Annotated in this window: 51 protein-coding genes and 1 tRNA gene (2 of these 52 running past the window's edge); 38 read left to right on the top strand and 14 right to left on the bottom strand. The window is 61.9% G+C overall.

Annotated features, from left to right (window positions below; all coding sequences use genetic code 11):
- Window positions 1-1,249, top strand: the 3' portion of a protein-coding gene (locus IPK17_RS06785; protein ID WP_343416921.1) for a metallophosphoesterase family protein. 5 nt of this gene lie to the left of the window's left edge; 1,249 of the gene's 1,254 nt are visible here — the last part of the coding sequence; the start codon falls outside the window, past its left edge; the stop codon is at window positions 1,247-1,249.
- Window positions 1,250-1,622: 373 nt separating this feature from the next.
- Here IPK17_RS06785 and IPK17_RS06790 read toward each other — a convergent pair whose 3' ends face one another.
- Window positions 1,623-1,802, bottom strand: a complete 180-nt coding sequence (locus tag IPK17_RS06790; protein WP_343416922.1) for a hypothetical protein — start codon at window positions 1,800-1,802, stop codon at window positions 1,623-1,625.
- A 71-nt stretch (window positions 1,803-1,873) separates the two neighbouring features.
- Between IPK17_RS06790 and IPK17_RS06795 the strand changes: the two genes are divergently transcribed.
- The 4 genes from IPK17_RS06795 (at window position 1,874) to IPK17_RS06810 (ending at window position 5,232) form a co-directional block, all read left to right on the top strand.
- Entirely contained in the window at window positions 1,874-2,785 is a 912-nt protein-coding gene (locus IPK17_RS06795; RefSeq protein ID WP_343416923.1) for a hypothetical protein, read from the top strand.
- Between the two features lie 3 nt (window positions 2,786-2,788).
- Window positions 2,789-3,670 (top strand): AraC family transcriptional regulator, encoded by an 882-nt coding sequence (locus IPK17_RS06800; RefSeq protein WP_343416924.1) that lies wholly within the window; start codon window positions 2,789-2,791, stop codon window positions 3,668-3,670.
- A gap of 10 nt (window positions 3,671-3,680) precedes the next feature.
- A complete protein-coding gene (locus IPK17_RS06805; protein WP_343416925.1) occupies window positions 3,681-4,013 on the top strand; it encodes a VOC family protein in 333 nt (110 codons plus the stop codon).
- Window positions 4,014-4,302: 289 nt separating this feature from the next.
- On the top strand, window positions 4,303-5,232 hold the full coding sequence (locus IPK17_RS06810) for an alpha/beta hydrolase (RefSeq protein ID WP_343416926.1): 930 nt from the start codon (window positions 4,303-4,305) through the stop codon (window positions 5,230-5,232).
- A gap of 155 nt (window positions 5,233-5,387) precedes the next feature.
- Here IPK17_RS06810 and IPK17_RS06815 read toward each other — a convergent pair whose 3' ends face one another.
- The 3 genes from IPK17_RS06815 to IPK17_RS06825 all read right to left on the bottom strand — a co-directional run bounded on the left by IPK17_RS06815 (window position 5,388) and on the right by IPK17_RS06825 (window position 8,868).
- On the bottom strand, window positions 5,388-6,257 hold the full coding sequence (locus tag IPK17_RS06815; protein ID WP_343416927.1) for a carbohydrate ABC transporter permease: 870 nt from the start codon (window positions 6,255-6,257) through the stop codon (window positions 5,388-5,390).
- Window positions 6,254-7,369 carry a carbohydrate ABC transporter permease gene (locus IPK17_RS06820; protein ID WP_343416928.1) on the bottom strand — a complete coding sequence of 372 codons (1,116 nt, stop codon included), beginning with the start codon at window positions 7,367-7,369 and terminating at the stop codon, window positions 6,254-6,256. Before IPK17_RS06820 ends, IPK17_RS06815 begins: the two co-directional genes overlap by 4 nt.
- 278 nt (window positions 7,370-7,647) lie before the next feature.
- A complete protein-coding gene (locus IPK17_RS06825; protein ID WP_343417292.1) occupies window positions 7,648-8,868 on the bottom strand; it encodes an ABC transporter substrate-binding protein in 1,221 nt (406 codons plus the stop codon).
- A 294-nt stretch (window positions 8,869-9,162) separates the two neighbouring features.
- Between IPK17_RS06825 and IPK17_RS06830 the strand changes: the two genes are divergently transcribed.
- Both IPK17_RS06830 and IPK17_RS06835 read left to right on the top strand, forming a co-directional pair.
- A complete protein-coding gene (locus IPK17_RS06830) occupies window positions 9,163-10,278 on the top strand; it encodes a hypothetical protein (protein WP_343416929.1) in 1,116 nt (371 codons plus the stop codon).
- A gap of 191 nt (window positions 10,279-10,469) precedes the next feature.
- Window positions 10,470-11,411, top strand: a complete 942-nt coding sequence (locus tag IPK17_RS06835) for a hypothetical protein (protein WP_343416930.1) — start codon at window positions 10,470-10,472, stop codon at window positions 11,409-11,411.
- A 55-nt stretch (window positions 11,412-11,466) separates the two neighbouring features.
- Here IPK17_RS06835 and IPK17_RS06840 read toward each other — a convergent pair whose 3' ends face one another.
- Window positions 11,467-12,414: an EamA family transporter gene (locus IPK17_RS06840; RefSeq protein ID WP_343416931.1), complete on the bottom strand. Its 948-nt coding sequence runs from the start codon at window positions 12,412-12,414 to the stop codon at window positions 11,467-11,469.
- A 1,037-nt stretch (window positions 12,415-13,451) separates the two neighbouring features.
- On the opposite strand from IPK17_RS06840, the gene IPK17_RS06845 reads away from it, so the two are divergent.
- From IPK17_RS06845 to IPK17_RS06925, 17 genes are all read left to right on the top strand, one after another.
- Window positions 13,452-13,772, top strand: coding sequence for a hypothetical protein (locus IPK17_RS06845; protein ID WP_343416932.1), 321 nt, complete (start codon window positions 13,452-13,454; stop codon window positions 13,770-13,772).
- A 213-nt stretch (window positions 13,773-13,985) separates the two neighbouring features.
- The gene (locus tag IPK17_RS06850; RefSeq protein WP_343416933.1) at window positions 13,986-14,417 is read left to right on the top strand and encodes a terminase small subunit; all 432 of its coding nucleotides are present in this window, start codon (window positions 13,986-13,988) and stop codon (window positions 14,415-14,417) included.
- A 202-nt stretch (window positions 14,418-14,619) separates the two neighbouring features.
- A complete protein-coding gene (locus tag IPK17_RS06855; RefSeq protein ID WP_343416934.1) occupies window positions 14,620-15,927 on the top strand; it encodes a DNA-packaging protein in 1,308 nt (435 codons plus the stop codon).
- Between the two features lie 146 nt (window positions 15,928-16,073).
- Window positions 16,074-17,468, top strand: a complete 1,395-nt coding sequence (locus IPK17_RS06860; protein WP_343416935.1) for a phage portal protein — start codon at window positions 16,074-16,076, stop codon at window positions 17,466-17,468.
- A gap of 122 nt (window positions 17,469-17,590) precedes the next feature.
- Window positions 17,591-19,609, top strand: coding sequence for an HK97 family phage prohead protease (locus IPK17_RS06865; protein WP_343416936.1), 2,019 nt, complete (start codon window positions 17,591-17,593; stop codon window positions 19,607-19,609).
- A gap of 148 nt (window positions 19,610-19,757) precedes the next feature.
- Complete coding sequence (locus tag IPK17_RS06870) at window positions 19,758-20,588, top strand: hypothetical protein (RefSeq protein WP_343416937.1); 831 nt, start codon at window positions 19,758-19,760, stop codon at window positions 20,586-20,588.
- Complete coding sequence (locus IPK17_RS06875) at window positions 20,585-21,019, top strand: hypothetical protein (protein ID WP_343416938.1); 435 nt, start codon at window positions 20,585-20,587, stop codon at window positions 21,017-21,019. Before IPK17_RS06870 ends, IPK17_RS06875 begins: the two co-directional genes overlap by 4 nt.
- A gap of 136 nt (window positions 21,020-21,155) precedes the next feature.
- Window positions 21,156-22,004 (top strand): hypothetical protein, encoded by an 849-nt coding sequence (locus IPK17_RS06880; RefSeq protein WP_343416939.1) that lies wholly within the window; start codon window positions 21,156-21,158, stop codon window positions 22,002-22,004.
- A gap of 98 nt (window positions 22,005-22,102) precedes the next feature.
- Window positions 22,103-22,486: a hypothetical protein gene (locus tag IPK17_RS06885; RefSeq protein WP_343416940.1), complete on the top strand. Its 384-nt coding sequence runs from the start codon at window positions 22,103-22,105 to the stop codon at window positions 22,484-22,486.
- Between the two features lie 44 nt (window positions 22,487-22,530).
- Window positions 22,531-22,743 carry a hypothetical protein gene (locus IPK17_RS06890; protein ID WP_343416941.1) on the top strand — a complete coding sequence of 71 codons (213 nt, stop codon included), beginning with the start codon at window positions 22,531-22,533 and terminating at the stop codon, window positions 22,741-22,743.
- A gap of 46 nt (window positions 22,744-22,789) precedes the next feature.
- Window positions 22,790-23,560, top strand: coding sequence for a hypothetical protein (locus IPK17_RS06895; RefSeq protein ID WP_343416942.1), 771 nt, complete (start codon window positions 22,790-22,792; stop codon window positions 23,558-23,560).
- Window positions 23,561-23,636: 76 nt separating this feature from the next.
- Window positions 23,637-24,305: a hypothetical protein gene (locus tag IPK17_RS06900; protein ID WP_343416943.1), complete on the top strand. Its 669-nt coding sequence runs from the start codon at window positions 23,637-23,639 to the stop codon at window positions 24,303-24,305.
- A gap of 406 nt (window positions 24,306-24,711) precedes the next feature.
- Window positions 24,712-25,200, top strand: a complete 489-nt coding sequence (locus IPK17_RS06905) for a toll/interleukin-1 receptor domain-containing protein (protein ID WP_343416944.1) — start codon at window positions 24,712-24,714, stop codon at window positions 25,198-25,200.
- A gap of 162 nt (window positions 25,201-25,362) precedes the next feature.
- Window positions 25,363-28,344 (top strand): PKD domain-containing protein, encoded by a 2,982-nt coding sequence (locus IPK17_RS06910; RefSeq protein WP_343416945.1) that lies wholly within the window; start codon window positions 25,363-25,365, stop codon window positions 28,342-28,344.
- 333 nt (window positions 28,345-28,677) lie between these two features.
- The gene (locus IPK17_RS06915; RefSeq protein WP_343416946.1) at window positions 28,678-30,237 is read left to right on the top strand and encodes a hypothetical protein; all 1,560 of its coding nucleotides are present in this window, start codon (window positions 28,678-28,680) and stop codon (window positions 30,235-30,237) included.
- Window positions 30,238-31,116: 879 nt separating this feature from the next.
- Entirely contained in the window at window positions 31,117-31,758 is a 642-nt protein-coding gene (locus IPK17_RS06920) for a hypothetical protein (RefSeq protein ID WP_343416947.1), read from the top strand.
- Between the two features lie 465 nt (window positions 31,759-32,223).
- The gene (locus tag IPK17_RS06925) at window positions 32,224-32,865 is read left to right on the top strand and encodes a hypothetical protein (RefSeq protein ID WP_343416948.1); all 642 of its coding nucleotides are present in this window, start codon (window positions 32,224-32,226) and stop codon (window positions 32,863-32,865) included.
- Window positions 32,866-32,916: 51 nt separating this feature from the next.
- On the opposite strand, the gene IPK17_RS06930 is transcribed toward IPK17_RS06925, so the two are convergent.
- Entirely contained in the window at window positions 32,917-33,966 is a 1,050-nt protein-coding gene (locus IPK17_RS06930; RefSeq protein ID WP_343416949.1) for a hypothetical protein, read from the bottom strand.
- 72 nt (window positions 33,967-34,038) lie between these two features.
- On the opposite strand from IPK17_RS06930, the gene IPK17_RS06935 reads away from it, so the two are divergent.
- On the top strand, window positions 34,039-34,461 hold the full coding sequence (locus IPK17_RS06935; protein ID WP_343416950.1) for a macro domain-containing protein: 423 nt from the start codon (window positions 34,039-34,041) through the stop codon (window positions 34,459-34,461).
- A 31-nt stretch (window positions 34,462-34,492) separates the two neighbouring features.
- Here IPK17_RS06935 and IPK17_RS06940 read toward each other — a convergent pair whose 3' ends face one another.
- The 3 genes from IPK17_RS06940 to IPK17_RS06950 all read right to left on the bottom strand — a co-directional run bounded on the left by IPK17_RS06940 (window position 34,493) and on the right by IPK17_RS06950 (window position 38,279).
- Window positions 34,493-35,380 carry an SDR family NAD(P)-dependent oxidoreductase gene (locus tag IPK17_RS06940; protein ID WP_343416951.1) on the bottom strand — a complete coding sequence of 296 codons (888 nt, stop codon included), beginning with the start codon at window positions 35,378-35,380 and terminating at the stop codon, window positions 34,493-34,495.
- A 452-nt stretch (window positions 35,381-35,832) separates the two neighbouring features.
- Window positions 35,833-36,780, bottom strand: coding sequence for a type I phosphomannose isomerase catalytic subunit (locus tag IPK17_RS06945; RefSeq protein ID WP_343416952.1), 948 nt, complete (start codon window positions 36,778-36,780; stop codon window positions 35,833-35,835).
- A gap of 218 nt (window positions 36,781-36,998) precedes the next feature.
- Window positions 36,999-38,279, bottom strand: coding sequence for an aminoglycoside 6-adenylyltransferase (locus IPK17_RS06950; RefSeq protein WP_343416953.1), 1,281 nt, complete (start codon window positions 38,277-38,279; stop codon window positions 36,999-37,001).
- Between the two features lie 323 nt (window positions 38,280-38,602).
- Between IPK17_RS06950 and IPK17_RS06955 the strand changes: the two genes are divergently transcribed.
- Genes IPK17_RS06955 through IPK17_RS06970 form a run of 4 tightly spaced genes read left to right on the top strand, consistent with a single transcriptional unit; the run spans window position 38,603 to window position 43,199 of the window.
- Complete coding sequence (locus tag IPK17_RS06955; RefSeq protein WP_343416954.1) at window positions 38,603-39,574, top strand: ABC transporter ATP-binding protein; 972 nt, start codon at window positions 38,603-38,605, stop codon at window positions 39,572-39,574.
- Window positions 39,571-40,350: an ABC transporter permease gene (locus IPK17_RS06960; protein ID WP_343416955.1), complete on the top strand. Its 780-nt coding sequence runs from the start codon at window positions 39,571-39,573 to the stop codon at window positions 40,348-40,350. The genes IPK17_RS06955 and IPK17_RS06960 overlap by 4 nt, the downstream gene beginning before the upstream one ends.
- Before the next feature lie 2 nt (window positions 40,351-40,352).
- Window positions 40,353-42,059 carry a DUF7088 domain-containing protein gene (locus IPK17_RS06965; protein WP_343416956.1) on the top strand — a complete coding sequence of 569 codons (1,707 nt, stop codon included), beginning with the start codon at window positions 40,353-40,355 and terminating at the stop codon, window positions 42,057-42,059.
- A gap of 15 nt (window positions 42,060-42,074) precedes the next feature.
- Complete coding sequence (locus IPK17_RS06970) at window positions 42,075-43,199, top strand: hypothetical protein (protein WP_343416957.1); 1,125 nt, start codon at window positions 42,075-42,077, stop codon at window positions 43,197-43,199.
- Between the two features lie 248 nt (window positions 43,200-43,447).
- On the opposite strand, the gene IPK17_RS06975 is transcribed toward IPK17_RS06970, so the two are convergent.
- From IPK17_RS06975 to IPK17_RS06990, 4 genes are read right to left on the bottom strand one after another with little or no spacing between them, the layout of a single operon-like run.
- A complete protein-coding gene (locus IPK17_RS06975) occupies window positions 43,448-44,230 on the bottom strand; it encodes a carbon-nitrogen family hydrolase (RefSeq protein WP_343416958.1) in 783 nt (260 codons plus the stop codon).
- Between the two features lie 41 nt (window positions 44,231-44,271).
- Window positions 44,272-44,859 (bottom strand): shikimate kinase, encoded by a 588-nt coding sequence (locus IPK17_RS06980; RefSeq protein ID WP_343416959.1) that lies wholly within the window; start codon window positions 44,857-44,859, stop codon window positions 44,272-44,274.
- Window positions 44,825-45,592 carry an HAD family hydrolase gene (locus IPK17_RS06985; protein WP_343416960.1) on the bottom strand — a complete coding sequence of 256 codons (768 nt, stop codon included), beginning with the start codon at window positions 45,590-45,592 and terminating at the stop codon, window positions 44,825-44,827. The genes IPK17_RS06980 and IPK17_RS06985 overlap by 35 nt, the downstream gene beginning before the upstream one ends.
- Complete coding sequence (locus tag IPK17_RS06990) at window positions 45,592-46,521, bottom strand: NAD-dependent epimerase/dehydratase family protein (protein ID WP_343416961.1); 930 nt, start codon at window positions 46,519-46,521, stop codon at window positions 45,592-45,594. The genes IPK17_RS06985 and IPK17_RS06990 overlap by 1 nt, the downstream gene beginning before the upstream one ends.
- 830 nt (window positions 46,522-47,351) lie before the next feature.
- On the opposite strand from IPK17_RS06990, the gene IPK17_RS06995 reads away from it, so the two are divergent.
- The 8 genes from IPK17_RS06995 (at window position 47,352) to IPK17_RS07030 (ending at window position 55,623) form a co-directional block, all read left to right on the top strand.
- On the top strand, window positions 47,352-48,368 hold the full coding sequence (locus IPK17_RS06995) for a serine hydrolase domain-containing protein (protein WP_343416962.1): 1,017 nt from the start codon (window positions 47,352-47,354) through the stop codon (window positions 48,366-48,368).
- Window positions 48,319-48,858 carry a hypothetical protein gene (locus IPK17_RS07000; protein WP_343416963.1) on the top strand — a complete coding sequence of 180 codons (540 nt, stop codon included), beginning with the start codon at window positions 48,319-48,321 and terminating at the stop codon, window positions 48,856-48,858. Before IPK17_RS06995 ends, IPK17_RS07000 begins: the two co-directional genes overlap by 50 nt.
- A gap of 218 nt (window positions 48,859-49,076) precedes the next feature.
- Window positions 49,077-50,540, top strand: coding sequence for a PA14 domain-containing protein (locus tag IPK17_RS07005; protein WP_343416964.1), 1,464 nt, complete (start codon window positions 49,077-49,079; stop codon window positions 50,538-50,540).
- Between the two features lie 460 nt (window positions 50,541-51,000).
- Window positions 51,001-51,525 carry a YceD family protein gene (locus tag IPK17_RS07010; RefSeq protein ID WP_343416965.1) on the top strand — a complete coding sequence of 175 codons (525 nt, stop codon included), beginning with the start codon at window positions 51,001-51,003 and terminating at the stop codon, window positions 51,523-51,525.
- 58 nt (window positions 51,526-51,583) lie between these two features.
- Window positions 51,584-52,681, top strand: coding sequence for an RNA polymerase sigma factor RpoD (gene rpoD, locus IPK17_RS07015; RefSeq protein WP_343416966.1), 1,098 nt, complete (start codon window positions 51,584-51,586; stop codon window positions 52,679-52,681).
- Window positions 52,682-52,873: 192 nt separating this feature from the next.
- The gene (locus tag IPK17_RS07020; RefSeq protein ID WP_343416967.1) at window positions 52,874-53,914 is read left to right on the top strand and encodes a hypothetical protein; all 1,041 of its coding nucleotides are present in this window, start codon (window positions 52,874-52,876) and stop codon (window positions 53,912-53,914) included.
- A gap of 153 nt (window positions 53,915-54,067) precedes the next feature.
- A tRNA-Phe gene (locus IPK17_RS07025) sits at window positions 54,068-54,140 on the top strand.
- A gap of 157 nt (window positions 54,141-54,297) precedes the next feature.
- Window positions 54,298-55,623, top strand: coding sequence for a GH1 family beta-glucosidase (locus IPK17_RS07030; protein ID WP_343416968.1), 1,326 nt, complete (start codon window positions 54,298-54,300; stop codon window positions 55,621-55,623).
- Window positions 55,624-56,365: 742 nt separating this feature from the next.
- Here the strand turns inward: IPK17_RS07030 and IPK17_RS07035 are convergent.
- Window positions 56,366-57,025: a protein-L-isoaspartate(D-aspartate) O-methyltransferase gene (locus IPK17_RS07035; RefSeq protein ID WP_343416969.1), complete on the bottom strand. Its 660-nt coding sequence runs from the start codon at window positions 57,023-57,025 to the stop codon at window positions 56,366-56,368.
- A gap of 85 nt (window positions 57,026-57,110) precedes the next feature.
- On the opposite strand from IPK17_RS07035, the gene IPK17_RS07040 reads away from it, so the two are divergent.
- Window positions 57,111-57,671, top strand: the 5' portion of a protein-coding gene (locus IPK17_RS07040) for a fumarylacetoacetate hydrolase family protein (RefSeq protein WP_343416970.1). Its footprint extends 267 nt past the window's final position; only the first 561 of its 828 coding nucleotides appear in the window; the start codon lies at window positions 57,111-57,113; its stop codon lies off the right edge, out of view.

Consider the following 57,671-nt stretch of genomic DNA (forward strand, 5'->3'; position numbering starts at 1 on the left):
TCCAATCCGCGTGTTGCATTTTGCCGATGTGCATATCGGCATGGAAAATTATGGACGCACCGACCCCGAAACCGGCTTGAGCAGCCGCGTGCGCGACTTCATCCGCCGCATGAACGAGATGATCGACTTTGCGCGCGAGAATGATGTCGATCTGGCGATCTTCGCCGGGGATGCGTTCAAGACGCGCAACCCCAACCCGACGTATCAGCGCGAGTTCGCGTGGTGTGTGCGCGACCTGACCGCGCTCGCGCCGCTGGTGATGCTGGTGGGCAACCACGACCTGCCGCCGACCACGCTCAAAGCGTCGAGCATCGAAATCTACGATACGCTGGCCGTGCCCAATGTGTGGCTGGCGGACACCTACGAGAACAAAGTCATCGAGACCAAGCGCGGATCGGTGGTCGTCGGCGCGGCTCCCTACCCGATCCGGTCGCGCTTGCTCGAAGAAGTCGAGACGGGCGGCCTGACCATCGCCGAGACCGATCACATGCTGCAACGCGAAATGAGCGCCATCCTCAACAACCTCGCCGCCGACGCCGATCAATATGACTTTCCGCGCGTGCTGACCGGGCATTTCACGGTGAACGGGGCGCGCTTCGGCAGTGAACGCGGCATCATGCTCGGGCGCGACATCGAAGTGCTGCCGTCGGACATCGCCGACCCACGCTGGGATTACGTGGCGATGGGGCACATCCACAAGCACCAGAATATCACCGAGGGGCGCGAAGGTCTGCCGCCCGTGGTCTACAGCGGATCGCTGGAACGCATCGACTTCGGCGAGGAACACGACCCGAAGGGCTTCTGCTGGGTGGAACTAGAACGCGGCAAGGCGGTGTGGGAGTTCAAGCGCGTCAAGGCGCGTCCGTTCGTCACCATCCGCGCCGATCTGCGCCAAGCGGACGACCCGACCGGCGATCTGATTATGGAAATCGAGGAGCGCATCGATCTGGATGATGCCGTCGTGCGCGTGATCGTCGACTTGACACCGATCACTGAGGCGCGGTTCAACGAAGGCTTGGTGCGCGACGCGCTGCGTCAGGCGCACGTCAACAGCATCGCCGCCATTCGCAAAGAGGTCGAACAGCCGACGCGCGCGCGGCTCGGCGGGTCGCCGGAAGGGCTGACCGATCCCGAACTACTGGATCGCTTCCTAATGGCCAAGGGGATCAGCGAGGAGCGGCGCGTCGAATTGATGCAGGCCGCCGACGCGATCTTCGAGGCACGCAATGGCAAAGAGACGGCGAGTTAGCTAACCCCAGACCCCCTCTCCACTGGAGAGGGGGAGCAGACCCCACCCCCGGCCCCTCCCCGAATTCAGGGAGGGGAGATAGAAGTATCCCGCAGGCCGAAACAGTTTTCGTAGGGACGCGATAAATCGCGTCCGCTGACGAATGAAAAGGCTTTAAGGGATGCTTTTTAAACACCCTCATGCCTCGTCCTAATTCTTAGAGAGGGAAAAGAGGACAAGGCATGCCTTGTCCCTACAAAATCATCGCTTATTGAGGTGTTTGTGCGCTTTTTAGGCATCCTCATATCTCGTCCGTTTCAGACAGCCATCCTAGTCACGACGTTCGTTGCCGCGCTTGAAATTCCCCGTGACCTTGGCCAACAGAAGCTGCGCTTCAGCCTACTAGTGTCTCAATCTTATCGATGAATTTGCGCGCCTCGGTTCCCGCCAGCGTCTTGATGTGCTTTTCCTGCCAGAACAGCAGCACGCGGTTGTCTTTGGTGATCTGGTAGTCGAACGGCTGCTCGTCCAGCTTGCCGCGCTGATCGACCGGATCGTCGTGGGGAGTGCTCATCGTCACCTTCAGTCTAGTTGCCCGCATTCGCGCCTGCCTGTATAAAGAATACACCAACGAGAGAGGAAAAAATGATGCGTTTGCTCCTGCTGATCGTGATGGTATTGGGCGCGGTGCTGGTGGCTGCCGCGCAAGCTGAACCCCCGACAGTCGGGGATTGCCCCGTTTTCCCGCCGGATAATCCGTGGAACACCGATATCTCCGATTTCCCCGTCGATCCCAATTCTGACGCCTATATCGCCAGCATCAGCGCGGAGGGCGATGAGTATCTACACGCCGATTTCGGCGAAGACCCGACCTACGGCATCCCCTACATCGTCGTGGATGGCGATCAACCGCCGGTCGAGATCAATTTTGTTGATTATGGCGACGAGAGTGACCCCGGCCCCTACCCGATTCCCGAGGATGCGCCCGTCGAGGCGGGCGGCGACCGCCATGTGATCGCCCTGGATGACGCCAACTGCATGCTCTATGAGCTGTACAACGCCGAATGGAACGGCGACGGGTGGGATGCGTCGAGCGGCGCGGTGTTCAACCTGCTCTCGAACGAACTGCGCCCGGAAGGCTGGACGTCGGCGGATGCGGCGGGGCTGCCAATCTTCCCCGGCCTAGTGCGCTATGACGAGATCGAAGCGGGCGCGATCAACCATGCGCTGCGCTTCACCGTGAGCGAGTCGCAGCGCGCGTATATCCACCCGGCGACGCACTATGCCTCCAGCAGCAGCGATCCCGATTTGCCGCCGATGGGCTTGCGCCTGCGCCTGCGCGCTGACTTCGACATGAGCGAGTACACGGGCATGGCGCGCATTATCCTCGAAGCGCTGCAAACCTACGGCATGATTGTCGCGGACAACGGCACGAGCTGGTTCATCAGCGGCGCGACCGACCCGCGCTGGGATGACGAAGACTTGAACCAATTGAAGACTGTGCCCGGCGACGCCTTTGAAGCGGTCGTCACCGGAGAGATCGTCTACGGCGACTGATTGATGGAACTGACGCCCGTCTACACGCAGCGGATCAACGCCGTCATCGATCACATCCGCCTGCACCTGAGCGAAGATTTGTCGCTGGCGGTGCTGGCGGACGTTGCGTGTTTTTCCCCATTTCACTTTCACCGCATCTTCAAAACGCTGACGGGCGAAACGATTGCCGATCTCACGCTGCGCCTGCGGCTGGAACGCGCCGCCCTGCTGCTGCGCTCGTCCCCAAGGATGCGCGTGGGCGATGCGGCGGTCGAGAGCGGGTTCATCTCGCTGGCGCATTTTTCGCGCGCGTTCAAGAAACGCTACGGGCTGAGTCCCAGTCGGTGGGATCGCGTGACGCCGCTTAAAGAGAGCAAGAATCGGCAAACGCTGCCCGCGTTTCCCGCATACACTGATGAGCAGTTGGCAGCATTCCAATTTGACGTGCGCGTGCGAGAATTTCCGGCGGCGCGGCTGGCCTACCTGCGGATCGCGAATTCGTATGTGCCGGAGCGCGTCCTCGACGGGTATGCGCGGCTGATGGCATGGCACACGGGGCGCGGCAGCCCACCGACCACACTGATCGGTATGTCGCAGGATGACCCGGATATCACGCCGCTGGAGCTGTGCCGCTACGATTTCTGTCTGGTCGCGCCGGAGAGCTTTATGGGCGAAGGCGACATCAGCGCGCGCGATTTCCCGGCCTGTCATGTGGCGGCGATCCATGTGCGCGGCGATATTTTCGACGTGGACAAGGCGTGGCACTACCTGTTCCGGTCCTGGCTGCCGCGCAGCCGCTTTCAGCCGGACAACCTGCCCGCCATGGAGATCTATCACCGCGCGCCGCAGGAGATCGGCTGGGAGACCTACGACTTGGAATGCGCCATTCCGGTGGTGAGCTTGTAGGAGCGAGAAGATGGATCTGGGCACATTTTCAGTCAGTTTGGCGGTGAAGGACATCAAGGCGTCGCGAGCATTCTACGAAAAACTGGGGTTCACCGAGATCGCTGGCGACGAAAGCCAGAACTGGCTCATTTTGCGCAACGGCGACGCTAAGATCGGGCTGTTTCAGGGGATGTTCCCCGACAATATCCTGACCTTCAACCCGCTGGATGTGCGCGGCGTGCAGAAGGCGCTCAAGGCGCAGGGGATCGCGCTGACACTGGAGGCCGATGAGTCGACGAGCGGCCCGGCGCACGCTACGCTGATCGATCCGGATGGGAATGGCATTCTGCTGGATCAACACTAGACAGGCTGAGAGGGGAATTTCTAATCTTTGTCTTATATGAACCCTCTTGACCTGTGCAAAAAACTGCATATACTGTGAATTATCGACGGGTTAGCTAAAGGGAGGTGATCGCGTGGATAGTCGCAGTCATAAGGGGGCTACCCCCTAGACGCTCACCTTCTCTAGTGGGCGTCTCCTGAAAAGGGGTCGGCTCCCAGAGACCGCAAGGGAAGACCGCCGGGCAGCAATGTCCGGCGGTCTGTTTTTATTTCCCCAACGAATATCCCAAATGGTCGGCAAGGATAGCCCCATGATGACACCCCAGCGCACCCCGCAGCAGCGCATCCGCTTCATCGTAATCGTGACCCTCGCCATCGTGATTCCGCTGGGGCTGGCCCTCCCCTTCGTTCTCGGCTTCGGTTTCATCAGCGTGCTGACCGCGCCGGGCTGCGGCGGTGGTCAAGACCCGGCGGGCATGGGCTGGAACTACGAAGATGTGAGCTTCCCATCGAGTGAATTTCCCGGCCAAATGATCCCGGCCTACTGGATTCCAGCCGATGAGTCGTCCGGATTCACGGTGATCGTCGTCCCCACGAGCGGCGGACGGGGCGAACGGCTTGACGAGGTGGCAGCGTATCGCGCAGCCGGCGTCAACGTGCTGTCCTATGCGGGGCGCACTTGTCTCGCGCCGGTCACGAATTCGCTCGGCTATCTGGAAGCTGACACGGGCGGAGATGCGCTGGCCTACCTCAACACGCGTGGCGACGTCGATCCGAATCAGATCGGTCTGCACGGCTTTTCGGCGGGCGGCGCGGCGGCGCTCATGGCGGCGGCGCGCTTCAACAATCAGATCGCGTGGCTGGTGAGCGAAGGTGGCTATCACAATTTCAATGCGGAGATTGACGAGAATTCGCTGACGCATCTGCCGCTGGGGCTAGGCGCGCTGTTTCGCTTCGGGGCGCTGTTCGGCTACCGGGTGACCGTCGGCGTGGATATGAGCGTGCTCAGCCCAATCGACGCGATTGACGCGATCGACGCGCCCGTCCTGCTGATCTACGGGACGCGCGAACCGAGCCTGGCAGGTGCGCGGGAGATGCAGCGCGTCGGCGGGGAGAATATCCGCTTGTGGGAAGTGCCCGGCGCGACACACGGCGGGTATATCGCGGCGGCAGGCGCGGCGGAGTACGAAGAGAGAATAAAAGAATTTTTAACCACAGAGAACACAGAGAACACAGAGTAAGAGAGCCAAAAGAAAGTTAAGCGCAAAGAACGCGGAGAGCGCAGAGGAAAAATACGAGAAGATTTAACGCAAAGGCGCGAAGACGCAAGGACGCAAAGTGCCGTTGAGCATTATCTCTGGGCAGCTTTGCGACCGAGCGTCTTGGCGTTGAGTCTTTAGCCCTTGATGCTGCCTGCCAGCAGACCACGGATGAAATAGCGACCGAGCAGCACGTACACGAGGAGCGTGGGGATGGCGGCGAGGAAAGCCCCCGCCATTTGCACATTCCACTCGACGATCTGGCTGCCCGCGAGATTTTGCAGCGCCACCGTGATCACCGGAGAGTTCTGCGCGATGGTCACGCCGAACAGGAACTCGTTCCAGATTTGCGTGAACTGCCAGATGATCACCACGACGAAACCGGGCGCGGAGATCGGCAGCACGATGTGGCGGTACAGGCCGAAGAAGCCCGCGCCGTCAATCGACCCCGCTTCGAGCATTTCGGTGGGGACTTCCGCGTAGTAGTTGCGGAAGATCAGTGTGGTGATCGGGATGCCGTACACGATGTGCACGAGGATCAAGCCCCACAGGTTGCCGAACAAACCGACCGAGTTCAGGAACTGCACCAGCGGGATCAAAATCGACTGGTACGGGATGAACATGCCGAACAGCATGAGCGGAAACAGAATATTCGCGCCGCGGAACTGCCACTTGGACAGCACGTAGCCGTTGAGCGACCCGATGATCGCCGAGCCGATGGTCGCCGGGACGACGAGGAAGATGCTGTTGAGCAGGTTGGGCGACAGGCGTTCAAAGGCGCGCTGGAAGCTTTCGAGCGTGAAGGCCGACGGGAACTGCCACATGGTCGACAGGCTGACCTGATCGATGCTCTTGAAGCTCGTCACCAGCACCATATAGACCGGGACGAGGAACAGGATCGAGCACAGGATGAGCAGTCCATAGATGATGACGCGCCCGATGGTCAGCTTGCGCGGCGCGGCAGAGCTTTCCGCGCTCAGGGGTGAGGGCTGCGTAATGGCGCTCATAGCGACTTCTCCGAACGCAACTGCGTGATCAGATAGGGGACGATGACGACGGCAACCATCACCAGCATGATCGTGGCAATGCCTGCGCCCTTGGCAACATCAGTCCCACGGAAGGACAGCATGTACATGTACATGCCGGGCATATCGATGTAGAGGTTATCGCCCCCGCCCATCGTGTAGACGAGGTCGAAGATTTTGAGCGAGATGTGACCGAGGATGATCATCGCGCTCAGAGTGATGGGCGCCAGCAGCGGCAGGATCACATGGCGGTACACGCCGAGCTCGGTCGCGCCGTCGACGCGCGCGGCTTCGCGCAGCTCATCCGAGACGCCGCGCAGCCCCGCGAGATACATCGCCATCGTATAGCCGGACATCTGCCAACCCGCGGCCAGCACGAGCGCCAGCAGCGCCGGGCGGAAGCTGTGTTCTTCCGGGCGGGCAATGGCGATCAAACTGCTGGGATTGCCGAATGACAGCCACGCCATCGTGAGCAGCGCCAGCGCCCCGAGGAGCGCCGCCAGCATCGACTTCTGCTTTGCCCAACTGCGCAGCGCGAAGAACACGACGATCCCCAACACGATGATGCCGATGATCGCCGGGACATCCTGCCACAAGAAGGTGAAGGCTTTGGCGTCGCTGATGTGCCAGAAGAACGTCCCCGCGGGCAAGCCGATCAGCGTGGGCAGCGAGTTGATGCCGTTCTCCGGGTTGAATAACCACCTCCACACGACCCCCGTGACGACGAACGAGAGCGCCATCGGGAAGAGGAAGATAGTGCGGAACGTGTTTTCGCCTTTCACCTTCTGGTCGAGCAGGATGGCGAGTCCCATGCCAACGCCGAGGCAGGCGATGATGAACATGATCGTGAAAAAGACGGTGTTGACGAGATCGGCGCGAAAGCGTTTGTCGAGCGCGCGGGAGAAGAGTTCGGCGTAATTTTCGCCGCCGATGTAATTGGCAGACTGACCACTGATCAAGGTGTTCGAGGTGGTATCGGTGAGAGAGGTCCATCCCGTCCACGCGATGAACCCGTACACGAACACGGCGACAAGGATGATCGAGGGTGTCAGCATGAGGACCGCGGTGAGGCGATCACGGTTGATGCGTGGCATAAGAGGATCCCCTATTGAGCGTGAGTTATGGATCAGGTGAACGCAAATCGACGGTCCCTAAAGCAGTTCCCCCTCCCTAGCCCCCCTCTCCCACGCAAGCGGAGAGGGGGAAGGAGTGTCTCCCCTCCCCAATTCCCGGGGGAGGGGTCGGTGGCGCCGTGATTCTGGGAACAGCAGCCCAGCGACCTCGTCTGTTTTATCCATAACTGACGTTATTAAACGTAGGGGCGCAGCATGCTGCGCCCCTACAACCTTCAGATTTGACCCACAACGGGGAACTACATATCGCCCATCATGCCGTTTTCAGCCGCCAGTTCCGCCGACGAGGCCGCTGCCGTCGCCGCATCCCGGTCGCTTTCGAAGGAAGCGATCACGGTCGAGAAACCGTTGCTGAAGTTGGGCGGGGCGACCGCGCCGTGCGCCTGCGAACCGACGATCGCGTTGGTCGTCCAGTCTTCGTAGGCATCCTGGAAGTAAGCGTTGTACAGTTCGCTGTTGCCGATGTCGGCGGTGGTGTTGGCCGGCAGCGAGCCCTTGAGCGGGTTGAAGATGTCCTGGCCTTCAGCGGAACCGAGGAAGCTCAGCCACGCGTTGACAGCACCCGGGTTCGGCGCGCCCACGGGCAGACCGAAGGTGTCGGACAGCATGATGAACGTGCCATCGGTGCCGGGGGACGCGGCCCACGCGAAGCCCGTGCCGGGTTCCAGCGCGAGGTCGACGAGGAAGTAGCCCGCGGCCCAGTCGCCCATGATGTTGAACGCGGCGGCGCCTTCGGCGACGCGCTGCGAGGCATCCTGCCAGCTCAGACCGTTGCGGTCAGCGTTCGTGCAGTCGAGGATCTGGCCGAACTTTTCGAAGACGGCGACCACTTCGTCGCTGTCCCACGCCGTCGCGCCATTCCACAGACCATTGTAGCCATCGACGCCCAGTTCACCGAGCGCGACGCTTTCCCAGAGGTGCGCCTGCGTCCAGTTTTCACCGACGGTCAGCGGGGTGACATCGGCGGCCTGCAGCGCGGGGCACGTCGTGCTGATGAATTCATCCCACGTTGCGGGGACAGTGACGCCCCACGCTTCGAGGTTGGCGGGCACGTACCACATCACGTTCGAGCGGTGAATGTTCACCGGCACGCTGTAGATGTTGCCTTCGGCGTCGCTGATGAGGTCGAGCAGACCCTGCGGGTACTGATCCATCCAGCCATTGGCTTCGTACAGGTCATTCAGCGCCTGCATCTTGCCTTCGGCCACCCACACGGCGTTCAGTTCCTGACCCGCGTGCACCTGGAAGGTGTCCGGCGGATCGCCACCGAGCATGCGGGTCTGGAGGACGGCGCGCGCATTGACGCCCGAACCACCGGCGACCGCCGCGTTGACCACGGTGACATCCGGATACATTTCGCTGAACTGAGCGATCAGCGCATCGAGACCGGCGGCTTCACCACCACCCGTCCACCACGAGAAGATTTCAAGTTCGCCAGTGGGCGCTTCGTCCTGCGCCATGACCGCGACCGCCCCAAAGGCCAGCGCCGCCAGCAGTAAAAGAGCGAAAAGCTTCGTAAACTTCACAGTTGTTTCTCCTCACACAAATCCTATTTCACTCATGAGTCTAGCACTCTGCTGAATCGGGATCAATCGAAGCGGGGGAAATCCCCTAATCGAACTTAGATAGGTTGCACAAATGCACGGGGAGGCAATTGGGGCGTCGTGAACAATTTAAGGTATAGTGTTCACGGTGCAAACGGCTATCGAGGCGTATAATTAGCTCAAGTAATCTCATAGTCCCGAGCGCCCACAATGAGCACTGACCTCACCCCGGATCCAGAAGCATCCCTGCCCGATTCGAATGCGTCTGAGAGCGAAAGTCAGCCGAATGAGTCGGCTGAGGTTCCGGTCGAGTCACCGGCCTCACCGCCCATCTTCCCCGAACTGCTGCCCCAAAATGGGGCATTTTTGGCTCACTTTGACCTGTTTGGTTCTCGAAATCTTGCGCCGTTTCGACTACGAACAGTCCTGCTCGCCTGCCTGATATTTGGTGTGGGCGGAATCTATTTCGGCACGCTGAACTGGTTGCGTTTAGGGAAACCCAAACAGGGCGCGGCGACGTTTATTCTCGGCATGCTGGGGTTGATTGGTTCGACTTTTGCCCTCCTCCTCTTTACCCCGCTGGGCAGCTATGATGGGGAATGGAGCAGTATCGTCGCTGAACTCCTGAGCCGCCTCGCCATTGGCGGCATCATCGTCCTACTTCAGCGACCACACCGCCAGCGCTGGGTGGAAGCGAATGGCACCCAGACTCCCTCGCTATCAAACGTGGGCGGCTGTTGGACATTGATGATCGCCTACCCTATGGGGCTCGGGTACTTTGGCTTTATGCGCTATGTGCTTGTTCCAGCCCTACTGACCTTCCTGAGCGGCACAACCTTCCTCACGCCGCAGTTGACGTACAGCCTTGGTAGTTTCGACGTGACCTATGATAGTTCATGGCGAATTTACGCTCAGGAGGAAGAAGCGCCCGCCGGGTGTATGACACGAGCGGGGATCGAGTGTTTGCTGGTGGCTGAGAATCGCCTCACGAGCGCGGCTTGGATCGTCATGCAGTTTGAGATCCCCGAACTGGACTTAGCCGCGTTTGATGAAGAACTTGCGCGCTACAGTACAACGGCCTGGCCGGGGGATTACACGCTTGGTAATCCCATAACCAGACAGATTGGCGGGCATAACGCGCGGGTGCGGAATAATGTGATTGTGCAAGCGAACAACAATGTCACGCTGCGGATGAAGAGCGTCCTGCTTGAGGATGAGGACCGTTTGATTTGGATGTTATTTTTCGTCGATGAGCGCAATCTCGAACTGGCGCAAGATCGCTTCCAGCGCATTCTGGATAGCATCGATTTTCACGACACGGAGTAGACCTCACCCCCCGACCCCCTCTCCGAAAAGAGGAGAGGGGGAGAAGATTGGCCTCACCCTAAATCCCTCTCCCAAGGGAGAGGGACTTGACGCAGTCCGCTCAACCATTTTTGACGCCGTTTTGACTTGAGGGGCGTTGAAAGCGTGCTAGAGTTGGACTATGGCTTAATGAAGTCGAGATTTCCGGTCGCATGAGCACGTTTGATCGAAGCATCACTATCCCCGCGCCGCCCAAAGTCGTCGTCAAAGTCTTGTGGGCGGAGCTGGGTAGCATTACGGAAAATCGGCGCAAGCATTTGCTGTTCAAGGCGCTGCCCGATGGGTTGTGCGCGGTCTATTACTGGCAACGAGATGGCAGGCGAGCAACGTATCTGCGCCTGATCATCACCCCGTTGGAGGATGTTAACGCGTGGCTGGGCGGTGCGCCGAATCTGATCCGCGCATTGGATGAACTCAAGCTGCCAATCTCTGATGAGGCGAAAGAAGCGGGCTACGAACAGCTCGACGCGATCACGGAAGCGGTGAAGCGGCAGAAGACCGCGGTCGAGGGGTGGCTGTGGTACGTCCGACAGCGCCTCCCGGTGATTGTGGCGATGGGGATCGCGGGGCTGGTCTTCGGCCCGTCCCTGCTGCGGCAGGTGACGAGCCAGCCGTATCAAGCAGCCGAATATACGCTCACACTGCCTGCCAACTGGCAAGTGGATCAAACTCCTGCGCCGATGTCGAGCTGCTGGACGGATCAGTATGTCGAGTGCGCCGTGCAGTTCAGGCGTTCAGGAACCAGCGTACAAGCCGCTTTCAGCCGCCTGAATGTCGAGCATTTGATCATCTATTCGCCAGAAAGCGCCTATGAATACTTCTGGCGCAGTTTACAACGGCACGACCGGGATCTGCGCATCCTCGGAAGCTTGAATACGTTTCGCACACTCCAGCTCGCTGGGGTCAGCCGCGATGGCATGCGGTACGTCCCGGTTGACAACCGCCGCAGTTTTCGGCTGTTCGCGCTGGAAATCGACAGCACCCACTATGTGGTGGTCTATATCGAGGGGTTGGGCTACGAGCTCGAGGCACATGAGGCAGAGATCACGCAGTTCGTCAACAGCATCCAGCTTGCGCCGGAGACGGCAAGCTGATAAGTAACCTCACCCCTAAATCCCCTCTCCACCCGGAGAGGGGATTTGAACGGCGTTAGATGGGTTCGACGGCGGCTTCGGGCTGTTCGCGGCGGAAGGCGAGCTTGCGCGACCCGTAGGCGGTGATCAGCACGACGCCAGACAGGATGATCGCGGCGGCGATGATCTTGATCGCCGTGATCGGCTCGTTGGCCAGCGCCCAACCGAGGAACATGGCGATGATCGGGTTGACGTACGCATAAGTGGTGACTTTGGCCGGGGCGACATGCTTCATCAGGTAGCCGAACGCCGTGAAGGTGACGACTGACGACATGATCGTCAGGTGCGCCATCGCCACGACCGACGTCAGCGAAATCTGCGCGAGGTTGAGCGTCGCCGCGTCACCCGTGAAGATGCTCAGGCCCATGATCATCACGCCGCCGGTGAGGAGCTGCATGCCGGTCGAGATGAAGCCGTTTTCGGGCAGCGTCGCCGTCCGCGCGTAGAGCGCGCCCGCCGCCCACGCGCCCGCCGCCAGCACCGACATGATCGGCGCGAGGGGGTTGAGGTTCGCCACGGCGATATTCCCCGGGTTGACGAGCAGCAGCACGCCGACAAAACCGATCAGCAGGCCGAACACGGTGACCAGCGTGGGGCGCGTGCCACGTACCCAGCTAAACGCGGCCATCCACATGGGCATGGTCGCCAGCAGCACGGCATTGACGCCGCTCGGCAGGCCGTGCGCTTGCGCCCACACGATCATGCTGTTGTTGAACAGGAACATCAGCGCGCTGGCGATCGTCGCCGACCGCCAATAAACGAAACCGCGGAGCGATCCGCCGCGCGCGAGGCCAATCGCCAGTAGGATGCCACCGGCGATGAGAAAGCGGACACCGGTCATGAGGAACGGCGGAATGGTTTCGATGGCGAAGCGGATGCCGATATAGCTGGAACCCCAGATGAGATAAACCAACGCGAAGGACGCGAGAATCAGCCAACGGTTGGGCGCAGAGGTGGTATTCATTAATCCCCAAGATGAGATGTGCGTGCAGAAAACGGTTTCATTCTATGCCCGGGTGCGCGCCACACCAATAGACCAAATGTAGCCAACTTAACCACACGCACCGCACAAACGACCTCACCCCCCAACCCCCTCTCCGAAAAGAGGTTGAGGGAGAGATAGATCAGCCTCACCCCCGGCCCCTCTCCCAAGGGGGCTGAGGAGAGGACATGTTTGGGAAAGGGGTTGAGGGGAGTTATCGTTACTGGTAGCGACAAGCAAACGAGTAGAGCGATGAACTAATTATGCCAGGAGAGCTGCAGCCCATGTTTAATAGTTGGCAGAGGAATGTGCGTTTAAGGGTGATAGGGGGGGGGCTGGGGGGGCGTTTTCGGCGGGAGTGGGGGCGCAGAGATCTGTGGAGAGCCCGGAGCGGGGAGGGGGCAGGACGCTGTTTGCCGTTACTGGCGCCCACCGAGCCAACAGCGAAGCAGCGTCGGCCGAGGACAAGTTGGGATGGCAGGGGGAAAGCAGCGGGGCGTCGGTCCTCGTCCCGGGGATTGTCGCCCGCCTTATGCCGGGTGGTCAGCCTTAGGCGGCGCTTTGCCGTCAGACTAAATGAAGAAGTCGGGCGGGGGGGAGGGGGGGGGGGGGAGCACAGAGCAAGTAAGCGGCGGTTGGCGGGGCGCGCGGGCGACGGTCCACGGTGCTCGCGCGGGTTGGAGGACTGCGACTGCGCAAGTCGTGGCCCGTGTGTCTGGGCTTTACCTTTATCCCACACCTGAAAACGTGTCCTCTCCTCAGCCCAAGGGGGAGGGGAGACTGATCTGCCGGTCACCAGCGATCATTTCGCAGGATTCCGAGCATGATATCCCAATAAGTTGCGATATTGGGATTATTTTGGGATAAAACCGCGATTCCCACACGGTTATCACAAATTCAATCAAAGAGTCCAAAAAACTTTACATTTCGGATTTCTAACTCAAAATTAGCTCACATGTTCGTAATTTCCGGTATACTGTTAAACCTGTCAATGTTGGAATGTTGTTACATGGGGGCCAATGATGGCATTCGATCTCAACGCATTTAAGCGCGCATGGCGCGAACGGTGTGCACAAGCAGGGGTTGATCCGGTCGAGGGGGCGACCGCGTATCAGGTGGTTAATGCGCGGGCTCAGCAGCAGAACGCCGAGCCGCGCTCATGCTGGTGGGCAGAAGACGACGCGCTGTGGCACTTCGCGCCGCCGTATCGCAGCGACGTGGAAGAAGAGGCGCTGTGGCGCGTGTTCTACGACGCGCGGGAGCAGATCTACGTGCGGCGAGTGCGTGGGCAGCGACGCTGTCTGCGTCCACGCGTGCGCCAACGTCCACTGCGCGAGTGATATCGTCCGCATGGACGAAAATGCTTGACAGATCCACGGTGGTGGTATGATGATAATGCGAACGGAAGTTCTAATTCTGACCCCACCCCCAGCCCCTCCACGAATTCAGGGAGGGGAGACGGCAGAATCGACGAGGGGGCAGTCTCGATAGGCAAAATGATGCGAACGGGCGACGCGGTGGGAGTCGCCCGTTGTGTTTAGAGGAGGTCGAGGGTGCGCAAACTCACAGAGCGGCAAATCGAACGGCGGCGGATGAGCCCCGGCGAAGTGATCGCCCGGTTGAGCGATCACGCCCGCGGGAGCATGAGTGACTTCCTGAGCATCGAAGACGACGGCGCGGCGCGGATTGATTTGCAAAAGGCGGAACGGTCGAACCGCCTGCATCTGCTGCGGCGGGTGCGAATCGGGGAAAAGAGTGTCGAGGTGGATTTGTATGACGCGCAATCCGCGCTGATCCAGTTGGGGCGGCATTACCGCCTGTTCGTGGATCGCGTGCAGACGGAAGACTGGCGGGCAAAGGCGGTCGAGGACATCAAGGCGGGGCGCGTGACGTATGAGGCGCTGGTCAGCGCGTTCGACGAGTCGCTGGCGGCGGAGTTGTTCGAGCAGGCGGGGTATCAGGAGATCGGCGCAGCGGCGGGATGATTAGCCTCACCCCTCCCTCTCGGGGGAGGGGAAACAACCCCTCAGCCCCCTCTCCGAAACGAGGAGAGGGGGAGAAAGACCGACCCCACCCCCGCCCCTCCCCGAATTCAGGGAGGGGAGAAAGATTCCCCCTCTTCCGGTGGAGAGAGGCTAGGTGTGAGGTTGAAACAACAGCAAGGGTAAGTCGAGGGGTCGCAGATGGATGACCAAGAAACACGAACTGCCCGAGTATCTGAACGAGCGTGGGTATCTGTACCGCTTGCAGAAGGCGCGCGAACTCGCGGTGCGGTCGGCGGGAAAGGATTGGCGGAGCGTCGCGCGGCGCGATCAACTGCCACCGGACGGGGATTGGCGCATCTGGTTGATCCTCGCGGGGCGCGGCTTCGGGAAAACGCGGGCGATCACCGAGTGGGCGCTGGAACAGGCGCGGCGCTATCCCAAATCGCGCGGGGCGCTGGTCGCGGCGACGGCGGCAGATGCGCGTGACGTGCTGATCGAAGGCGAGAGCGGCATTCTGAACAGCGCGCCGCCCGACTTCCAGCCGAAGTACAGCCCCTCGCGGCGGCGGCTGGAGTTCCCGAACGGCAGCATCGCGACGCACTTCAGCGCCGATGAACCGAATCGCCTGCGCGGGCCGCAGTTCCATTGGGCGATCTGCGATGAGCTGGCGGCGTGGCGCTTCGCGGCGGCGTTCGACAATCTGCTGCTGGGTGTGCGTCTGGGCGTCGATCCGCGCATCGTGATTGCGACGACGCCGCGTCCCGTGCCGCTGATCCAGAAGCTGCTGGCCGATCCGACCTGCGTCATCACGCGTGGTTCGACGTATGAGAATGCGGCGCATCTCGCCCCGGCGTTTTTAGAGGCAATCCTCAGCCGCTACGCGGGGACGCGGCTCGGACGGCAGGAGATCGAGGGTGAGGTGCTCGACGATGTGCCGGGCGCGCTGTGGCAGGCCGCGTGGATCGAGGCGGCGCGGGTGCAGGCTGCGCCCGAACTGCTGCGGGTGGTCGTGGCGGTCGATCCGGCGGTGACGGCGGGCAAAGGGTCGGATGAGACGGGAATCGTGGCGGCGGGCGCGGCGCTGATCGACGGGGAAGTGCATGGCTACGTGCTCGGCGATCATTCGCTCAAGGCGTCGCCGGAACGGTGGGCGCGGGCGGCAGTCGCGGCATCTCAGCAGCACGCGGCAGAACAGATCGTTGTGGAGGTCAACAACGGCGGCGAACTGGTCGAGCACACGATCCGCACGGTGGACGCGAGCGTGCCGATCACGGCGGTGCGGGCGAGTCGCGGCAAAGTGCTGCGCGCCGAACCGATCGCCGCGCTGTACGAGCAGGGTAAAGTGCATCATGTAGGGCGCTTCGATGCGCTCGAAGATCAGATGTGCCGCTGGACGGCGGACGCGGGCAAATCGCCGGATCGCGTCGACGCGCTGGTGTGGGCGCTGCACGATCTGCTGATCGCCAACCCGCCGATCAGCAAGCCGGTACGGTTGAAGCGCGGGTGGTAAAGAAGAAAAACAAGATTTAACGCAAAGACGCTAAGACGGAAAGGCGCAAAGGGATTTATTCAGAGGACGAGGCATGCCTCGTCCCTACTTGGCGTCTTGGCGACCTGGCGCCTTTGCGTTGAGTCCTGATCTTTTAGGAGGTGGGGATGGGGTGGCTGGGCTTGGGGAAAAGCAAGCAGCGTGGGGCACTGCCCGCACGTGATGCGCCGCTGGCATGGCTGTTCGATGGCGAACGCCTGACGGCGCTCAAGTACCGCGATGGCGAAACGCACAGCAGTTTCGGCGGGTGGTATGGCTTGAGCGGGACAAACGCGGAGAGCTACGCCCGGGCGTATATGACGAGCGTGTGGGCGTTCCGCGCGATCAATGTGCGCGTGCAGAAAGTCGCGGAAGTGCTGCGGCGCGGACGCGTGATCCACCGCGTGAGCGGTCGCCAGCACGACGATCACCCGTTGTTCGAGGCGTTGGAACAGGCGTATCGCCACTTCGGGCAGGATGTGTTCGAGGATTGGGCGTTCAGCAAGTCGGTGTATGGCGAGACCTACCTCGAACTGGTGCGCGGCTTCACGCCGAGCGGGCTGATCCCGGCGGCGGTGCGCGTGCTCAATGCGCTGGCGGTCGAACCCGTGATCGAGGGCGGGCGGATCGCCGCCTATCGCTATCGGGATGGGAGCGCGATCAAGCTGTTTGCGCCGGAGGATGTGGCGTTTGATCGCCTGCGCAATCCGCTGGATGACACGCGCGGCTATTCGCTGCTGGCGGCGGCGATGGATGCGGTCAACATCGACCGGAACGTCGTGCTGCTGACGCGGGCACATCTGCAAAACAACGCGCGCCCCGGCTTGATCTTCACGCCGAAAGCGGGGCGCTTGTCGCAGGCCGATGTCGATCTCATCCAGACGACGCTGGCGGAAGATGCGCGGGGCACGCGCAACGCGGGCAATCCGCTGCTCATGCCGACCGCTTTCGATGTCACAGTCGCCACGCCGCCGGATCTGACGGATATCGACGGATTGAGCGAGACGCAGAAACGGCGCATTTGCGCGGCGGTCGGCGTGCCCGCGGCGTTGATCGATTACGCGGACATGCCCTATCAACTCTCGCCGGAGCAGACGCGCACGTTCTACGAGCTGACGCTGATCCCCGAAGCGGAGAAGATCGCGCGGGTGATCAACGCGCAGGTGCTGCCGTTCTTCGACCCGGGGCGCGAGGTCGAGTTCCGGCTGCCGCTGGACGAGATCCGCACGGCGCTGACCGATCCGCGGGCGCGGACGGAGATCGCCAACGGGCAGTTGGCGGCGGGCGCGATCACGCTCAACGAGTACCGCGAGATGCTCGGCTGGAAAGCGATCGCGGATGGGGATGTGCGCTACGTGCCGGATCGGGTGACGGTGGTGGAAAAGCTAACCGCAGAGAAAAAGGGAAAGCGCAGAAAACACGGAGAACACAGAGGAAAAGTTAGAAAGACTCAACGCAAAGGCGCAAGGACGCGAAGACGCCAAGGTAGAAATCAACCTCACCCCCTAGCCCCCTCTCCGTGAGGAGAGGGGGGAAGATGGCGCGGGTTGCGGGAAGGTGGGGGGGGGGGGGGGGGGGGGGGGGGGGGGGGGGGTGAGGGGGTCAACCGGTCCTCGTCCACAGCAGGTGGGGTTAGGGAGGGCATATGGATGAACGATTAATCGCCTATGGCGGCGCGGTCAAGGCGCTGACGGCGGACGGCACGCGCATCGGCGGGTATCTGGTCGAGTGGGGCGAGGCGGGCATGCGCGATTTGCAGCGCGAACGGTTCGTCAGCGCGACGGATTTCGCGCTCGACTGGTACGGCGAACGGCCGCTGCTGTTTCATCACGGGCTGGACGGCGGGATCGGCGCGGCGAAGATCGGCACGATTCGCCGCTTGAGCCGCGATGACAAGGGCTTGTGGATGGAGGCGATCCTCGACGAGCGCAACGAGTACATCGAGTACGTGCGCCGCCTGATCGACATGGGGGCGCTCGGGCTGTCATCGGGGAGCCTGCCGCATCTGGTCAGCGTGGACGCGGATGGGACGATCCGCCGCTTCCCGATTGTCGAGGGCAGCCTGACGCACACGCCCGCTGATCCACGCACGCAGGTGGTGAGCTTGAAGGCACAGATCACCCCACCCCCGGCCCCACGCCTCCGAATTCAGGGAGGGGAGACCGATGGAGGCGCATTCGTAGGGGCGCACGGCCGTGCGCCCCTACACAACGTTTCGAACGAGGATACAGGAGAAAGCAGCATGGAAGCGGTGTTGAAGGTGATTGAATCCACGTTGGGGATCACGCTGACGCCGGAGCAGCGCGCAGCCATCGCCGAGCAGTTGAGCACGCCGCTGCCGCAGGCGGTCGGACAGACGAACGGCGGCGCGGGCGCGAACAAGTCGGTCATCCCGTTCAGCCGTGTGCTGCCGTTCACGGGCGGCATCACCGAGATGAAGGATCTGCGCTATCACCACCTCAAGGCGCAGGACCTGGTGTTTGGCGCGCACATCCTCAACGCGGCGCAGCGCGCGGGCATGAGCCTCGGCGGCGCGTCGGATGGGTTTCTGCGGGCGGCGGCGGACAAAACGCTGCGCGCGGCGGACTACGGCGGGTACGGCGATGGTTACGCCGTCAAGTCGGCGATCAAGGCGGATGAGGTGTTCTCGGCGAACCTCAGCAACAACGGGCAGAACTGGGTGGGCGTGGCCTATGAAACGCAGCTCTGGGAGGCGGTGCGCGAAGCGCCGATCTACCGGGCGCTGATCGACATGGGCGTGATGGAAGTCGAGATTCCGCGCGGCTTCAACAGCATCTACATCCCCACCGAAGGCACCGATCCGACGTTCTACAGCCTGTCGGAGCAGAACGACCTGACGAGCGACGAACAGCTCCCGATCACGGGCAAGTCGTCCAACCTGACGGCGACGCGCCGCCAGCTCACGCCGGGGTTCATCGGGGCGCGCGTGTCGTTCAGCGACATCATGGAGGAAGACAGCCTGATCCCGGTGCTGCCCTTCCTGCGCGCCAAGATGGAAAGCCGCGCCAACGAGATCATCGAATACCTGATGCTCAACGGCGACACGGAAACGGGATCGACCAACATCAACTATGACGGTTCGGCGGTCTCCGGGCTGGTCGATGCCAAGGGACGCGGCCCGGTCTACACGGCGCTGGACGGCTTCCTCAAGCTGGCGCTGGTCACTACGCCGACGCTGGCGCGCGATGGCGGCACGTTCGATGAGACGGACTTCCTCGCGACGATCAAGCTGCTGCCCGCGGCGCAGCAGGTGGCGCTGGAACGCATGGCGTTCATCGCCGACCCGGCGACGCACCTCGCGGCCATGGATATCGATGTGGTCAAGCAGCGGGACACCTTCCATCCGGCGACGGTCGAGAACGGGCGGCTGACGCGCATGTACGGCGTCAAGCTGTTCCGCTCCGGGCAAATGGCGCTGGCGGACGTGGACGGGAAGATCACCTACAACGCGGCGGGTACGAAGGGTCGTCTGCTGCTCGTGCGCCCGGATCAATGGGCGATTGGCAAGAAGCGCGACATGCGCACGGAAGTGGCGCGCGACATCGACGCGCAGGCGACGGTCGTGGTCACGACCATGCGCTTCGGCCTGGCGTCCCGCGCGGCGACCGGCGGGGCAGCGGTCACCTACAACATCACGGTGTAAAGCGGAAGAACAAGAAAAGAAAGAGAAAGAGAAAAGATTCAACGCAAAGGCGCAAGGTCGCCAAGACGCCAAGGAGTATTTTTAAACTTGCTTTGCGCCTCTGCGTCTTCGCGTCTTTGCGTTGAGTCTTTAGCGCTTGGGGGTGAACATGCAGCATGTACCACTCTTGACGACGTTGGAGCGGGTGCGGGCGCAGCGCCGCATGGGCGCGGACGCGACCGGGGATGACGAACTGCTCAAAACGCTGATCGCGGCGGCCTCGGCGGAGTTCGCGCGGGAGACGGGGCGCGTGTGTGTACCCTACTATACCGTGCGGCACTACGACATGCCGCTCCGCAGCCCCTACGCACTGGATCTCGACGAGGATTTGCTCGAACTGGCGGCGCTGACGAATGGCGACGGCACGTCGATCCCCATAGAGGCGGTGGCGCTGCGCCCGTTCAATGCCTATCCCAAGTGGCGGATCACGCTGCGGTCGAGCGCGGGGATCACGTTCACGTATGCTGACGATCCGCAGGGCGCGATCAGTGTGGCGGGCTGGTGGGGCTACACACCGCACTACGATACGGCGTGGCGCGCCAGCGGGTTCAGCGTGCCGGGCGACGGCCTGACGAGCGGCACCATCCAGGTGACGCTGGGGGCGACCGGGGTGTTCGAGATCGGGCACTATCTGCGCATTGACGACGAAGTGCTGCGCGTGACGGGACGCGACGCCACAACGATCACGCTGGCGCGCGGGCAGTTGGGCACGACGGCGGCGAGCCACAGCGCGGGCGCGGCGATTCACATGTTCGACGTGCTGCCGGATATTCAGAACGCGGTCACGGAGATGGTCGCCTACGCCTACAAGTCGCTGGATCGCGTGGGCGGGCGGGTGACGGTGTATCCAGGGACGACGGTGCTGGTGGACGATCTCGATCCGCTGGTGCGGCGCGCGCTCGAGGATCACCGCCGCAAGACGCTGGTGGTGATTCGATGAGCGTGACGGCCATCATGGATCGCCTGCACGCGATCAACGGGACGATCAGCGGGGTGAAGGCGCGGCGGACGTTCCCGCAGCAAATCGACGCGGCGGCGCTGCCGCTGCTGGTGTGTCTGCCGGGGCGCTCCACGCGGAACAGCGGGCGTCTCGGCGCGGGACACGACGAGCAAACGCGCGTGTTTCGGCTGCTGCTGGTGGTCGAGGCATGGATGGCGGGCATCCCAACCGAGAGCGCTCAGCGCAAGGCGGAAAGCCTGATCGATGCGGTGACGGCGGCCTATCTGGCGCGTCCGCGGCTGGAACTGGACGGCGTGCCGCTGGACGGCGTGACCCGAGTCACACTCGGCGAGGACAGCGGGATCATCGCCTTCGGGGAGCGCGCCGCCGTCGAATTCCCGCTGGCAATCACTTATATAACACCGACGTAAAAGCAAGGAAAAGATAAAGACTCAACGCAAAGACGCAAGGTCGCCAAGACGCAAAGGAGGATCTTTCTAACTTTCTTTGCGCCTTCGCGTCTTCGCGCCTTTGCGTTAAGTCTTTGCCTTTCTCAAAGGGGGTTCGATGACGGCGGGACATATCGCGGGGTTTTACCATGCGCTGTTTTGTCTGCGCGATGCAGACGGGTATCCGACCGGGACGGCGCGCGAACTGGCGAACGGCGAAACGACGCACGCGCACAAGCTGATCGCGCCGGTGGAGGCGTCCGCGCTGACCTTTGAGCGCGAGAGCGCCACGTTTCGCGGCGGGCAGCAGATTTTGGGGCGGCGGCAGTTGGGCATCAGCGAGATCGGCGCGTTCGAGATCACGCTGTCGGCATTTGACGAGGCGTTTCACGCGCTGATCAGCGGGTCGGCGGTCGATACGAGCATCGCCAGCGCGAACAGCGTCACCACGCCAAACGCGCTGCACGCCGATCCGCCGCAGGGGATGCTGCTGCTCACGCTCGGCTTCCAGACGACGGCGGGCGTGAACAAGTACATCACGTATGCGTACCCCAACGTGCAGATCAGCGAGGCGGCGGCGGGTGCGGCGAGTCAGGACGGCGGCGAGAATCCGCTGCCCACGCGCTACACGGTCACGGTGAGCGGGGCGGAACGCACGTTTTTCGGTTTGCCGTACAGCGCCACCGATCTCGGCGCGGCGAGCGACCTGTTCGTGCGCTATGTGACCGCCAAGCCGATCAGCGTGACGACGTTCAAGGCGGGCGTGGGCGCGACGAGCTTCACGCTCGGCTGTCGTCCCGTGTCGGGCGAGCATGCCGGAGCGCGCAACGTGTGGACGAAGAATGGCGTGAACGCGCACAGCGAGGTCACGGGCGTGAACACAGCGACGGGCGCGGTCACGATCAACGCGGCGGCGGACGGGGATGTGTTCGTGAGCGTGTTCGAGACGGAATTCCAGAGCATTTAACCTCACCCCACCCGCCTCCGGGCAGGGAGGGGAGCAACCGTTTGAAGCCCCCTCCCGCTTGGGAGAGGGGTTGGAAAGGGGTATCCCGGAGACTTTACATGAATCTCAAAGCGATGGCCCGCAAATACACGGCGGGCGGCGTGACGTGGTGGCTGATGCCGTACGCCACGCTGCGCAACCAGTCAGTGGCGGCGGAGTTCGCGCACATCATCCCGCGCGACCGCTGGGACACGGTGCAGCACACGTTCGTCATGCTGGAAGGCTCGACGGTCGATGTCGAGGTGGCCGAGGCGAATGATCAGGACGGGATCCGCTTGCGCCAGTACTGGCAGGAACGCCCGGTCGATCTGCCGGGGCGCTGGAACGCGTTCACGCTGCTGGTGAGCGATGCGCTGGTCGATGCGTTCTGGGAGGCGTATTTTGCCACGCGGGAGCCGTTGATCGACCCGGAAGCGGAGGCCGTCAGCGTGCCGACCTCGTAGGACGCTGGCGGCAGATCGGATCACGAGGGACGGCGGGCGATCTCGTGCTGGCGCTGCCGGAGGGCGAGTTTCGGACGGACGCGGCGCTGCTCGAACAGTGCTATCTGCTGTTCGCGTTGAGCGGCTTCCGCGTCGTGCCTAATCCGCTGGAGGTGCTGGCGCTGCCCGCCGGGTACGTCGACGAACTGCTGCGGTTCGCGCAGGGCGTGCGCTTCTTCGAGGACATGGAGCGCAGGCCGAAAGAGATGAAAGACTAAAGACAAGATTCAACGCAAAGACGCGAAGACGCAAAGGCGCAAAGCTATGGCAAACCGGACTGACAACCTGTTCGCGGCGATCACGCGGGAGGTCGGGGCGCGCGAAGAGGCCTTCGCCGCCGAGGAACGCCTCGCGCAGCGGCGCGCCAAGATCGCGGCGGAGGTGGTGCGCGTCGAGGCACGGCGTGAGGCTCAGCGTGCGGAGATCATCCGGCGGGCGGGGGAAGATCGGGCGGCGCTGGAGCGCGAACGCGCGGCAGAAGTCGCGGCGATTCAGCGGCGCTTCGGGCGGCTGACAACCGACGCTGTGGCCGAACGTGACGCCTTAGCGGCGCATCAGGCGCGGAACGCGGCGGCGGATCAACTCGCGGCGGCGGAAGCAGCGGCACAGCTCGATCTCGCGCGGCTGCACACGGCGCTGGATCGGCAGAGTCGGGCGCTCGACAGCCACTACGCCGAGCGGATCGCGGTGCTCATGGCGTCGACGCGGCGCGAAGAAGCGGAAGTCACGGCGGCGGCGAGTCGAGCGGAACGGGCGCGGCTCGCCGTGACGCAGATCGGCGGGGCATGGCGTGAACAGCAGGAAGCGGCGCATCAGAGCAACCTCACGAACATCCTCAGCTTTGGCTTGAGCATCGCGGAAAGCCGTTGGCAGCAGTTCATGGCGGCGATTTTGCGGGCGATCCCCGGCGGGACGCTCGGCACAAGCGGGAACGTCAACCTGACGGTCAACGCGACTGCTCCGGCGGCGATCCGCCAGCAGGTGGACAGCCGCCTCAACGAGTATTTCCGCCGCGCGGGGTATACGGAGTATTAGCCTCACCCCGCTGCGCTGCGCTTAGCTCCCCTCTCCCACGGGAGAGGGGTTGGGGGTGAGGCCGAGAGGAGCACACATGCCCTATTTTGCGATTGCGCCGGACGCGAACCCGGCCAATCTGATCAACGTGGAGACATGGACGAAGCTGCCCCCGCACATCCTGCCCGACCGGGCGATTCCGCTGACGGGCAAGGTGCGGCGGCGGGCGCTCTCCGGGGCGGCACGGCACGACGGCCACATCGACGGCGCGCTGACCTTCGACCTGCTGGCACGGGCGGATTTCAACGCGTTTGTGAATGCGGTGTTCGGCGGGTTCACGACGCCAAGCCAGCGGATATCCCTAACGCTGATCGACGAATTGGGATATTACAGCCCGTTCCTGGGATATATCGAAAAGGCGAGCTTTCAGATTGCGCCGGGCGGCCTGCTGCGCGACATCGTATTCCCGCTGGCGAACCTGACGCTGCACAGCGTCACCAAAACGAGCGCGGCCACGCTGACGGCGGCGGATCGACTGGTGTACGGCGACACGAGCGGCGGCTCGTTCACGCTGACGCTGCCCGCCGCCAGCGCGATTCAGGCGCGCACGGTGCTCAGCGTGAGCAAGATCGGCGCGGCGGGCACGCTCACGGTCGAACGGGCGGGCGCGGATACGCTCAACGGCGGGACGAGTCTCGCGCTGACGGCGGACGGGGAGCGCGTCGATCTGGTCAGCGATGGAGTCGGCGCGTGGCGGCGGGTGTAACGCCGACCCCACCCCCGGCCCCTCCCCGAATTCAGGGAGGGGAGACAGAAGGGACATTTGTGTAGGGACGAGGCATGCCTCGTCCGGTTTTGCCGTGTTGCGGACACTGACTTAGAATGAGGATGTTTCCGTAAATCATCCACTGGTGATGCACATGGAAAACCCGCACGAACTGCCCGCGCCAACTGATCCCATTGAACGCGTTCATGCTTTCGCCCGCGATCTCGCGTATGGAGTTGCACAGGGATGGTGGTCGACGGAATTCGATATAGATCGTGTTTCAGGGAGTGAAAACTGGTTTTATCAATATCCGGAAGGGTTTTCCATAAATCTGATCGATTGTTTGGCAAATGGGACTTGAAGTTCCCATCTCGTTCGCTTTTTGGAATCTTACGGTTACTTAGAAATGTCAGACCGGATGCCCGACAAAGGGTTTACATTCGTGCTGACCGAAAAGGCGCTGCGGCTGCTGGAAAAGCCGAGCGCGCCACCGAGCGTCTTCATCTCCTACAAGCGTGACCAGAGCAGTCCGCTCGCGCTTCTGGTCGAAGCGCGGCTGCGGCTGGCAGGTAATCCAAATCCGTTTGTGGACAAGCTGATCGTCGCCGGGGAAGGCTGGCGGGAGCGGCTCAAGGGCACGATTGAGCAGAGCAAGTATTTTGTATGCCTCGTCGGCAAAGACACGCTCCAATCAGAGTGGGTCCAGAAGGAGATCGAGTGGGCGGCAGAAGCGAGCTGCACGCTGATCTCGATCTGGCACGGGTGCGAAATGGACGAGACGTGTCCCGCCGCGCTGCGCGAACGCCATGCGATCACGGTGACGGGCGAAAGCGCGCGCGAATACGAGACAGCGATCAGCGAACTGCTGAACGCGCTTGGTTACGCGACGTATTAGAAGTCTGACCCCACCCCCGGCCCCTCCCCGAATTCGGAGAGGGGCGACAGAAGGGGGTTTGGCGTAGGGACGAGATATGCTTCGTCTTCCAGTTGATTTGTATGCCCCTGAACGCGCCCGCACAGGCGCGTTTTTGATTCCACTGATTTTTGAGGACACACCATGCCCGATCAAACAGCTAACCTCCCCGCGCTGCGCGGGCGGCACAGCGGACGCGTCTATGTCTCGGTGCTGACCGGGTCACCCGTGCTGACCGGGACGCTCAGCGCCACGCCCACGCTCCCCGCGTTCGCCTTGAGCTACGCGCTCACGAGCGGCGCTCACGCCGATGTGCAGCCGGGGATGCGCGTGGTGATAACGTCGCCAGGTGGCGCGGCGAAGGGGATGCTCTCGGTGCGCTACGCGGGGAGCAGCACAGCGACCAGCCTGCCTGTGCGCGAGTTCGCGGATGTGAACGCGGCGGCGGGCGATACCCTCACCGTGTACGACGACTTCGCCCTGACCGACAAGCTGGTGAGCGGCGACGCGGCCTTCGCGCCCGATGGTGCAGCCTATGTCGACCAGACGAGCGATCCTGCCCCGGTGGCAGTGAGCGGCGGCTGGTGGGCGGGCTGGATAGGTACCGATATCCCGTTCACAGGGAGTGGATCGTATGCGGTCGATCCCGATTCGAGCGGGGCGCTGACCCACGTCTGGACTGCGCCGGGCGCAACGTTCGTGAGCGGCACGACCACCAGCGCCGATCCCGTGCTGCGCTACGCGGCGGCGGGACGCTATCGCGTGACGCACACGGTCACTGATGCAAGTAATGGTCGCAGCGAGACCCAGCATCTACGCGTTCGCGTGCATGACTGGGGCGATCCGCCGTACGACTGCACGCTGTCGAGTGTGGAGGGTGACCCGCGTGATGGCTTCCGCGCGACCTTCGGCCTGTTCGAGAATGCGGATCTCGCGGCGATCCCCGATGGCGCGCCGGTGATCGTGTGGACAGATGCCGAGTCCAATGGCAGCGCGGCGGCGGGACGATCACACCTCGTGTGTGCGGGCTACCTGCGCCGGGATCGGTCGCGCGGGGATGCGGACGGCGATCAGATCGAATTCGAGGTGGTGTCGCCGCTGGCCCGGTTGGCGGAGCTGCCCGGCTTCAGCAAGGCGCTGATCAGCGTGGACGCGCCGACGAATTGGAACGAGGTGCGCGGGCTGACGGTCAAGCGGGCGATCATCCAACTGCTGCGCGACTACACTAACGCGCTGCATCTGTTCGATCTGGTGTTCGACAGCTTCGCGGACGCGGCGTATCCCGCCTTCTACCTGCAAAAGTCGACGCCCTACGAGCAGGTCATGGAGCTGGCCGATGCGCGGGATGCGCGGCTGACGTGTGATCGAATGGGGCGGCTGGAAGTGGCGCGGCGGCTGGAGTTCACGCCGCTGAGCGCGCGCGTTGGCGTCACTACGACGCTCACGCTGTCGGCGGACGATGTGCTCGACTACGAAATCAGGCGGGAACACGGGCGGATGCTGGAGACCTTCCGCGCGCGCGGCTTCACGGTCAGCAATCAACAGCCCGCGTTCGCGCGCTATCCCGCGTCGCCGGGGACGGGGAGCGCCAGCCCGATCAGCGAACGGCTGATCGTAGATGACGCGGCGGATTTACTGACGCGCTGTGCCTTGCGCGGCGCATGGGAGAATCGTGTGTGCGTCAACGCGGCGGGCGAACAGCACCACGCGCCCGAAGTCCGCTTGACGCTGTTCGGCGGATACGCGCATCTGTTCCAGTTTTACCGCGAATGGGTGCAAATCATCGGGATAGCCAATCTGCGCGGCGTCGATCTGGCGGCGTTCCGCTGGATCCCGCAGCGTGTGCGCGTCGATTACGCGGACGGCACGGCGACCACCACGCTCGATCTGCGGGCGGAGACAGCAGCGAGCGGCGCGGTCGACGACACGCCCGCCAGCACCGTCAGCGCGGTAAGTGATGTTCCTGTGCTGTATCCGTCGCTGCTGAGTTTCACGCAGCCACAAGGCGCGAACGGCTTCGGGAGCGGCACACTCGCGGTCTTCGACGGCACGCATGGCGCAGTGCACATCACCACCGATTTCGAGCGCCTGCCCTACGGCGTGCCGCCGACCTTCAGCGCACACAGCCTGAGCTTGAGCGGGACGCTCGCCGCGTTTGCCGTGCGGGCTGACAGCCCGCGCTATATCAACGGGAGCGGCGTGGTCAATGGCTACCTCGCGACGACGAGCGGGGCGTGCAGCCTCGACGATGTGTTCGGGGCGCGGACGCTCGGCGCGACGTATGCCTATCCCGATGGGGCGGTGATCGCGGCGCGGCAGGTGCAGCTCCAGACCGAGCGCGGCAATCCGGATTGGGCGCTGGTAGCGGCCTACTACGACACGGGCGGCGTGAACGTCTACCGCACGGTTAACGGTGGCGCGACGTGGAACGCGGAGGCCAGTCTACCGCCCACCTACGACAGCAACCTGCCAAACAATGCGGCGACGTGGGAACCGGGGCTGTGGCTGCACCCCGACGGCGGCGGATCGGCGCTGGTGAGCGCGGCGGACGCGGTGAGCAATCCGCCGGGCGCGCACCTGTGGCAGACGAACGATTATGGCGCAACGTGGACGATGAGCACGGCGGCGGGACAGTGGCCGATCGCGGGGATCGTCAAGCCGCTGGGGCGGGCAGATGTGGTGTTCCACGGTTACATCGAGCTGATCGGCAGCAACGTGATCGCGGGCGTTCGGCGCAGCCTCGGCGCGGCGCACACGGATATCACGCCGACGGTGGGCGGTCTCCGCTACGGCATCGGTTACGGCGGCGGGCACGCCCAGCGCGCTATCGCGGTCGCCGACGACGATCCCAATGCGGTGGTCGTGGTCGGCTATCACGCGCAGAGTCAGCGGTGGGGCGTGTTCCAGTCATTCAACGGCCTGAGCGCCGCGCCGATCTGGACAACGCTGGTTGCACCGGGGACGGGCGTGCTCTACCGCGGGGCGTACTATGTCAACCGGGCGACGATCTACCTGTACGGCGACGGCGGGGCGCTGGCCGTGTGCCAATACGCCAACGGCGCGTGGACAATCAACGCCGTGACGATCAGCGGGTGCGGGACGATTGTCGGCATTTGCGGGGGATAGACCTCACCCTGCTGGCTGACGCCAGCCGTCCCTCTCCGCGGGGAGAGGGACAAGAGAGGCCAGGGTTTTTGCCCCTCGCCCAAGGGCGAGGGGCGGTTGAGCGCAGCGAAACGGGGGGAGGTTAGACAAAGTGCCGATTCTGAAATGACTTCAGGCCTTGTCCCTACATAAAATCCCTTGTCTGTCTCCCCTCTCCTCTAGGAGAGGGGCCGGGGGTGAGGTTTATTTGGCAGCGGACGCAATGAATTGCGTCCCTACGAAACACAATCAACCTTACTCTACTGGTTGACGCCAGTTGCCCCTCGCGGGGTGAGGTGAGCGAAAGGCAAGCAAATGAGTCTCTTTGACCGCAACCTGAGCATCTTCAAGACCCTCAAGCCGACCTATACGCGCAAGCGCATTGGCTACCTGGGGCGCTACAACACAGACGGCAGCATCGATCCCGATCCACGTGCCGACCTGCCCGCCGACACCGTCTGGGTGCGCTTCGACGGTGAACGCGGGGCGACGCGCGTCAAAAATCTGCGCGTACGGGCGGAATGGGGCACGCCTGTATGGGTAGAGTTCAACGAACTGACGCGTGAGGATGAAGTGCGCGAAGTGCACAGCCTGCTCGCCCCGCAGACGTTCGGCGGGGCGGTTGCGGCGGCGCTCAACACGCCCGCGCTGCCCGCCAGCGTGCCCACGCCGACGACAGCGCGGGATCTGCTGCCGGGCGGCGTGTTCGCCGATGCGGGCGGCGGCCTGACCGTGCGCGTCCTGCCGATGTGGCTGCCCGGCGGCGGCTGGTGGGACGGCTCAACGCTGATCACACTCACGCCGACCAGCACGGCCAATCGCAAAGCTCTGGCGGTGATCGGCATCCACCCCTTGACGCGGGCGGTGACGACCGCGCTCACAACGGATCGCGGGCTGGCGGTCGCGCTGATCAGCGACGGGCTGCCGACGGCCGCGGGCGCGGCGGATCTTCACGCCGTGACAGCGGCGCATCCGGCGGTGTATTGGGTCGGCGCGGTCGAGTTGGCGCACGGTGCGACGAGCATCGATCCGGCCAGAATAATCGATCTGCGGCTGTGGTCGATCTCCACCATGACCGGAGCGACGGCGAGTGCTGCCGGGCAGGCGGGACTCGTGCCTGCGCCAGACGCGGGCGACGAAACGCGCTTTCTCCGGGGCGACGCGACGTGGCAACCGGTCAGCGCGAGTGGGGCGGACGCCGTGCTGACCGGTGCCGGAGCCGTGACCATTCCGCGCTATGCGACGCATCCCGACGCGGTGCCGGTCGCGCCGAATGCCGCCGACGACGAATTCGCGGGCAGCACCTTAGACGGAGCATGGGCGTGGGTCAATCAGGGGAGCGCGGCGGCAACCGTGAGCAAGTCGCGCCTGCTGCTCAACGTGCCGTCGACCTCGTCCAGCAATGTGCGCGGCGTATTTCGGACGTATCCCGGCGCGCCGTGTACGTGGGAGGCAGCGATTCGCGGGTGGTCGAGCCTGCCGCTCTGGAGCGGCGCGAACAACTACAGTGTCGGCCTCGCGCGCCGTGACAGCGCGACGGGCAGAATTGAGATGTACAGCATCGCGTGGCAGTCGGCGAGCAACGCGCTGCTGCTGCTGTGCGACCGCTGGACGAGCGCGACCGTTTTCAGCGCGACGGTGGCCTCCGCGCAGATCGGGCGCGTGACGTTCGCCAGCCTGTATCTCCAGTTGGTCGACGATGGCACCAACTTCACCTACAAATGGAGTCTGGATGGCGTTTACTGGACGCCGCTGACAAGCTTCGCGCGGGCGGCGTTCCTCGCCAACGCCAACCAGATCGGGTTGGCCGTCTTCACGCAGCAAAACGGCGGCACCATCTATTTGCAGTCCGATTGGCTGCGCCGTACCGCCTGAGTCACTGCGCGGACGAGATCCGGGGGAGGGCGTGCTAACCGCTGTCAGGGCCTGGTTTTTAGTCGGAGGGACGAGGCATGAAGTCATTTCAGAATCGGTATTTTGGCTAACCTCACCCCGTTTCGCTTCGCTCAACCGCCCCTCGCCCTCTGGAGAGGGGCAAGGGCACGGCGGGTTGTGTCCCTTTCCCCTCGGAGAGGGACGGCTTGCGCAGCAAGCAGGGTGAGGTTGAGTATTCTGTCCAATTGTGAAATAGGCGCATGCCTCGTCCCTACAGATTCTCAGCGAAAAAACGTATTCGATGGGGAAACATGAAAAATCTACCCTGTTAGGGGGTGGGGTCGAAAGCTGACCTTTTGAACCCCCTCATGCCTCGTCCCGACAATTGACCCTCCCGCTGTTAGGTCACCTCTACGCCCCATGATTTACGTTATTCACATTTAGACAGCATTAACACCTCAATATACTTCTCGCGTGCTGCACGTCCATAGAGTTTAGATTTTCAATCAATCTAAATACTCTTAAACAATGCAACTAGTTCTCAAGTCCCAGTGCAGCAAAACAACTTAAGCCTTGTGTCTTCATTGAGTTTAATTGCGGCTTAAAGTCAAGCATATATCAACTAATTATCAATGTTTTAAGCATTTAGTCGGAGAGCATTATGCTGAAATTACAGTCTCGTGGCACTTACTGACTTTTATAGTTCTTCACTTGATAATAGTGTATTGAGCGTAAATATCCGGAGTTTTGTGAATATTTTAAACTTCACTTAATGTTAGTCCGTTCAAGATTTCACCAACTTCCTGAAACCTCCAAACAATTGATATAGTACTTTAGGCACACAATAAATTAATGCTTTATCAATTGAAAGAGACCACCGTGAACAACCAGATGGGTGCCGCCCTCACCACCGCCCTCAACGAACTCGAAATCTCTGCCATTCATCTGGCTGCCACCCCCGTCAGCACGGCGACTCTCAACGCGCTCTCGATTGAGAAGCCCGAACCGACATCCACGCTTCATCAGTTGAAGCGCCACCTGCAGGGGTGGATCAGCCGCTTCCTGCTGCTGACGCAGCCGCTGCTCTTCGGCTTTGTCTTTCTGGCGCCGACCAACACCCCAATGATCAACATTTGCCCGCAGTTCGGCGTTCCGGTCGCCGGCATGGGCTACGACACGACCACCTGGACCGACTACAATCTCGACGCGCAGGCCATTCAAGCCGTGCTGAACATCAATTCGGATCATTCCTTCTGGGTCGGCTACGAAAACGGCGGCTTTGCGTGGACGAACGATGTGATGCCGGAACTCACGCTCACCTTCACGATGGCAGATGGTAGCGAACGCTGGTTTGATGTGTTCTGGTCGGAACAGACCCCCGATGCGTACTACGCTCTCCCCTTCGCCAACCCGACGCCCTACGCCGATAACAATGGCGAACACTACGGCACGCACCCCTGCGCCGCCATCCTCATGACCGCGCCAGAATATCAGGCGCTGCTCGCCGCTATCAGCGCGTAAACCCCATCCGCTGAGTGCCGGGGAATGGGCGAGGAGTCACAGAAGGCGACTTATCGCTCTAGGCGGACAGTTTCATGGTTAGGTTTTACCCTCTCCCAGCACGCCCCCTTCTCCAAAATTGTGGTTTCGGAGAAGGGGTGGGGGAAGCGGGGCAGCTTCCGCTCATCGCTCATTCCGCGGCACTCAGCCCGACGTCAGACCGCCCCGCAAGGGGCGTTTTGCTTTTACGTCCCATGAGCAAGCGCATGGGGCGTTCCGCGCAGCGACCCGTCCACCCGCCGGGCCTAGGCGAGCTCTTCCCTCAGCAAGCGCATGAGAAATTGCATAGCAATTCCCCGCGGCAGCCCGGTAATATGTTAATCTCATAAGGTACGAGATATAGCTCGGCACATCGAGATAGATGCCGGACAGACGATGTTGAAATGTGTGTTACTTGTGGCTTGCCTGCTCTTGGCAGCTTGCGAAATGATGTCAACCCCGCCCGCCCCAACGGCCTCCGACCTGCAAAACACAGGCGTGGCTTCGCAATTGGTCACCCCCACCCCAGACACCGCCCCTCAGTGGATTGAAGCTGATGTGAACCGGGTCTCCGTCGGTGTGTGGCAGCCGAGCGGGTGGACGATGGATAACAATGACGGCTTACTCCTCGCGGAACATGCCATGTCGATTGGCACGGGTGAACCGCTTGGCGGCGCGATGATCTATATCTTCGTGCCGGAGGTCGATCATCTGGAGATCGCGCCCAGCAACGAGGGCAATTTTGCGATGAGCGTGTTGGAACAGGTCGCCACGAACCCGGAACATACCGGGCGTGATGTGGCCGTCAGCGCGCCGACCGCCTTCCAGTGGGGCGATCACGCCGCCGCCTACTATCTGATCACCAGTGCGCAGGGCTTTAAATCGATGGTCATCGGCATCAGCCTGCCCAATGATCACGAACGCCTCGTCGTCATCAATGTGACCATGCCCGCGACGCAATCGGATCACATGCGGCAAATGCTGCCGCGCGTGCTGCACGAGCTCACCATCAACGGCGTCGAGCTGAACAGCGCCGGGCTCAACGTGCTGCCCGATCCGCTGGCCTTCCCGCAGTACCCGCAAACCTAAACTTCGGGCAGACAGCGCGCTCTGCCCGTCTCTATCCTCTATCCCAACCAATTACGCCTTCAGGCGCCACAGCCCGTCATTAGTAGCGGGCGGGTAGCCGATGCCGAGCGCCGTCCCCATCATCAGCACAGCGCAGTGCGGCACCCCCGCATACACGACCCCTGCCGATGTCCCATCGTGGAACACGCGCACATTGACCGTCCGCCCGAGCCTGGCGCTCACCGCGGCGCTCAAATCGGCGGATAGATTCGTGGTCACAGTGGCGAGCGGACCGTAGAGCCCCAATTGTCCGGGCTGCACATGCCCATCGTCGTCCATGTATGCGGCGATGCACGCGCGAATCACGCCGTCATGCTCAACCTGCGGATCGGCCAGCGTCTCGACCATGAACTCGAAGAGGTCGGCAGGTTGACGCGGTTTCGTCGGCAGCGAGGAAAGCTCTTCAATGCTGGTCAGTTCGCTTTCAGTGTAGAGCGCGCGTCCTCGTTTGGCTGATGTATTGCCAAAATCGAGCACGTACGCGCGGCGACAGGTCGCCGGGGCATGGCGCGCCACGCCATAGAGCGGCAGGCGCGCGCCGAAGGTCGACGTTTGGATGCGGAGATCGTGCACATCCAGACTCGGCAAAATCGTCTCTTCGGTCAACTGCGCGGCCACCCCACCGAGAATCCCGCTGGCGAGACCGCCGCCCAAAATCACCGTTTTGATGTTCGCCCAGTGCGCCCAGTAGGACTCATCCCATTCGGGCCGCGCCGCCCGGTTGACCGCGTCGCCGCGTTTGAGCGTCGCCAGCAGATACGCGAGGCGCGACGCAAACGCCGAAGCAATCGAGGTGACCGTCAGCACTTGATCGCCCCAGCCCCGCAGCAGCACTTGATCGAGCTGGCGCGGCAGATCAGAATCGGGGACATCGGCGGGGATGCCCAGGGACTCCCGGTGCGGCTTGATGAGCGCGGCGAGCGCCTCCGCCGACAGCAGTTGGTAGCCCGTTTTGCCACGCAGTTTTTCCGGCATGCCGGGCAAATCCGCGACGACGACCCGGTTCATGGACACATGGATGTTGATGCAGGCAGGATCAAATGCGGGAATAAGCGTAGACATGGTAGATTTAATTTCCCGAGCATCCGCTCGATAAGCACGCCAGCTCTCAGTCTCATAGAAAGGCGCAGCGCAGTGGCAATTGACTATGCTTCTGGTGATCCACTTCAAACGACCGCACATGTATTATACTTCGGCATGAATGCTCAGGGACGCATTGAAACCGGAAATTTAGAAACCGCCTTGTTCACGCGTTATCCGGCGGCGTTCGCGGCCTTCAGTCGTCAGTGCCGCGCCGACCAGATCCGCGCAGGGCAGATCTGGTACTGGCACGACGCGCAGCCCGCGCTCGGATTCATGGTGATTCGCGAATCGCCCTTCGGGGCAACCCGCCTGCGCTATGTGGAGAGTGTGCTGCTGAGTCTGGCGCGGGATTATCAGCGGGATGGGGTGACCAGCGCGGCGATTGTGCTGCCGCGCAGCGATTCAGAGGAAATCAAGCAGATGATTGAGCGCTGGTTGGGCAAGGTCGCGCTGCCTGTCACGGTGTACGAGTAGGGGCGCGGGCGCGCCACGATCAGACTGCGACTTAGATGCTGGGCAGCGGCGAGACAAGCTGCGTCAGCTGCTCACTCAGCGCCCACACGGCTTTCCGGTTAACGGAATCGGTCATCGACGGCTTCCAATCCAGCCGCTCACTCTTGGTGCCGAAGTACACGCCAGTCACCCCGGCGACCTCTGGCGCCGACGCCAGATAGATCGACGAGCGCGCGGCTTTGGCCGCGGATTTACCACCATCATCGCGGAAAAAGGTGTTCTGCAAAAGGCTGAAGACCCCGCGCAGGAGGGGCGATGAGCTGTTGGGCAGGAAGCCGCGGGTCATCGGAGTCGTGGCGCGACCGGGGTAACACACATTCACGCTGACGGTCGAGCCCGGCAGCCGCTGCGCGAATTCGTAGGCAAGCGCCATCATCGCCGTTTTGCTCTGCGAATACTGGCCAAAGCCCGTGTATTTGCGTTCACCCTGCAGGTTATCCAGTTCCAGTTTGCCGGGGCTGCCCCCGGTCACATTGATCACACGGGCGCTGGGCGCGGCTTGCAGCATCGGCAGCAGCAGATGCGTGAGCAGAAACGGCGCGAGGACATTGACCGCGAACGTCGCTTCGATGCCGTCGCTGGTCAGTTGGCGCTGCATCTTGAACACGCCCGCGTTGTTGATCAGCCCGTCGAGGCGCGGGTAGCGCTGCTGCACCTGCTCGGCCAAAGCGCGCACGTCGCGCTGCTCAGCCAAGTCCGCCAGCAGCAGATCAACCCGCGCTTGCCCGCTCTGCTGCCGAATCGCCTCGACCGCCGCTGCCCCGCGGGCAGCATCCCGCCCCGTGATAATCACGTGCGCGCCGAGCCGCGCTAAGCCTAGGGCGGTCTGTTGGCCAATGCCGCCCGTTCCGCCCGTTACCAGTACGATCTTGTCCTTCATACCGCCCGCCCCTAACCCTAAGCCAAAAATCGAATGTCGGCCAAAGGACGAGGCATGCCTCGTCCGGGGGGGGGGGGGGGGGGGGGGAACTGCATATCTCGTCCTGTTTTTCTATCTTTCAGACAAATGCTTAAGTGCTCTGTCCGGCAATTGATTGCAGAAAAGGAAGCGCTTTTTCGTAGGGGCGCACGGCCGTGCGCCCCTACAAACCCATATTCGACCATTTACCGGATACAGCATTTAAGTAAGTTCGCGGAAATCTCGGTGTCGGGGCAGACCGATGTGTCTGCCCGGTTTTGGGCGCACACGTAGGTGCGCCCCTACCATCGTTCGTGGATTTATTTCGAGAACCTACTTTAGACCAGCTCATTGCCCTGCGCTGATATGACCAGATTACAATGCGAACAAGCTGATCGTAAGGTTAGTTGAAGATGAACGCTTTGGCTCAGGGGCTACGGCTGCCACGACGTGAGCAGCTTGCCCGTCCCGCTGACCGTATACGTGGTCAGCGCCGCCGGGATCACCGCCGACTGCCCGTGCTGCACGGTGATACTTACGCCCGCCGCCTCGACGATCAGCGCGCCTTCGATCACCGTGAGCAGGTGGAACGCGCCGTTCGTTGGGAATTCGACCGCATCGCCCGTGAAGGCGCGCGTCGTCGTCCGGAAATATTCGCATTCGACCAGCACGCGGTTGCCCGCGCCGCGCAGCACGGTCGGCGCGTACTCGGTGATCGAGACCGCTGTCCCCTTATCGATGTGCATGGCGCGCGGCTTACCATCCAGCCCGAGCCGCCCCCAGTCATACAGTCGATAGGTTAGATCGGACGACTGCTGGATCTCGTAGATCACCAGCCCCGGCCCGAGCGCGTGCACCGTTCCCGGCGAGACGAACAGCGCGTCGCCCGGCTGCACTTCGACATAATTGAGCAGCGGTTCGAGCCGGTTTTCGCGGATCGCCGCCGCCATTTCCTCTTTGCTGGTGCCCGCCTGCATCCCGTAGACCAGCTTCGATCCCGGTTCGCCCGCCAGCACGTACCACGCCTCCGTCTTGCCGCGCGGTTCGCCGTCGTACTGCTGCGCCTGCGCGTCATTGGGATGCACCTGTACCGACAGCCAGTCGGTCGCGTCGAGGAATTTGACCAGCAGCGGGAAGCCGACCGCGGGGTCATTCTTTGCGCCCACCAGATCGTGCCCATACTGCTTGAGCACGGCAACGAGCGTTTTGCCCGCCAGCGGGCCATTGGCGACGGTCGCCGTGTCGTGAACTTCCCATGATTCGCCGTAAGGCTCGGCGGTGGGCAGCGGCTTGCCCATCAGCGTGGCGAGCCGCCGCCCGCCCCAGACTTTGACGTGCAGCGCGGGGTTCATCAGCAGCGGGTACAGTGGAGTTTGGGTCATGTGATCAATCCTTTAGCAGCCAGTAGTCATTCGGTATACAGAGCGGGACACAGCCCCAGAGTGATTCTGAGAGACCATCTGAATATTCGCAATTTCTCTCGTAGGGGCAAGGCGCGCCTTGCCCCTACCCCAGCGAAAACAACACATTTTTCGAATGGTTTCTGAGTCGAGCTTTGTACAGCGCTGCGGGCGTCATTCCTCTCTGCACACAGCCAAGGCTAGGTGGTGGAATGATCGGCGGCGATCAGCGCGCGCGCCTTGGCGAGAATCGCTGCCTCGCCGCGGAACGGCACCAGCGCCTCCACCTGCTCCAGCGGGAACCAGCGCGCCTCATCGACCTCGTGATCGTGGTCGGCGGTGTCGCCGGAAACGTAGCGCATCAGGTAGAAGTAGACGAACTTGTGGATGCGTTTCTTGCCGCGTCCCGCGCTCGTGTAATACCAGTACTCGATGCGGTCGATCAAGCCGAGGACTTCAGTTGTCAGCCCCGCTTCTTCGCGGACTTCGCGCCGCGCAGTGGTTTCGGTGTCTTCACCGTCTTCGATGGTGCCTTTCGGGAGCTGCCAGCGGCTGCCCGCCCGCACCATCGCGATTTCGATGCCATTCACGCCCGGTCGATACACCACGCCGCCCGCTGAAACCTGCGTATCGGTCGGCAGCAGGGTCACGTGCTTGCCCTGCGTTTCGATCCACTGGAGCACCTCAGTGTACGGCGGCAGTCCATAGCCGAGCAGATCGGCGATTTCCCGCGCCAGCCACATGAACAAGCGGACCTGTGTGAGCGCCGCCTTCGCGCGGTGCGCCGGGTCGTCGTCTGCATACAGGTCTTTGAGCACCACCACCGCGCGGGGATCGCCCCAGTCTTCGACGAAACGGCCGTCGTACCACGTATCGTAATCAGCGCCGTGCAGCGCGCGCGCGTGCCATTCGAGCAGACGCAGCAGAGGCTTACGCATATGGAACATGGTGATCGTCGTCGCGCGCCAATGATCGCCGCGCCGGATGAATTTGACGGCGCGGGGCGCCGCCATCAGAAAATGGTTGATGGTGTTCAGGAATTCGGCTTCGTCGGGCAGGGGGGCGCTCGGGGTGAGGGGTGGCGTGTGGTCGGTACGCGGATACTTGTCCACGAGCACGCGCAGCCCGCGCGCAAAGGTATCCGTGTGCGGCGCGCGCGCCAGCGCTTCCGCGAGCGACAGGGTTGCCGCATCGGTGGGAATGAAGGTGAAATCGACCTTCAACCCGCCCGCGTACATGACGATCCACTCCGGCTCTGTGCCCTGACTGATAGTTTCGAAGGCAGACAGCCACACCTCGCCAAAAGCGCGGTAGAACTCGGAGTTAGCAAACTGCTGAACATCGGTCGCGAACAGGCAGAGATCGAGGTCGGACCATTCGTCCGCCGGATGCTCGGTGCGCGCGCGCGATCCAACGACGATCACCGCGCGGAGTGCGGGGTGCGACTGCGCCCATGCCTGAATACGTGATTCAATGTCCATTTTGCTCCCGCAGCGAAGAGTCTACGTGCGGCTGTGAGGCGGTGACGTGCTGGCCTAACCCGTTCCAAACAGACCTGACGATCCCCGGCGATCTGTCTCCTTCTATGATACACGGTTTATCTGACAGATCACTGAGTGTCTTTAAGAAACACCTGGACGCCTAGGCCGCACCGTTACCCTCTACCCGTAAATCTTCGCCGCGGAAATTGTAAAAAGTGTGTGAGCGCCTGTAAAAAATCTGTGACCTGTCCATGGCCTACCCTCGTCGTTCCGAGTAAACACGCTATAATTTGCAAGTTTTTTACCGGAAGGGCTGAAAAGACATGATCGAAGTCGAGAATTTAACGAAGTCATACGGAGAAGTTGCCGCCGTAAAAGGCATTTCGTTCACAGCGCGTCCGGGTCAGGTGACGGGCTTTCTGGGGCCGAATGGCGCAGGGAAAACCACCACCATGCGCATCCTCACCGGCTTCATGCCGCCGACCTCGGGCAAAGCAATGGTCGCCGGATTTGACGTGTTCAACCAGAGTCTGGATGTCCGCAAGCGCGTCGGCTATCTGCCGGAAAACGTGCCGCTCTACCGCGACATGACCGCGTTGGGCTACCTGACCTATATCGGCGAAATTCGCGGCGTGCGCAAGGTCAAAGCGCGCGCGCAGGAAGTGCTGGAGCGCGTCGGGCTGGGTTCTCGCGCCAACAGCCACATTCGCGCCCTCTCCAAAGGCATGCGGCAGCGCGTCGGTTTGGCGCAGGCGCTGCTGCACAACCCGCCCGTGCTCATCCTCGACGAGCCGACCATCGGCCTCGACCCGATTCAGGTGCTCGAACTGCGCGATCTGGTCGCGGAACTGGGTAAAGATCACACGGTGCTGTTCAGCACGCACATCCTGAGCGAAGCCGAGCAGGTCTGCGACAGCGTGGTCATCATCAATCAGGGTGAGATCATCGCGCAGGGCTCGCCGACCGAACTGCGTTCGTCGCTGCTGGAACGCGGCAGCCGCGTGCTCGTGCGCGTGGATGGCCCCGCGGCGGCGGCGCTCCCGATCATCCAGCAGGTGGCGAGCGTCGGCCATGCCGAAAGCGGCAGCGAGGGCATTGTCGTCACGCCCGCGCAGCCCGATGTCGACCCGCGTCCGCACATCGCCCGCGCGCTGATTCAGAACAACTTGAATTTGCAGGAACTGCGTCCGCTCGCCGTCAACCTCGAAGAAATCTTCCTCGAACTGACGCGCCGGCGTCAGGCGGCTGAGGTGGTGGAAGCCCCTGTCACGGAAACAACTGAGGATCAATCATGACCGATATGACCCAAACTGAAGTTCAAATCGGCGGCGCGGTGCCGTTCTGGGCGGTATTCAAGCGCGAATTGGCGCTGTATTTCCGGTCGCCCGTCGCCTATGCCATTGCCTTCGCGGTGCTGTTTTTCCTGAGCATTCTGTTCAACGGCTACATCAGCCAGGCGAATCAACAAGCCCCGGCAGATGCGGGCTATATCCCCGGTCTGCTGACGTTCCTCACCTTCCTGATCGCGCCGCTGCTGACGATGCGTCTGCTGGCGGAAGAACAGCGCGAAGGCACGCTCGAACTGCTGATGACGCTCCCCATGAACGAAGGCCATTTCGTCCTCGGCAAGTTCCTCGCCGCGTGGGCCTACTGGACGGTGCTTGTCCTCGTCACCCTGATCTATCACTTTGGGTGGCAGATGGTCGGCATTCCGGATCAGGGTGTGGCGTTCGGCGCGTATTTAGGCGCGTGGCTGTACGGCGGCACGGTGATCGCCGTGTCGATGATCTGGTCGGCGGTCACCGAAGATCAGATCGTGGCGGCCTTCCTCGGCGCGGCGACGATCCTCGTGCTGTACCTCGCGGATATCGCGGCGGTCGCGCTGGCGGGCAGTGATGGGACGGCGTGGTTGGCCGGTTTTGTCCGTGAACTCGGCTTGCAGGCGCACTATGGCGCGACGCTGGCCAGTGGCATTCTGCGCGGTGAAGATATTTTCTATTTCGTCGGGATGATCATTGTGGCGCTGTTCATCACCGTGCGTATTGTCGAAATTCGACGCTGGAGATCGTAAGCATGACTCAGCAAACACCGAATGTGACCCCTGAAAACGAACAGCCGATCATCCCCTCGTGGATCTTCCCGCTGATCATTGTAGCGGGGCTGATTCTGGCGGCGTTCAACGCGTCGCAGCCCGGCGGCATGACGGTCGTCGGTTACGCCGGCGTTGGGTTCGCCATCCTCGCGTTCGTCGCGTGGGTATTAACCGCGCCCCAGCAGGTGACGGGGCTGTTCACCGGGCGCACCGCGCGCTTTGGCGGCGTGAGCATCATCGTGACTCTGCTCGTCATCGTGCTGATGGTCGGCGTTTACGCCTTGGTCCGCGGCCAGGAATGGCGCGTTGACCTGACGGAAAGCGATCAGTTCTCGCTCACGGAAGAGTCGAGCGACGCCATCGCCAACATCGGCAACGACCCGACCATCCCCAATATTCGCATCAATGCGTTCGTGACGGCGGCCCAGGCCGCGCTGCAAGATCGCTACGCGCCGCTGTTCGACGACTACCAGACGACCAGCAATGGCAAGATCACGTATGAATTCGTCGACCCGGAACGCAACCCCACCACCGCCGATGCCTATGGCGTCACGCGGTCGGGACAGGTCGTCGTGACTGTGCTCGATGAAGCGGGCAGCCCGGATATCGACAACGCCGAGGTCGTGGCCAGCGTGAATCAGAGCGACCTGACCAACGCCATCCTCAAGGCGGCGGCGCAGGGCGATTTCCGCGCCTACATCCTCCCGGTTGAAGGCGGCGTCGCCGACCAGATGACCATCATCCAGCAGATCTTCACCGAGCAGTGGGACTGGACGGTGACGACCGATCAGACGCTCGTGCAGCTTTCGACCTCGACGACCACGCCGCTGAATGACCCGAACGCCGACGCCGAAGTCGTCATCATCCCCGGCGGGATGGCCCCCCTCACCGATCAGGAACTGACGATTCTGGGGAACTTCCTCACCAATGGCGGCAGCCTGATCGTGTTCGCCGACCCGGCGATCAATGAAGACGGGATTTCGCTGGCAACCTCGGAAAATCTCAATACGTACCTGCGTGACAACTTCGGTCTGAGCTTCGCCAATGACATCGTGCTCGACCAGACCAATCAGGTGGAATCGCCGCTCACGCCTTACGCTGCTGACTTCGACGCAACCAGCTACCTCACGACCAACGGGATCCCGGCAGGTCGCGGTTTGCTGGCCATGAACGCGCCCGTCAGCATCGTCGTGGCCGACACCGCGCCCGCCAACGTCACCGTGCTGCCGCTCGTGCGCACGGCCACGACCTCGTACGCCAAGACCAATCTCGTCGCGCTGTATACCGCGGCGACGCAGAACAACGGGCTGACGCCGGAAGACATCGCGCAGGCGGAAGGCGATCAGGCGGGGCCGTTCGTGGTCGCGGCCAGCGCGGAAAATGTGCAGACCGGTTCGCGCGTCGTGCTGTTCAGCAGCACGTGGATCGGCTCGGATATCGGCTATCAACTGCGCAATTTTGCGACGAACTTCACCGTTGCGATCAATGGCGCAGTGTGGACTACGCACTTTGATGAATTCTTCAACCAGATCAACATTGTCCAGCAGGCGCGCCCGCAAGATCAGCCCATTTCGGCAGATGTGGGAACGCTTAATAACCTGCGCATTTTGACGGTTTTCGTCGTGCCGTTTGGTATCCTGCTGCTAGGCGTGTGGGTGTGGTGGAACAACCGCGAGAAAGCACGCTAAAGGAGAGATAAGCCTATGCGTCTGAACCGAAGCACTATCATTTTTATCGTCGCACTGCTCGCGTTCATCGTGGTGGTGCTGCTCCTCAATCAGAATCAAGCAACTGCGCCGGGCGATACGACCGTCACGCCGACGAGCGCGCCCGTCGCGCTGCTGCCGGGCGTCGACAACACGACGCTGGCGCGTTTGGAAGTGCGCGACAACACGACGGGTGAACGCATCGTCCTGACCAAGGCCACGGCGGACGGCGCGTGGCTGTATGACAACACGACGCGCGCCGAACCGGGCGTCGAAACCGAGGTCAGCGGCACGCAGCAGGCCGACCCGACGGTGTTGTCGGCGCTGATTCCGCTGCTCACCAACCTGAATTCCGCCGACAGCTTCGAAGATGCGAATCTGGCGAACTTCGGGCTGACAAGTCCGCTGTACACGGTGCTGGCGACGACCTACGATGGCGCCGTCTTCCTCGTGCACATCGGCGGCCAGAGCCGCGTCAACCCGCGTTACTACGTGATCGTCGAACAGGCGGGGAGCGCCAATGTCGGCGGCACCGAAGAGCCGCAGGCCATCGGCACGCAGGAAATTGGGGCGGCTGACGCGACCGCTGAAGAAGCAAGCGGTCGCTGGCGGATTACGCGGAAGGATCTCGCCGGATCCCAACGCGGCCAGGCTGTGTCGCGCGCGAACATCGAAGCGACGAACGCCGCGGTCGGGACGCAGGTGGCACAGGCCAACGCGACCGCCGAAGCGGCCGCCGCTGCCGTGACCGCTGAAGCCTCCGCCGAACCGCAGGCCATCGGCACGCAGGAAATTCAACCCGCCGACGCAACGGCTGAAGCGACCGTTGAAGCCACGGTGGAGGCCACGCCGGAAGCCCTGCCGACCATCGAACCGACGCTCGCGCCGCTGGCTGAACCGCTCGTCGCGCTCGAAGGCACGTTCCGCATCTACGTCGTGCAGAAGTCGACGCTCGACCGCTTCATCAACCTGATCACGACGCCGCCGGTCTTCGTGCCGACGCCGACGCCGACCACGGATCTCGGTCTGCTCAGCATCCCGTCGACCGACGTGCCGCAGGGCAGCCTGTCGACGCCGGAAGTCACGCTCGACGTGACGGCGGAAGCGACGACCGCGCCGTAAGTCACCTCAGGCTTGAGGGCGTTTGCGCCTCTCCCCCGCTGGGGGGGGCGGAGAGGCAGGCTTTTAACCGCCCCTCTCCCAGGGGAGAGGGGCAAAGTAACTGAATCAGCGCTCGCCCAAAACCAGGGGCGAGGCGCCCCTCCCCAAAATCGTATTGAGGAATTGAACGCGCGGACGCGCAAGCTCGTCCTACTTTCCGCCAGATCAAAACGGACGAGGTCACTCGTGCTAAAAGCTAACCGCTCGCCTTAATACGTCTCCGGGCGGCGATCTTCGAACACGGGGATTTTCGCGCGGATGCGGTCGACCTGATCGAGATCGATGTCGGCGGTGGCCAGCGTCGGCGACTCGCCCACTTCGATCACCACCTTGCCCCACGGATCCACAATCATCGAGTGCCCGCCGAACACCGCGTTCCCTGTCTGCCCCACGGCGTTGACCGCCGCCATGTAGCACTGATTCTCGATGGCACGGGCGATGAGCAGCGCGCGCCAGTGTTCGATGCGCTCAATCGGCCACGCGGAGACGAGCAGAATCAGCTTGGCGCCCTGCACCGCGTACTTGCGGAACAGTTCCGGGAAGCGCAGATCGTAGCAGATCGCCATACCCGTCGGCCCCCACGGCAAGTCCATCATCAGCGGGGCGGAACCGGGCTGCAGATAGCGATCTTCTTCCATCAGGCGGAACAGGTGAATCTTGCGATACACGCCAATCATCTTGCCATTGGGCGCGTAGAAGGCCGAACTGTTGGCGACTTCGAGGCCGCGCTTTTCCATCACCGAGCCGACGATGCTGATCTTGTTCTGCGTCGACCACGTCGCCAACTGCGCGAAGATGCCGACATTGAGCGGCGAAGCCAGGTCTTTCGCCTGATTCAGCGCGTAGCCCGTCGACCACAGTTCTGGCAGCATCACCAGATGCGAGCCGCGCTTGGCCGCGTCGGTGATCAGTTCCTCGGCGGTCTGCGTGTTTTTGCGCACATCACCCTGCGCAACGTTCATCTGTCCCAGGCTAATTGTGAGTTTTGCCATTACGTCTCCTCGATGGGGTGGCTCTATGGATTTCGATGGGGTTACGCGCGCCAGTCGATGACCCCGGACAGCGCGCGCCACCTCGCCGCTATCTCGTCAATCATCGCCTCTTCGCTCAGTTCGGACGTATCGACTTCGGTGACGCCCGGCAGTTTGCGGATCGCCCACTCGCGCTTCAACACCCCGACGGCCAGTTCGCGTTCGCGCGGGTTGTGATAGCGCGCGCCCAGCGCCAGATGCAGGCGCTGTAACACGACATCCAGCGCGGCGACCAGCACGATGATGTCGCCCGTTTCGCTCAGCCGCGCCAGATGATTGCCATGCAGCAGGGTCTGCCCGCCGATGTGAATCACCGTCCCGCGATACAGCATGATCTCGTCGACCAGTTCGGTTTCGAGCGCTTTCAGGCGCGCTTCGCCGTACAGCGCCCGCAGATCCTCGCGCGCTTCGCCGGAACGCGTCTCAAACAGTTGATCGAAGTCGACGAAGCGCAGCCGCAGTAGTTCGGCGGTGCGCCGCGCGATGACGAGCTGGGTCGGTCCCATGTACCCGGTCAGGATGAGATTGCGGTCAATCGTCGTTTGCATACGCCGTTTACGCGCTGTTCCGCCAACCGGGATACCAGCCATCCAGAATGGCCGGCAGTTCTTCCAGCGAGTTGATCACTTCATCGGGCACAATGCGTGATAAGCCCAGGCTTGCCCGCCGTCCGCGGCGCAGCACGGCCAGCAAGCCCGCCGCCTGCGCGCCGACCACATCCGCTTCGGGATCATCGCCAACGAACACGGTCTCCGAGGGCTTCGTGCCGAGGCAGTTGAGCGCCGTCTGGAAGATCGCCGGATGCGGCTTGAGATAGCCCACATCTGCCGCCGAAATACGGCAGGTCGGGAAGTGATCGATCAGGTTATGCGTGCGCAGTTCGATGTCACGAAGCCACATGGGCTGGTGCGCGTTGGTGACAATCCCCACCTTGATGCCGTGTTCCGCCAGCAGGCTCAGCGCCGGAATCGCGTCCGGGAAGCCGATCGTGCCCGTCGCTGCCACCCAATCATAGGCTTCGAGGCAGCGGCGCGCGTCGAGCGCATCCGCGGGCGCGCCGAGCGCCACCGCCGATTCGACCAGCAGCGCGCCGAGGTGGGGCGCGCGCAGATTGGTGCGCGCCGCTGTCCACGCCGCGTTGACGCGCGCGCGGAATTCCGCGACATAGGCGTCAAAATCGCCTAAGCCGTAAATATCCGCGCACACGTAGTCGAACACGCCGCGCAGATGATTTTGTTCCATGGCTGCCCAGTCTGAGTTGAAGCCGCTCCAATCGATCAGCGTGTCATCAAGATCAAACAGGACTGCTTTGAGGTCGGCCATTAGACAGCTTCTTCCGCGCGCCAGCTCAACAGCAGATCGTCGATGCCCGCCCGGAAGTTCGGGAAGCGCGGCGACCAACCGAGCGCGGCTTTGGCTTCCGCGTTATTGGCGTGCGCGGGCAGGTGCATGAGCGCGGGCAGACGCTTATCGCTGCCGCCCATGAGCGCCGCGAGGAACGCCGGGCGCGCCGACAGGCCGAAGCCCTGCGCATCCGCGAAATACTGCATGAATTCCGCCGTCGTCGCCGGGTTGTCATCGACCACATTGAGCGTGACGCCGCTCGGACGGTTGGTGATCGCCGCGACGATGGCATCCGCTGCATCCGCCGCATAGGTGAAGTTCACCGGGACGTTTGCGCCCGTTTCCACGGGGCGCCCGAGCTTGAGCGTGTCGCGCACGGCGGCGGCATTCGCGGTGTTGCCGTACAGGAAACCGAAGCGCAGCACCACCGCCGACAAACCGCTGCGGAGCACGTTCTTTTCCGCCGAGGCGGCCGCGCGCGTGAAATCGACCGCGTCTTCGTTGACGCCCGCGCCGACATAGGCGTAGCTGGTGTGGACGAGGTATTCGACGCCCGTCTCTTTGGCCGCTTCGATGATCGCCTTCGTGCCGTCGCTGATGACGCGGTCATCCCAATCGACCTTGAGCGTCGGCAGCGTGTTGAACGTTTGCGGCGCGAGATTGACGACGATAGTGGCGTTCGCCGCTTTGATCATGCTGCGGACTTCGCCCGCCCGCAGGACGCCGGAATACGCTGGAATCGCGCCCGCCGCCCGCGCGACATGCGCGCCCGCGCTGCCATCCGTCATAACGGTGACGCGATAGCCGCGCGCGACGAGTTTCCGCGTGACTTCCAAGACGACGCCGCGGGGAACGCCAGCGGTGTTGGTGATGAGAACGCCCTTGTTCGCCTGATTCGCTAAAACCATGAGTTTTTACTGCCCTGTGCAATTCCGAATTGACTTCGATTATAAGCGGACAACGCCAAACGTATCAAGAAGCATGCTGAAACTGAATACTGTCAGTTAGGGATAAGCCGCATTTGCGGCTCCCCCTCCCTGAATTCGGTTGAGGACAGGACACTTTTAACATGGGGAACCCTTAAGGAGCTCGTTTGAGGGAAAACGTAGTTTGTAGGGACGCGCAACGGCGCGTCCGTTTTGCCCCTATTCCTGCGGACGCCCCGTTGGGCGTCCCTACAATCCCCTCGATTGTTAAAAGTGTCCTGTCCCCTCGCCCTTTGGAGAGGGGCGGTTGAGGCCTCAGGGAAAGGTATTGAATTGTAGGGACAGAGGCTGATTCTGAAATGACTTCATGCCTTGTCCTCCTGTGCTCACACAACCATCACATCCGTTAACCCACCTCTTTTGCTTGCACGGACAACCGATCTGTTACCTAATCCACAAGAAAACCGGACGAGGCATGAGGGTGTTGAAAAAGGTCAGATTCCGACCCCACCCCGTCCTCCCCGAGTTCAGGAGGAGCCACATCCTTGCCAAGCCTCAATTGATCTTCTAGGGACGCACCGATCCGTTACCAATCCACAAGAGGTGCTTTTTAAACACCCTCATGCCTCGTCCCTAGAGGTTCTTGCCGAAAAAACGGTGTTCGATGGGGAAGCATGAAAGACCTACCCCTAAGATGGGCTGGGGGAGGGTCAGAGAAGCATTATCCATAACTCACGTTGAATGCCGTTCTCCGCGACTTTGCCGGGACGACTGCGTATACACAGATATGCAACTTAGTCCCAAGGAGACCTATGTTTATCCGACGCGCATTCTTCCTCTTCTGCATTCCGCTGATCCTCATGGGCTTTGCCAGCGCCCACGCACAGGCAACCGATGAACGGTTGGCGCAGTTTGAACAGATCATTCAGGACGAGATGGCCTATTACAACATTCCCGGTACGGCGGTCGCGATCATCGAAGGCGATGAAGTGATCTACGCGCAGGGCTTCGGCTATCGCAATGTCGAAGACCAGCTCCCGTTCACGACCGAAACCCGCTTCCGCGTCGGCTCGACCACCAAGTCGATGACCTCGCTGCTGATCGCGCAGTTGGTCGACGACGGTTTGCTGGCGTGGGACACACCTGTCACCGACATCCTGCCCGATTTCGCCCTCAGCGACTCCGAGCTAACCGCGCAGATCACGGTCGCGGACTTAATGGGCATGGCGACCGGGTTGGTGTCGAATACCTTTGACGCCTTCGACTGGTGGGAGTGGGAGATCGACAGCCTGCTCGACGCCGTCGCCACGCAGACCATCAACGGGGAGTTCCGCGCGTCGCACAATTACAACAATGAAGTTTATGCGCTGGCGGGGTATGTCGGCGCGGTCGCCAGCGGGCTAGAGCCGACGCTGACCAGCTATCAGTCGCTGATGCAGACCCGCCTGTTCGATCCGATTGGCATGGCGAGCGCCATCATCGCCGACGACCACAGCCAACTCGGAGACAACTACGCCGAACCCTACGAGCCGGATGTGCTAAGTGCGGCGGGCACGGTCAGCCGCATGATCGACGCGCCGATTGCGTTGGTCGCCCCGGCGGGCGGCGTGTGGGTGAACATCGAAGACATGGCCAAGTACGTCATCACGCAGATGAACGGCGGCGTCACGCCGGACGGCGCGCGCATCGTCAGCGCGGGAGAATCTCGCGGTCACGTGGGCGCCCGGCGCATCGCTCGGTTTGGACGATGTGCCCGGTTACGAAGATGCACGCTATGGAATGGGCTGGCTGCTCAACACGTACCGCGACATCCCCATGCGCCAGCATAACGGCGCGTGGTCAGGCTATACGACGCAGATGACCATCTTCCCGGACAACCACACCGCGATCCTCGTGTTCAGCAACTCGAGTCTGGGCGGCCAGCTCAATGACACGCTGGCCTTCACCTTTGCCGAACTGTGGAACGGACTTGATCTGCAAGCCGCCGCGCAGCGCCGCGCCGAGTTCGCGCCGCTCATCGCGCAACTCGATCAGGTGCGGGAGCTCGCCGAGAGCACGATCGATGCCGACACCGCCGCGCCGCTGGTGGGCACGTATCAAGAGGGCTGGAGCGTCGAATATCGTGACGACAGCACACTCTGGCTGACGAACGGCGTGTGGGCGTTCCGCCTCGTCTACTTCCCGGTGCTCGGCCAGTACCTCGTGGTCAATAATGGCGCGTTGGGTGCCACCGTCGACTTCAATACGATCAACGAGCCGACCAGCCTCGTAATCAACGTCGGCGGCACCGAGGCCTATACGCTGGAAAAGGTGGAGTAGACCGCGACTTTCCCCGGTACGTTGGCCCGCAGCTGCCGCTCTCCATATGAGGGGCAGCTGCACCGCGCCAGATCAGACGCCACCTGAGCGCGGAAATCGCCACAACCCCCTAGAAAATGAGACGATTATATGACGATTGGCCTACGCCTCAATTTGTGCGGCTAAATCCTGCTAAAATTTACATAGTTGAGATTGGGGTGTTGTGGAGGGACTAGGATATGTTGCGGAAAGCACTGATCGTCGCTGTGCTCCTATCGATCACATCGGTACTACTGGTACAACCCGCGCTGGCGCAAACACCAACGTGGATTGCGTACTATTTCAATAACGGAACCCTGGAAGGGACGCCGTTCCTGACGCGTCAAGATCCCAATGTCGCGTTCAACTGGGGTGTCAATCCGCCGATTTCGGGCATGAATGCCGATAACTTCTCGGTACGCTGGGCGACCGATGTCGCGCTGAACGCAGGCACGTATCGCTTCTACGCGCTGGCGGATGACAACATCCGCGTCATCTTCAACTTTGGGCTGACCCCGGTCATCGACACCTTCGCGTCCGGCCCGGTTGGGCAGGTCGTCTCGGCGGATGTGAATGTGCCGGCCAACGGTGTCTATCACATTCAGGTCGACTACCGTGAACTGACCGACAACGCCTTCGCGTATGTGTCGTATGCCAACCTCGCCACCAACCCGCAGGGGCCGGGCTTCCCGGTGCCGGGCGCGACGGGTGGCGGCACGGGGTCGCTCCCGCCGACCGTGGCGACTGCGCCGTGGACGGGGCAGTACTATGCCAATGGCAGCCTGCTCGGTGACCCGGCGGCGATTCTGACGGAAACCAGCCCCACGCATAACTGGGGTTCGGGCGCGCCGCTGCCCAACGTCCCCGCCGATAACTTCTCGGCGCGCTGGACGAGTGTGCAAAACCTGACGGGCGGCAACTACACCATCGCCGCGCGCGCTGACGACAGCGTCCGCGTGTATGTGAATGGCGTGCTCGTGATCAATCAGGGCGGCGCGACCGGGCAAACCAACACGGCGACGCTCCAGCTGCCGGCGGGTGGCAACACCTTCCAGGTCGAATACGGCGAACTGACGCTGGATGCCTACCTCGAATTCAGCGTGTACTTCACCAATAACCCGGGCGGCGCGCAGCCGACTCAGGCGCCGGTGCTGACGGGCGCGATTGCGACCGTGTCGGCCTTCCGCCTCAACGTGCGCGACTTCCCGAGCGCGACGGGCAGCAACGTGATCACGCGCATCAACCGCTTCGAGCAGTACCAGATCGTCGGGCGCACGAACGACAGCGTGTGGTATCAGATCCAGTTGGCGAACGGTGCGACAGGCTGGGTGTCGGGCCGCTTCATCACCATCACCAACGGCTTCAACATCCCGGTGACCACCCCCGGCACGACCGTTTCGCCGACCGTGACCCCCGTCCCGGCGCAGACTTCCGGCATCATCGGCACGGCAACGCCGTATACGGTCAATATTCGCTCGGGGGCGGGCACGCAGTTCGGGCGGCTTGGTCGCATTGTGGCGGGCGGTCAGGCGACCGTCATTGGTCGCAATGCCGCCTCGCAGTGGTATCAGGTCAACTTCAACGGGATCGTCGGCTGGGTGAGCGCGCAGTACTTCGTGCTGCCCGCGGGTACCAACGTCAACAGCATCCCCGTGACAGGTTGACAGTTCACAGTCAACAGTAAAACGGACGCCTGCGGGCGTCCGTTTTGTTTGGAGGACTTAGCCCCTACCCGAATAGCGTGATTGCCAGCCAAACCACTCAGAACGAGGCATGAGGATTACGCAGTCTGCCAAGCGGTGGGCTGGCTTCTCTCCCTGAATTCGGCGGGAGTGAAGTTAGAAGTCACGTCCATTTGTTTATCGTCATCTGACGTTTCACTATTACATGCTGCTCTTTTTTACATCAATAAATGGTGCTGTAGACATATCTTATCATACTGCAAACTGAGCTGAATTTTTCTCAACCTCTCCCTTAGACTAGGCAGGATGACTAAAGGACTACTAGCCATAAGTTGGAATTTAGTATGAGATTTTGTCTCACATATTGACACAAACCTGAATCTCCTTTACTTTGTAGTTATGTTAGGTAAGTGTAATACGCTCCTTCTCTCCGGTGGATGCCGTGAAACAACACGCGAACGGTTACGTGAGTAACCGGGTGCTCAAGCTCAATGTCGGTTTTGTCCTCAGTGCTGGGCCAGGTTACGCGCACGAGACTTCATTCGACGTGCCATCAGTCCGGGTCGCTGACGATGTTGATCTCACGTACATTCGCGGCGATCTCCGCCTCAGCCGGACCAAAGAGGGTGTGCTGGTTCAAGGATCGCTCCAGGTGGGTGTGGAAGGCGAATGCTACCGCTGCCTTGATCCGATCAACCAGGATGTCGTGATTGACATCGAAGAGTTGTACACCTACCCGTCGTCTAAGGCCGCGGAATTCAGCATTGGCGACGACGCGATTCTCGACCTCGCGCCGCTGCTCCGGGCTGAAACGCTCATCGCCGATTCGCGGGGAGGACTGTGCAAGTCCGACTGCAAGGGCTTGTGTCCTGAATGCGGTGTGAATCTCAATCGGGAGCTGAACCACGCTCACGAGGACGACATCGACCCGCGCCTGGCTAAACTGAAACAACTGCTCGACCGTTAATTCTAGTCAACCGAAATCATCTGTTCAGCTTCATCTTAGTCTAGAGGGGGGATTTACCTTGAGCGACTACGATAGTAGTTATGATTCCCATTTTGCGGGTGATGGTGGCGAATTTCTTGATGATGAGCTTGAAGTCGACGAATTTGATGACGACCCCAGTGATGAGCTGTGGGCGGACGAAGACTTTAGCGACGAACTAGATTTAGACGACGAAGACCTCTACGGCGATGAGGACATCATTTTTGACGACTCGATCCACAGTGACACGGTCGGGTTGTACCTCAAAGAGATGGCGCGCGTCCCATTATTATCCACCGACGAAGAAATTAACCTCGCCATGCGCCTCGAAGCGGGCGCCGAAGCGGATCGTAAACTCAAAAAAGACCCGAACCACAAGCGCGCGCACGAATGGCACATTGCCATCGCCGATGGTATCGCCGCGCGCGATCATCTGGTGAAGGCCAACACGCGCCTCGTCGTGTCGATTGCCAAGAAGTACATGCAGCGCGGCGTCCCCTTCCTCGATCTGATTCAAGAAGGCAACCTCGGCTTGATGAAGGCCGTCGAAAAATTCGACTACCGCCGCGGTTTCCGCTTCAGCACCTACGCGACGTGGTGGATTCGCCAGACGATCACCCGCGCGATTGCCGATCAAGGCCGCACCATCCGCGTGCCCGTCCACATGAGCGACCGCATCCGCCGCTTGTATCGCACCGCGCGCAAGCTGGAACAGGAGAACGGCCGCAAGCCGTCGCCGGAAGAGATCGCCGCCGAACTCAAGGTCGACCCGCGCAAAGTCCGTTGGATGTTGCGCGTGTCGTGGCAGCCGCTCAGCCTCGAACGCCCGGTCGGCGAGGATGATGACAGCGAGTTCGGGCACTTCATCGAGAACGAGAGTGCGCCATCACCCGCGCAGAGCGCGTATGACAAGATGCTGCGCGAGAAGATCGAGTCGCTGCTCAATACGCTGACTCCGCGGGAAGCGCGCATCCTGCGCCTGCGCTTCGGCCTGCTCAATGGTCGCAGCCACACGCTCGAAGAAGTCGGGCAGAAGTTCGGTCTGACGCGCGAACGCATCCGCCAGATCGAAGGGCGCGCGCTGCGCCGCCTGCGGCATCCGCGCCGCAGCCGCCAACTGCGCGACTACCTGTCCTGAAGCTCACTCAACCCCCGCGCCACTCGACGCGGGGGTTTTTGTTTCCCTCCACCTGTACTTAAGCCGGAGACTGATCTCCGCCTTTGGCGATCCCGAAAAACACGCCTTAAGTTCAATCAGTATTTCTAAGAAGCATCTTAGACTTAATATGTAACACCGATATTCTCACAACCTACTTTCACAGGAGCTCTTATGAACCGACGATTGCTGCTTCTCGTGCTTGTGATCGCGCTGCTCGGCGCACTGCCACTCGCCGCCCAGGACGAGGCTGTGCCCCTGCTCATCCGCAGCGTTGGCGTAGTTGATCTGGATGGCAGCGTGTATTACAGCGTGTTCCTCGCCAGCGGTGCTGCGGCGCTCACCAATATCACCGCCAGTGCGACGGTTCCCGCCGGACTCACGTTCGACGCGTCGGTGCTCGCCCCGGAAACGGCGACGGTCACCACTGAGGGCAATACGATTTCGTGGGCCATCACCGAACTGCCCGCCGATACGCTCCTCGGCCCGCTGACTTTCCATGTGACCGTGGATGCCGCCGACAGTGAAATTCCTGCGGGACTGGCCGTTCAAGCTGAATGGACGGACGGCACAGCGGAGCTCGCGCAGGCGGAAGACACGATCACGCCGTTCACGACCACTGGTGCGATCACCGTCGATGCGGCGGGCACGGTCGATGAAACGGGCGCGCCTGCCGTTGTGACCGTCGGTGATACAGGCTTGCTGGTGTACATCCCGGCGGGTGCGGTCAGTGCGGAGACGACGATCAACTTTGAACGCCTGCCCGTTCCCACGGGTGAGGAGGCTGCCGCCTTCTTTCCGCCGGAAGCGGAAGGCACTTGGTGGTGTTCGGTCGTCCGCATCACGCTGGAACCGGATGCCGCCCTCAACCAATCCATCGTGCTGGCCATTCCCACGCGCCGCGCGGTGACGCCCGGTCTCGCCAGCGGCGGTTTCTTCCGCCTGCCTGAGGGCGAGTGGCAGGTGATGGAAGGGGCGACGATGTTCGTCTCGCCCGATGGTCGGCACACGATTGCCGCTGGCGTTCAGGTGACGAACGGGCTGGAAGTCGCTTATGGCGTGAACGACAGCACGCGCCTCTCGGCAACCATCAGTGGCACGAACGTCATTGACGGGACGAGCAACACGATCCGCGACGGCACAAGCAACATCGTGCAGCAGTTCACCACGCAGCCGACCAGCGGCATCATCGCCATTTTGATCGGTGCGTGGTAGCCTTACGCTCAAACCGAGCCTTACACCACCCCCTCTCCTCCAGGAGAGGGGGTTTGCACCATCTCGTCCAAGGACGAGGTAGTGGGGGTGAGGTTTCGCATGAAACCAAGCCTTGACCCTCACGCGACCGTCCGCTATACTCTCTTCCAATGCGCCGCGGTAGCTCAGTTGGTAGAGCAATGCACTGAAAATGCATGGGTCGCCGGTTCAAGTCCGGCTTGCGGCACACTCAAGAACCCCGATTAACCGTCGGGGTTTTTTGTTGCCTATTTGTCGGCAAGTGTTGGCCTCGGTTGCGACCTCACCCCCTAACCCCGTTTCGGATTCGGCACACAGCGCGTTACAATCAGCGTAAACAACCTGAGACACAGGAGGTGGTGACCATGCACTTTCCGAGCGATTTCGTGTGGGGCGCGGCGACCGCCGCCTATCAGATTGAAGGCGGCACGGCCGTTGACGGGCGCGGTCCGAGCATTTGGGATACCTTCACGCACACCCCCGGCAAAGTCCTCAACGGGGACACGGGCGACACAGCCGCCGATCACTTTCACCGCTGGCGCGAAGACATCGCGCTCATGCAAGCGCTCAACCTCGCCGCCTATCGCTTCTCCATCGCGTGGCCGCGCATCCTGCCGACCGGACGCGGCAAGGTCAATCAGGCGGGGCTCGACTGGTACAGCCGCCTGATCGATGGGCTGCTGGCGGCTAACATCACCCCTTACATCACGCTCTATCACTGGGATTTACCCCAGGCGCTCCAAGATGAGGACGGTTGGCTGCGGCGCGGCATCGCCGACGATTTCGCCGCCTATACCGACATCGTCAGCCGCGCGTACGGCGACCGCGTCAAGCACTGGATCACGCTCAACGAACCCGCCGTGGTCGCGTGGTTGGGCTACATGTTCGGCGAACACGCGCCCGGCCTGAAAAGCGACGTGCCGACCAACGCGCTGCTCGCTTCCCATCACCTGAACCTCGCGCATGCCAACGCCGTGCCGATCATTCGGCAGAATGTGCCCGGCGCAAAAGTTGGCATCACGCTCAACCTGACGCCCGCCGACCCGGCGACTGCGAAATCCGCCGACATGGAAGCGGCAACGCGCTACGATGGCTTCAACCGCTGGTATCTCGACCCGGTGTTCCGTGGGCATTACCCGGCTGACATGGCCGAACTGTACGCGCCGTATATGCCAGAAGTCCGCCCCGGCGATCTTGAACGCACGCGCGCCCCGCTCGACTTTCTGGGGATCAACAATTACACGCGGATGGTCGTCGCGGATGACCCCGGCAACCCCTTGGGCATCAAGTTTGTGCACCCGGATGGTGAATACACGACGATGGATTGGGAAGTCGCGCCCAACAGCCTGTTTCAACTGCTGATGCGCATCCATCGCGAGTACGCGCCGCGGGAAATTCTCATCACGGAGAATGGCTCGTCGTGGGAGGATATCGTCACCGAGACGGGTGAAGTCCACGACGAGCGCCGCGTCGCCTACCTGAACGCCTATCTCGAAGCGTGCAGCCATGCGATTGCGGATGGCGTGCCGCTCACCGGGTATTTCGCGTGGAGTCTGCTGGACAACTTCGAGTGGGCGTTCGGTTACAGCAAGCGCTTCGGCCTCATCCACGTGGACTACGCGACGCAGAAACGCACCATCAAAGACAGTGGCAAGACCTACGCGGCGCTCATCGCGGCGCAGAAGTCTTAACCTCACCCTGCTTGCTGCACAAGCCGTCCCTCTCCGGGGGGAGAGGGGCGGTTGAGCGCAGCGAAACGCGGTGCGGTGAGGCAAACTGCCTATTCTGAAATAGCCTCATGCTTCGTCCCTACAGAAGTTTTGCCGAAGGAAACCCTCGTCTCATTGAGAAGCATGTCCCCTGTTAGGCTAAGCCAATGACCGTTTGTCAGCCAAAGGCCAAGGCGGGCGGGTAAGGGCGTCGAATGCCGTGAAAACGGGTTACCTGTCGGTCTTGGGCTTTTGCGGACGCGATTATGCAGTTTAACTTATGAAGGCGGAGTACCGACCCCACCCCCGGCCCCTCCCCGAATTCGGGGAGGGGAGCCAGCAAAAGCGTCTTTTCTCCCCTCTCCCCGCTTGCGTGGGAGAGGGGTTGGGGGTGAGGGGTAATCCGTATCGTTTTCTTAAACTGCATTATCGCGTCCCTACACAACCATGCTTTTCTCGTAGGGACGCAATTTATTGCGTCCGCTGTCCCTAAAAAGACATTATTCTACGTAGCGATTGGCCTACCTTGGCCTGTTTTGTCGTATTTCGGACACTGGCTTAAGTGGTCTTTCGAAAGTTTTAATGTAGGGGCAGACCTCTGTGTCTGCCCGGTTTCGGGCGCACACGCAGGTGCGCCCCTACATCCGTTCGTGGATTTCTTTCGAGAACCTACTTTAGGAAGTAAAGGGGTTTTGACACGCTCAGAGGTGCCGATTTCAAGGGATTATACGTCGGCGGCTTTGAAGCCATACGCGCCGATCAGCGGAACGAAGCGCACCGCGCCAATCCGCTGCAAATCCCACTTACCGCCGCGCCGAATGACGCGTTCGAGGTACTGGTTTTTCGCATCGCCCACAGGGATGATCAAGCGCCCGCCGTCCGGACTCATCTGCGAGCGCAGCGTGCCGGGGATACTCGGCGCGGCGGCGGTCACGAGGATGGCATCAAATGGAGCCATATCCGGCAAGCCCTGACTGCCGTCGCCCACGTGCAGCTCGACATTTTCGATCTCTAGGCGTTCGAGCACGGCGGCGGCGCTTTCGGCGAGGGGCGCGTGCCGTTCCAGCGAGTACACCTGTGCGGCGAGCTGCGCCAGAATCGCCGTTTGATAGCCCGACCCCGTCCCGATCTCCAACACGCGCTCTTTGCCCGTCAAATGCAGCGCGGCGGTCATTACGGCGACGATATACGGCTGCGAAATGGTCTGGTCTTCCCCAATCGGCAGCGGGCTATCAGCGTAGGCTTGCTCGCGCTGGGCTTCGGGTATGAATTCGTGGCGCGGGAGACGGCGCATGACTTCGAGCACGCGCTCATCGTGGACTCCGCGTTCGCGAATTTGCTGCTCGACCATGGCTAGTCGAGTGGACTCATACGAATCGCTCATGGTGCTATACCTTTCAACTTGATTATAGTCCCAAAGCTTGGCAAACTCTCTGTTATTCATTCACGCTATTTAGAAAGCACTCACCATGCGACTCATCACCTTTACTCACAACGGACGGACGCGGATCGGGGAACTGGTTGGCGAAACAATTCATGTGCTGGCCTGGGTAGATAGCAACGTGCGGCAGATGATTCGGCGCGGCGTGACGCCCAGCCGCTCGTACGAACGGTTTGCGCTGGCCGATGTCAAAGTCGAAGCGCCGCTCGTCCCCGGCAAGATCGTCGCCATCGGCAAGAACTACCTCGAACACGCCAAAGAGACGGGCAGCGCCCCGCCCTCCGCCCCGCTGATCTTCGCGAAGTTCCCGAGCGCCATCATCGCGACCGGCGAAGCGATCACGTGGAACAGCGAGATCTGCAATGAAGTCGACTGGGAAGGCGAGCTCGGCGTGGTGATCGGCAAGGAAGCGCGCAATGTGAGCGAGGACGACGCGCTCAATTACGTCTACGGCTACACTATCGCCAACGACGTGAGCGCTCGTGATTTGCAGTTGAAGAAAGATGCGCAGTGGACGCGCGGCAAGAGCCTCGACACGTTCTGCCCGCTCGGCCCGGTGATCGTCACGCGCGACGAAATCGCCGACCCG

Source organism: Candidatus Flexifilum breve, from assembly GCF_016713355.1.

Coding starts and splice junctions, on each gene's coding strand:
- IPK17_RS06790 (WP_343416922.1), bottom strand. CDS start 1,802: ATGAGCACTCCCCACGACGATCCGGTCGATCAGCGCGGCAAGCTGGAC.
- IPK17_RS06795 (WP_343416923.1), top strand. CDS start 1,874: ATGATGCGTTTGCTCCTGCTGATCGTGATGGTATTGGGCGCGGTGCTG.
- IPK17_RS06800 (WP_343416924.1), top strand. CDS start 2,789: ATGGAACTGACGCCCGTCTACACGCAGCGGATCAACGCCGTCATCGAT.
- IPK17_RS06805 (WP_343416925.1), top strand. CDS start 3,681: ATGGATCTGGGCACATTTTCAGTCAGTTTGGCGGTGAAGGACATCAAG.
- IPK17_RS06810 (WP_343416926.1), top strand. CDS start 4,303: ATGATGACACCCCAGCGCACCCCGCAGCAGCGCATCCGCTTCATCGTA.
- IPK17_RS06815 (WP_343416927.1), bottom strand. CDS start 6,257: ATGAGCGCCATTACGCAGCCCTCACCCCTGAGCGCGGAAAGCTCTGCC.
- IPK17_RS06820 (WP_343416928.1), bottom strand. CDS start 7,369: ATGCCACGCATCAACCGTGATCGCCTCACCGCGGTCCTCATGCTGACA.
- IPK17_RS06825 (WP_343417292.1), bottom strand. CDS start 8,868: ATGGCGCAGGACGAAGCGCCCACTGGCGAACTTGAAATCTTCTCGTGG.
- IPK17_RS06830 (WP_343416929.1), top strand. CDS start 9,163: ATGAGCACTGACCTCACCCCGGATCCAGAAGCATCCCTGCCCGATTCG.
- IPK17_RS06835 (WP_343416930.1), top strand. CDS start 10,470: ATGAGCACGTTTGATCGAAGCATCACTATCCCCGCGCCGCCCAAAGTC.
- IPK17_RS06840 (WP_343416931.1), bottom strand. CDS start 12,414: ATGAATACCACCTCTGCGCCCAACCGTTGGCTGATTCTCGCGTCCTTC.
- IPK17_RS06845 (WP_343416932.1), top strand. CDS start 13,452: ATGATGGCATTCGATCTCAACGCATTTAAGCGCGCATGGCGCGAACGG.
- IPK17_RS06855 (WP_343416934.1), top strand. CDS start 14,620: ATGACCAAGAAACACGAACTGCCCGAGTATCTGAACGAGCGTGGGTAT.
- IPK17_RS06860 (WP_343416935.1), top strand. CDS start 16,074: ATGGGGTGGCTGGGCTTGGGGAAAAGCAAGCAGCGTGGGGCACTGCCC.
- IPK17_RS06865 (WP_343416936.1), top strand. CDS start 17,591: ATGGATGAACGATTAATCGCCTATGGCGGCGCGGTCAAGGCGCTGACG.
- IPK17_RS06870 (WP_343416937.1), top strand. CDS start 19,758: ATGCAGCATGTACCACTCTTGACGACGTTGGAGCGGGTGCGGGCGCAG.
- IPK17_RS06875 (WP_343416938.1), top strand. CDS start 20,585: ATGAGCGTGACGGCCATCATGGATCGCCTGCACGCGATCAACGGGACG.
- IPK17_RS06880 (WP_343416939.1), top strand. CDS start 21,156: ATGACGGCGGGACATATCGCGGGGTTTTACCATGCGCTGTTTTGTCTG.
- IPK17_RS06885 (WP_343416940.1), top strand. CDS start 22,103: ATGAATCTCAAAGCGATGGCCCGCAAATACACGGCGGGCGGCGTGACG.
- IPK17_RS06895 (WP_343416942.1), top strand. CDS start 22,790: ATGGCAAACCGGACTGACAACCTGTTCGCGGCGATCACGCGGGAGGTC.
- IPK17_RS06900 (WP_343416943.1), top strand. CDS start 23,637: ATGCCCTATTTTGCGATTGCGCCGGACGCGAACCCGGCCAATCTGATC.
- IPK17_RS06905 (WP_343416944.1), top strand. CDS start 24,712: ATGTCAGACCGGATGCCCGACAAAGGGTTTACATTCGTGCTGACCGAA.
- IPK17_RS06910 (WP_343416945.1), top strand. CDS start 25,363: ATGCCCGATCAAACAGCTAACCTCCCCGCGCTGCGCGGGCGGCACAGC.
- IPK17_RS06915 (WP_343416946.1), top strand. CDS start 28,678: ATGAGTCTCTTTGACCGCAACCTGAGCATCTTCAAGACCCTCAAGCCG.
- IPK17_RS06925 (WP_343416948.1), top strand. CDS start 32,224: ATGATGTCAACCCCGCCCGCCCCAACGGCCTCCGACCTGCAAAACACA.
- IPK17_RS06930 (WP_343416949.1), bottom strand. CDS start 33,966: ATGTCTACGCTTATTCCCGCATTTGATCCTGCCTGCATCAACATCCAT.
- IPK17_RS06940 (WP_343416951.1), bottom strand. CDS start 35,380: ATGAAGGACAAGATCGTACTGGTAACGGGCGGAACGGGCGGCATTGGC.
- IPK17_RS06945 (WP_343416952.1), bottom strand. CDS start 36,780: ATGACCCAAACTCCACTGTACCCGCTGCTGATGAACCCCGCGCTGCAC.
- IPK17_RS06950 (WP_343416953.1), bottom strand. CDS start 38,279: ATGGACATTGAATCACGTATTCAGGCATGGGCGCAGTCGCACCCCGCA.
- IPK17_RS06955 (WP_343416954.1), top strand. CDS start 38,603: ATGATCGAAGTCGAGAATTTAACGAAGTCATACGGAGAAGTTGCCGCC.
- IPK17_RS06960 (WP_343416955.1), top strand. CDS start 39,571: ATGACCGATATGACCCAAACTGAAGTTCAAATCGGCGGCGCGGTGCCG.
- IPK17_RS06965 (WP_343416956.1), top strand. CDS start 40,353: ATGACTCAGCAAACACCGAATGTGACCCCTGAAAACGAACAGCCGATC.
- IPK17_RS06970 (WP_343416957.1), top strand. CDS start 42,075: ATGCGTCTGAACCGAAGCACTATCATTTTTATCGTCGCACTGCTCGCG.
- IPK17_RS06975 (WP_343416958.1), bottom strand. CDS start 44,230: ATGGCAAAACTCACAATTAGCCTGGGACAGATGAACGTTGCGCAGGGT.
- IPK17_RS06980 (WP_343416959.1), bottom strand. CDS start 44,859: ATGGCTGGTATCCCGGTTGGCGGAACAGCGCGTAAACGGCGTATGCAA.
- IPK17_RS06985 (WP_343416960.1), bottom strand. CDS start 45,592: ATGGCCGACCTCAAAGCAGTCCTGTTTGATCTTGATGACACGCTGATC.
- IPK17_RS06990 (WP_343416961.1), bottom strand. CDS start 46,521: ATGGTTTTAGCGAATCAGGCGAACAAGGGCGTTCTCATCACCAACACC.
- IPK17_RS06995 (WP_343416962.1), top strand. CDS start 47,352: ATGTTTATCCGACGCGCATTCTTCCTCTTCTGCATTCCGCTGATCCTC.
- IPK17_RS07000 (WP_343416963.1), top strand. CDS start 48,319: ATGGGCTGGCTGCTCAACACGTACCGCGACATCCCCATGCGCCAGCAT.
- IPK17_RS07005 (WP_343416964.1), top strand. CDS start 49,077: ATGTTGCGGAAAGCACTGATCGTCGCTGTGCTCCTATCGATCACATCG.
- IPK17_RS07020 (WP_343416967.1), top strand. CDS start 52,874: ATGAACCGACGATTGCTGCTTCTCGTGCTTGTGATCGCGCTGCTCGGC.
- IPK17_RS07030 (WP_343416968.1), top strand. CDS start 54,298: ATGCACTTTCCGAGCGATTTCGTGTGGGGCGCGGCGACCGCCGCCTAT.
- IPK17_RS07035 (WP_343416969.1), bottom strand. CDS start 57,025: ATGAGCGATTCGTATGAGTCCACTCGACTAGCCATGGTCGAGCAGCAA.